This is a genomic window from Clostridium sardiniense (assembly GCF_019753795.1).
GTDB classification, from domain to species: Bacteria; Bacillota; Clostridia; order Clostridiales; family Clostridiaceae; genus Clostridium; species Clostridium sardiniense.
This window is the reverse complement of sequence record NZ_JAIKTU010000011.1, coordinates 1-57,671: the sequence shown is the minus strand read 5'-3', so window position 1 is coordinate 57,671 and position 57,671 is coordinate 1. Positions and strand designations below refer to the sequence as shown.

The following is a 57,671-nucleotide window of genomic DNA, read 5'->3' as shown; positions in this document are numbered from 1 at the left end:
GAGACTAGGTGGAAATATCTTAGGTTTTTCAGAACCAAATTCAAGTTCAGCATCTAAGGGAGAAACCCTTGCAGATACTATAAAAATGGTATCAATCTATTCAGACATTATAACAATGAGACATCCAAGAGAAGGCTCTGCAAGAGTTGCAAGTATGTACTCAGAGGTACCAGTTATAAATGCAGGAGATGGTGGACATCAACATCCAACTCAAACATTAACAGATTTATTAACAATAGAAACTTTAAAAGGAAGTCTTTCAAATCAAACAATTGGTTTATGTGGAGATTTAAAATATGGACGAACAGTACATTCATTAATAAAGGCAATGTCTAGGTATGAAGGTAATAAATTTGTATTAATATCACCAAAGGAACTTCAAATACCAGATTATATAAGAGATGAAATCTTAAAAAAGAATAATATAGAATTTAAAGAAGTTGAAAGATTAGAAGATGTAATAGAAGAAGTAGATATACTTTACATGACAAGAATTCAAAAAGAAAGATTCTTTAATGAGAAAGAGTACTTAAGACTTAAAGATAGTTATATATTAGATATGGACAAGATGAATTTAGCTAAGGAAGATATGATAGTTATGCATCCACTACCAAGAGTAAATGAAATTGCTGTAGAAGTTGATTCAGATAAGAGAGCTGCTTACTTTAAGCAAGCTGAATATGGAATGTATGCAAGAATGGCGTTAATATGTAAACTTTTGGGGGTATGTTAATATGTTAGAAATTACAAGTATAAAAAATGGATTAGTTATAGATCATATAAAAGCTGGAATTGGAATTAAAATATTTAATCACCTAAATTTAGAAGAATCAGATTTAAGCGTAGCATTAATCATGAATGTTAAAAGTAATACTTTAGGTAAAAAAGATATTATAAAAATTGAAGGAATACAAGAAATAGATTATAGAGTATTAGCAATGCTTTCACCTAATATAACAATAAATGAAGTTAGAGATGAAAAAATAGTTAACAAGCTAATACCAGAACTTCCAGAGAAAGTTGAAAATATAATTACTTGTGACAATGTAAGATGTATAACAACTGATGAAAATTATGTTCCTCAAATATTTAACTTAGTAGATAGAGATAAAGCAACTTATAAATGTGAGTATTGTGATCACATAATGAAACTAGTATAAGAGCTTAAAGAGGTGCTTGATTTGAATATATTAATAAAGAATGCAAATGTAATTGATTCATGCCAAAATTTTTTTGGTGATGTTTATATAGAAAATGGAAAAATAAAAGAAGTAGGTATAGATATAAGTAAAAGTGGAGTAGAAACTATAGATGCAAATGGATTAACCTTAATGCCAGCATTTGTTGATACTCATGCTCACTTTAGAGATCCTGGGCTTACTTATAAAGAAGATTTAGAGACTGGATCTAGATCTGCACTTAGAGGCGGATATACAGGAGTATGTTTAATGGGAAACACTAGTCCTATATGTTCAACTAAGGAAGTTTTAAATTATGTCAAAGAAAAGGAAGAGAAGTTAAACCTTATAGATATACACCAATGTGTAACAATAACAAAGAATTTTGATGGGAAAACAATATCACACTTAGAAGAATTTAAAAATGATTCTAGAGTGAGAGCAATATCAGATGATGGAGTTGGAGTATCAGATTCAAGAGTTATGATGGAAGCTATGAAGATAGCAAAAGAAAATGACTGGATAGTTATGTCTCATGCAGAGTCAGGTGAATTTTCAGATATAGATATGAGACTTGCAGAAAATATGATGACTTGGAGAGATATAACACTTGCAAAGGTTACAGAAGCTAAGCTTCATATGGCTCATGTAAGCACTAAAGAAGCTATGCAATATATAATAGATGGAAAATGCAAAGGGGTACAAGTAACTTGTGAAGTTACCCCACATCATATTGCACTAACTAATGATGTTAGTAATTATAGAGTTAATCCTCCAATAAGGGAAAGAGAAGATGTTGACTTTTTAATTAAAGCAATAAGTCATGGGGATGTAGATTGTATAGGAACAGATCATGCACCGCATACTTATGAAGATAAAAAGAAAGGTTCACCGGGGATGGTAGGACTAGAAACAGCTTTTCCAATATGTTATACAAAACTTGTAAAAGGTGGAGTTATATCAATAAATAAGCTATCAGAGATGATGTCAAGAAATCCAGCTAATATATTAAAGATGAATAAGGGGAATATTAGTATTGGATTAGATGGAGATGTAGTTTTAATAGATCCAAATAAAAAGATAGTTATAAATTCAGAGGAGTTCCACTCAAAAGGGAAAAATACACCATTTGAAGGTATGGAGTTTTATGGTGAAGTAGTTATGACAATAAAAGGTGGAAGAGTTTTATATAAAAAATAGTGGGGGATTAAAAGATGAAGAGTAGAATAATAGATAAATTATATAATAGAGTTAATGAAAGAGGAGTGGTGTGTGTTGGTCTTGACACATCACTTGATTACATACCAAGTTTTATAAAAGAGGGAAAGTCAAATAAAGATGCTATTGTTGAGTTTAATAGGGCAATAATTGATGCAACATTTGATGTAGCTGCATGCTTTAAAGTGCAAATAGCTTATTATGAGGCATTAGGCATTGAAGGACTAGAAGCTTACAGAGATACATTAGCATACCTTAGAGAAAAGGGTGAAATAATTATAGCTGATATAAAAAGAGGGGATATTGCAGCTACAGCAACAATGTACGCTAAAGCTCATTTTGAAGGCGACTTTGAAGCAGACTTTATAACATTAAGCCCATATATGGGGATGGATAGCATAGAACCATATATACCTTATATAGAAGGTGGAGATAAAGGAATATTTAGCTTAGTTAGAACTTCAAATAAAGGAGCAAAAGATATAGAGTATATCAAAACTCCAGCTGGAAGAAATGTTTATGATATAGTTGGCGAAAAGGTATTAAACATGGGAAAAGAATATATGGGTGAATGTGGATATACTCCAATGGGTGGAGTAATTGGATGTACACATATAGAAGAGGGTGCAAAGATTAGAGAAACTTTAAAGGAAATGTTTTTCTTAATACCGGGATATGGAGCGCAAGGTGGAAAAGCTGAAGATGTTGCAATGTATCTTAATAATGGAAACGGAGGAGTAGTAAACTCTTCAAGAGGAATACTTCTAGCTTATAAAAATAATGGAGCTTCTGAAAAAGACTTTGTAAAATGTGCTAGAGAAGAAGTAATTAGGATGAGAGACGAAATAAGATCAGCGTGTAATAGATAGGGAGGATTTTGACTATGGGAATTGTCTATAAAGATGTTACTGTAATTAGTAATGATGAGATAGCAAAAGGGATATTTAAATTAGTAGTAAAAGATGAGAATGAGATAAAGTGTGGTCAATTTTATATGCTTAAAGTCAAAAATGCACTTCTTCCAAGGCCTATAAGTATTTGTGAAAAAGAAGATGATAAGCTTACATTTCTTTATGCAGTAGTTGGTACTGGAACAGAAGAAATAAGCAAGATTAAGGAATCAGATGAAATAAAAATTACAGGACCTTTAGGAAATGGATTTAATGTAAATGAAAAGTTAGGTAGAGTTGCTTTAGTATCTGGAGGGATAGGAACTGCACCTATGCTTCAAGTAGCTAAAGAACTTAGAGAAAAAAATAATGCATCTAATATAGATCTATATGCAGGATTTAGAGATGATGTATATTTAATAAATGACTTTGAAAAGTATGTAGATAATATAAATATAACAACTAACACAGGAAAGCACGGAAAGAAAGGTTTTGTAACAGAAGTCTTAAATCCAAGAGATTATGATGTAGTTTTATGTTGTGGACCGGAAGTTATGATGAAAAAGGTAGTAGAAATGTGCAAAGAATGTGGTACAAAGATATTTGTATCAATGGAAAAACATATGGCTTGTGGAGTCGGAGCATGCTTAGTTTGCACATGTAAGACAAAGGATGGGCATAAGAGAACTTGTAAAGATGGACCAGTATTTGATGGAAACTATGTAGAACTGTAGAGGAGGAGTTATATGCTAAAGGTTAATATAAATGGAGTAGAATTTAAGAATCCTGTTATAGCAGCTTCAGGTACATTTGGATTTGGAGAAGAGTATAAAGATTTTTATGATGTTGGTATTCTAGGTGGAATATCATCAAAAGGATTAACTATAAATCCAAAGGATGGAAATGAAGGGATAAGAGTATATGAAACTTCAAGCGGTATGATGAATTCAGTTGGACTTCAAAATCCAGGAATAGATCACTTTATAGAGCACGAATTGAAGAACATGAAAAAGCTTAATACTAATGTAATTGCAAATATTGGTGGTGGATGCATGGAAGATTATGAAGAAGCCATAATTAATCTTAATAATACAGATATTGATATGATAGAACTTAATATATCATGTCCAAATGTAAAATCAGGTGGTATGGCTTTTGGAATAAAATCAGAAGTTGCATATGATGTTGTAAGTAAAATAAAGAGTATCACCAATAAACCTCTTATGGTGAAATTATCACCAAATGCAGAAAATATAGTGGAAATGGCTGTGAAATGTAGAGAAGCTGGGGCTGATTCATTATCCTTAATAAATACATTAAAAGGATTTGCTATTGATATAAATAAAAGGAAAGCAGTATTTAATAATACATATGCAGGATTATCAGGACCAGCTATAAAGCCAATAGCACTTAGAATGGTACACGAAGTATCAAAGGCAGTTGATATACCGGTGGTAGGACTAGGTGGAATTTCTAATTGGCAAGATGCTATTGAGTTTATGATGGCGGGAGCATCAGCTATACAGATTGGAACTGTTAATTTTACAAATCCAATGGCAGGAAAAGAAATAATAGAAGGAATGGAAAATTTCTTAATAAAAGAAGGAATAAAAGACATTAACGAGATAATAGGGATTGTTTAAAATTTAACGAAAATTTGGAGGTTTTTAGTATGAAAGCGTATAAAAAAGAGTTTATAGAGTTTATGGTAGAGTGTGGAGTTCTTACATTTGGAGATTTTGTAACAAAGAGCGGAAGAAAAACACCGTTTTTTGTAAATACAGGAAATTACAAAAAAGGAAGTCAACTAAAGAGACTTGGAGAGTTTTATGCAGAAGCTATAAAGGAGAATTTTGGAGAAGAATTTAATGTTTTATTTGGACCTGCATATAAAGGAATTCCATTAACAGTTACAACTTCAATTGCATTATCAGACATGTATAATATAGATGTAGATTACTGTTCTAATAGAAAAGAAGTTAAAGATCATGGAGATAAGGGAATACTTCTTGGTGCTAATTTAAAAGATGGAGATAAAGTTTTAATAGTTGAAGATGTAACAACAGCAGGTACGTCAATATACGAAACAATGCCTATTTTAAAGGAACAAGGGGATGTTGATGTTACTGGACTTATAATATCTGTAGATAGGATGGAACGAGGAAAAGGAGAAAAATCTGCCTTAAATGAAATAAAAGAAAAGTTTGGATTTAAGACATGTGCTATAGTAACTATGGAAGAAGTAATAGAGTATCTTTATAACAGGAAAATAAATGATAAAGTAATAATAGATGATGAAATTATGGAAAGAATAAATAATTATTATAAGCAATATGGTGCAAAGTAAAAACAAACTCATAAAAATGAAAAATATTGTTAAAAAAATATAAAAAAAGGACTAATTGTTAAAAAAACTTTTACATTTAGTCCTTTTTCGTTTAAAATATAAAGTGAAAGAAGGTTAGATTGATGATAGTAAGTTTCAAATGAAAATAATTATTGACTGTGAAAAATTTATCATTTATAATTTAATCATAAATTAATTATGAAAGAGAGGCGACGCATTAATGTTTAGGGAATGGGAAGGCTTTAAAGAAGGAAATTGGCAAAAAGAAATTGATGTCAGAAACTTTATTCAAAATAATTATACTCCATATGAAGGAGATGATTCTTTCTTAAAGGGAGCAACTGAAAATACAACTAAGTTATGGGATGAAGTAAGTGAGCTATTTAAGAAGGAAAGAGAAAATGGTGGAGTTTTAGATGTTGATACTAAAACAGTATCAGGAATAAATGAATATGCGCCTGGTTATATAGACCAAGCAATAGAAAAGATAGTGGGTGTACAAACTGACGCTCCACTTAAGAGAGCTGTTATGCCACAAGGTGGTATAAGAATGGCAGAAAATGCAGCTAAAGCTTATGGATATGAAGTTGATGGTAGAATATCAGAAATATTCACTAAGTACAGAAAGACTCATAACCAAGGTGTATTTGATGCATATACTGATGAAATGAAGTTAGCTAGAAAATATGGTATAGTAACAGGACTTCCAGATGCTTATGGTAGAGGAAGAATTATAGGTGACTATAGAAGAGTTGCTTTATATGGTGTAGATAGATTAATAGAAGATAAGATGGCTCAAAAGAAGAGCTTAGAAGTTAACACTATTGATGCAGATGTAATTCAATTAAGAGAAGAAATTAGCGATCAAATAGTAGCTTTAAAAGAACTTAAAGCAATGGGATCAAGCTATGGCTTTGATTTATCAAAGCCTGCAATGAATGCTAAAGAAGCTGTTCAATGGGTTTACTTTGCATACTTAGCTGCAATTAAGCAACAAAATGGTGCGGCTATGTCATTAGGTAGAACTTCTACTTTCTTAGACATATATATTCAAAGAGATTTAGATGCAGGAGTAATAACTGAAGAAGAAGCTCAAGAAATAATGGACCATTTCGTAATGAAACTTAGATTAGTTAAGTTCTTAAGAACACCAGAGTACAATGATTTATTCTCAGGAGATCCAACTTGGGTAACTGAATCAATTGGTGGCATGGGATTAAATGGAAAGAGTTTAGTTACTAAGAATTCATTCAGAGTACTTAATACACTTTATACATTAGGACCATCACCTGAACCAAATTTAACAGTATTATGGTCAACTAGATTACCTCAAAACTTTAAAGATTTTTGTTCAAAGGTATCTATTGATACAAGTTCAGTTCAATATGAAAATGATGATTTAATGACAGAATACTGGGGAGATGACTACGCTATTGCTTGTTGTGTATCTGCAATGAGAATAGGTAAGCAAATGCAATTCTTCGGTGCAAGAGTTAACTTAGCTAAGACTTTACTTTACACTATAAATGGTGGTATAGATGAAAAGTCAGGAGTACAAGTAGCACCTAAGATGGCACCTATAACAAGTGATTATTTAGATTACAATGAAGTTATGGAAAAATTTGATGTAATGACAGATTGGTTAGCAAACCTTTATGTTAATACTTTAAACTGTATCCACTACATGCATGACAAGTATTCATATGAATCACTTCAAATGGCATTACATGATAGAGATGTATTTAGAACAATGGCTTGTGGTATAGCTGGTTTATCAGTTTGTGCTGACTCTTTATCAGCTATTAAGTATGCTAAGGTTAAACCAATAAGAAACGAAGAAGGAATTGCTGTTGATTTCGAAGTTGAAGGAGATTTCCCTAAATACGGAAATGATGATGATAGAGTAGATGAAATAGCTGTATTCTTAGTTAAGAATATGATGGAGAAGATCAGAAAGAATAAGACTTACAGAAATTCATACCATACTCAATCTGTATTAACTATAACTTCAAACGTAGTATACGGTAAGAAGACAGGAACAACTCCTTGTGGAAGAAAAGCTGGAGAACCATTTGCACCAGGAGCTAATCCAATGCATGGTAGAGATTCAAGTGGATCACTTGCATCATTAAATTCAGTTGCTAAGCTTCCATATGAGCATTCACAAGATGGTATATCAAATACTTTCTCAATAGTTCCAGATGCTTTAGGAAAGTCAAAGGAAGATAGAATATCTAATTTAAGCAATATGTTAGATGGATACTTTGGTCAAAAAGCGCATCACTTAAATGTTAATGTGTTTAATAGAGAGACATTATTAGATGCAATGGAAAGACCAGAGGAATATCCACAATTAACTATCAGAGTTTCAGGATATGCTGTAAACTTCATCAAGTTAACTAGAGAGCAACAACTTGATGTTATAAACAGAACATTCCACTCAAGAATGTAATATTTATACTATTAAAACTTAGTATCAATTAAATTATCCTCTGCTAGGGTTATGCTTAGCAGGGGATATGTATTATAATTTTAAATAAGTAATTGATGATTTAAAATTTATAAATAGAAGGTATATTTATAAACTTTAAATCATCAATTGTTCAAGGAGGAAGTTAATGACTATGAATATAGGAAAAATTCATTCAATAGAAACTATGGGACTTGTAGATGGGCCTGGTATAAGAGTTGTTGTGTTTTTGCAAGGGTGTTCTTTAAGGTGTAAGTATTGCCATAATCCTGATACATGGGAATATGGCTGTGGTGAAGAATATACTCCATCTGAATTGGTAAATAAGATAAAAAGATATAAGGCGTATTTTAATACTTCAAATGGTGGCGTTACATTTTCAGGTGGCGAACCTTTAAGACAACCAGAGTTTTTAATTGAAGCATTGAAGCTATGTAAAAAAGAAGGTATACATACATGTATAGATACTTCAGGATTTGGAGTTGGAATGTATGATGAAATATTAAAATATACAGATTTAGTCCTTTTTGATATAAAAGATCTAACAAGAGAAGGATATAAAAATGTAACTTTAATGAATATTGATGAGTCCCTAAAGTTTCTTGGCGCAGTGCAAAATGCTGGAACAAAAATGTGGATAAGACATGTTGTTGTGCCTGGATTAACTGATGGGGAAGAACATATAAGAAAGTTAAAGGAATTTATAAAAACTTTAGATAATGTAGAGAAAGTAGAGCTTCTTCCATACCATTTACTTGGAGTAAATAAATACGAAAATATGGGACTTAATTATCCATTAGAAGGTGTTGAAGCTATGGATAAAGAGAAAATTAAAGAGTACCAAAAAATATTAAATGAAGAATAAAGAGTTAGATTTTAAACTAACTCTTTTTTATTTAAGTCTATTTAGTTTTCTTCTTCTTTTTATTTGAATTTATACTAGTTGATCTAGTAGAGACATCCTTATTTTTACCTTCTTCTTCTTTTTTAGCAATAAGCCTATCAGGTGAATAAAAGAAAGTAACAGATATTAAAAATGCAACACCTGAAGATAAAATTACATTACGTAACATTATATCTAATATGAATGCTATTAAAATTATAGAAGCAACGAATTTTAAAAAAGTTTTTGATTGAGAACTCATAATAAAATCTCCCCCCACCATTATGATATATTAAAAATTATACAGTATGATAAAAAGAGTTACAATATTTTCATATTGTAACCCTTCTAACCTAATATAGATTAATTTTTAGATATATTTGAGAAGTATCCATGAGGTATTATCTTTCTTTTTAGACCTTCTATTACTGTTAAATAAGTGGCAGCTGTATCAAATCTAGCATCATGATAGTTTCCACTTCCGCCAAATAACTCTTTTGCCTTACTTTCAATTTGTTCTTTTGTAATATTTAGATATGATATAACCTCTTCAAGTTTTGGATTTTTAAAAGTGCCATTAGGTTTTAGCATTTTACATATATCCTTATAGTATGACATAGTACAGAATGTTCTCTTTGGTTCATAATTTGCTCCAAGGAATAATAATTCACTATGCATAAATTTAACATCAAAATTTACATTATGACCTATTACAAAGTCTGCTTCCATAAAATCATCTATAAATTCACCAACGGAATCTTCAAAATACATTCCTTCTGAAAGCTCGTATAATTTTTCAAGAGAAAAACCATGTACTGCTTCAGCATTTGGATCCATCTCATCAACTGCAAAAAAGAAGTTTTTACCTGTAGTAGTTTGAGGCTTTGTTGATGTATCCACCACTATGTAGCTTAGTTGACATATGTGTCCAGGGCGTATGCTTGTTGTTTCTGTATCGAAAAAAAGTAATTTCATTGAATATCCTCCTAGTGTACAAATATAATTATAATTATATACCATATCTGTTCATAATAAAATAACAAAAAATCAGATGAAAACAGTAAGAATTAATTGAAATTAATTATCGCTGATAGTATAATTAAATTATAATAAAAAATAGCAAATTGGTTAAACTAATGGAATCATGGAAACCGGAGGGAAAGTTATGTTAGTTGAAAGAAAAAGAAAAGTATCAATAATTGGAGCAGGTTTTGTAGGAGCAACTACAGCTTATGCATTAATGAATAGTGGAATAGCAACAGAAATTTGCATATATGATATAAATATGGATAAAGCAATGGGAGAGGTAATGGATTTAGTTCATGGAACATCTTTTGTAAAGCCAGTTAATATATATGCAGGATCACTAGAGGAGACTGCAGATTCTGATATAGTAATAATAACAGCAGGTATTGGACAAAAAGAAGGAGAAACTAGATTGGATATGATTGGAAAGAACTTTGAAGTTTTCAAAGGGTTTGTTCCTGAAATCGCAAGATTAAGTCCAGAATCAATTTTATTAGTTGTATCTAATCCAGTAGATGTATTAACTTATATAACTTATAAGTTATCAGGATTCCCAAAAGAAAGAGTTATAGGATCAGGTACTGTGCTAGATACTTCTAGATTAAAGTATGTACTTGGTAAATACTTTAGTGTAAATAATAATAATATACATTCATATGTTATTGGAGAGCATGGTGACAGTGAATTAGTTACTTGGAGCAATGGTAGAATAGGTGGAGAAGATTTTGATATATATGCAAAACAAAAATCACTTAACTGGGATGAAGAAATTAAAAAAGTAATAGAAGAAGATGTTAAAAATGCTGCTTATGAAATAATAAACAGAAAAAAAGCAACATATTTTGCAGTAGCACTTGCTGTCAATAGAATTGTTGAGGCTATATTTAGAGATGAAAATAGTATATTAACTATTGATTCTTTATTTGAAGGGCAATATGGAATTAAAGATATGTATTTAGCAATTCCAACTATAGTTAATAGAGAAGGAGCTAAAGAGATAATAGAGATACCATTATCAAATAGTGAAGAAAGTAGACTTAAAGAGTCAGCAAAAATATTAAAATCACATTTAGACCAGTGTCATATTTAGAAATTAACAAAAAGTATTCTTTATATTTAAAGAATACTTTATTTTTTTTATTTTTTTGTATATAATAATATTTAAAATTAAAGGAGGGCTATTTATGAAACAAGAAGGTATTATTATACCAGAAGGATATAAAAGTAAAACAACACTAATTGAAACAGAAGTTCATATTAAATCTATAAAGGATTATTTTGAAAAGAATTTAGCAGAGAGATTAGACTTAATCAGAGTATCAGCTCCTCTTTTTGTTGATTCTAAATCAGGATTAAATGATAACCTAAATGGAGTTGAAAGACCAGTAAAATTTGATGTTTTGGCATCAAAGGAAGATGTAGAAATTGTACATTCCCTTGCAAAGTGGAAGAGAATGAGTTTACATAGATACAATTTCCCAGTTGGTAAAGGTCTGTATGCTGATATGAATGCTATAAGAAGAGATGAGGATCTTGATAATCTACATTCTATATATGTTGATCAATGGGATTGGGAGCGTATCATAAATAAAGAGGATAGAAATTTAGAAACTTTAAAAGATACTGTAAGAAGAATATATAGTGTATTTAAGGATACAGAAAAGTTTGTAAAAGATAACCTTATAGATATAAAAGAAGAACTTCCAGAGGAAATATTCTTTATTACATCTCAAGAACTTGAGGACATGTATAAAGATTTAACATCTAAGGAAAGAGAAGCTGCAATATGTAAAGATAAAGGGGCAGTCTTTATAATGCAGATAGGACATGAATTAGCTTCAGGTGAAAAGCATGATGGTAGAGCACCAGATTATGATGACTGGAACTTAAATGGAGATATTTTATTCTGGAATCCAGTTTTAGACGATGCTATGGAATTATCATCAATGGGTATAAGAGTAGATGAAAAATCTTTAGAAATTCAGCTAGAGAAAGCTGACTGCTTAGAAAGAAAGAACTTAGAATTTCATAAAGCATTATTAGAAGGAAAGCTTCCTTATACTATTGGAGGAGGAATTGGACAATCAAGAATATGTATGTATTTCTTAAGAAAAGCACATGTTGGAGAAGTTCAAGCATCTGTTTGGGATGAAAAAAATAATAGAATATGTAAAGAAAATGGAATAGAATTATTATAAAAAATACTTGATATAAAAAAATACTCAACGGCTAAACTTAGCTATTGAGTATTTTCATTTTTAAATGTTATTTCTCCACTGATTACTTTTCTTATATTTCCAAGTTCATCCTTAATTATAAGTTCTCCATCATCATCTATTCCAAGACAAGTTACTAACTCCTCACTTCTAGGAGTAACTAGTCTAGCAGTCATATCAATAAGAAGTGAATTGTTTCTACAAATATGTATAACTTCTGATAAATCATTTTTATCTACAAAATCATCATAAAAAACTTCAAAATTATTTAAAAAATCTGCAAGTATTTTTGAACGATTAAATTCAATATTTTTTTCTATTAATAGAGAAGTTGCAGTATTTAAATCAGAAGTAAACTCCTCTTTAGTAATATTTATATTCATACCAACTCCTACTATAATATGGTTTATTGTATCCATATCACAATTCATAAGAGTAAGTATTCCACAGCATTTTTTATTATTAATATATATGTCGTTTGGCCATTTAATTTTGCAAGGTATATCAAGTTCATGTAAAACTTTAAATACTGAAGCTGCTGCGATTAGTGTTATTTTGTTTGCTTGATTTGGACTTATATTAGGTTTTAAGATTAAAGAGGTCCATATACCTCCCTTAGGTGACTGCCAAACACGATTAAATCTACCTGTACCTTTAGTTTGAATTTCAGATGTTATAACAGAATAATCACTATTATTATTTTGAGCGATCTCTTTAGCTTTTATATTTGTAGAGTCAATTTCTTTATAATAAAAGTAATTTCTTCCTAAAATTTTAGTTTTTAAGAATTCACTTACTGAATTGAAATCTATATTATCAGGAGTTTTAATAATTTTATATCCTTTATTTCGAATTGCATCAATAACATACCCATCTTTTTTTAGGCTATTAATATGTTTCCAAACAGAGTTTCTAGATACTCCTAGTACTTCGCTAATATACTCTCCAGAAATATATCCATTATTATTTCTAAGTAGATTTAGAACTTTATTTTTCATATTTTTCCTCCAAAGGTACTCTGAATCTTTTTTATTATTATATCATAGCCTAAAAATTTAAAAAATATAATAAATAAATACAAAATTTGAATAATATTAATAAATTTTAGTCTAATTGTAAGGAAAATACGTATAAAAGTACTGGTTTTAAGATAAAAAGTCGATTATAATAGTATTATTAGACTGAAAAATCACAGATTAAGTTATTTTGAAAATTGTAATTAAGATTTAAGATCTTGATTCATTAGGGAGGGAAGACATGCAAGATAAGGGAGATAAGAAGAAGAATACAAAAATCATAAAGAAAAAGATGTCTAAAAAGAAAAAGATTTTGATTTCAATAGGGATATTATTCCTTCTTATTATATTAGGAGCTGGAGGAGCTTACATGTATATTAGAGGACAAATATATCAAGGAAGTCCTCAAGCAGAAACTGTAGATTATAAAGAACAACCAGGAATTACAAACATATTATTAATAGGAACAGATGCGCGTAAAGTAGATGAGGCTGCAAGAGCTGATTCTATAATTATCGCTACAATAGATAATAATCATAAAAAACTTAAATTAACTTCAATCATGAGAGATACATTAGTTAAAATACCAGGTCATGGAGAGCAAAAAATAAATGCAGCCTTAGCATATGGAGGGCCAGAGTTACTAATGCAAACTATAAAGGATAACTTTGATTTATCATTAAATAAATATGTAATGGTTAACTTTAGTGGATTCCAATCAATTGTAGATCAAGTTGGAGGTATTGATGTTGATATAAAAGATTATGAGATACCAGAACTTAATAAGTTTATTGGAGAGTATGAAGAGGTTAAATCACCGAAAATAGAAAAAACTGGAATGCAACATTTAGATGGTCAACAAGCTTTAGCTTATGCAAGAATTAGAAAAGTTGGAGATGGAGACTATGAAAGAACTGAAAGACAAAGAAGAGTTATTGATTTAGTTACACAAAAGTTTAAAGATTTAAGTGTACTTAAATACCCTTCTGTAATGTCAGAGTTATTACCATATGTTAAGACAAATATAGAACCAGTTATGATTCTTAACTATGCTTATACTGTTTCAAGGTTCCCAAGCTTACAATTTGAACAATTAAGAGTTCCAGTAAGTGAAGATATTTCATGGGGTGGACTTTACAAGGAGAAAGGTTGGGTTCTTATCGTAGATAAAGAACAAAATGCAAAGATGATGCATGACTTTATATTTAATGATGTAAAGCCAACAGACAAGAGCTATAGTGTTGCAGCATGGAAAGATAAACTTGCTGAGTATATGGGTGAAAATGAACAACATATCAAAGATAATGGACCATTACCAGAAGATAAAGAAAATGAAGGTTATGTAGCACCTACTAAGAAGCCTTCAACTAATACAACTAATAACAGTAGTTCAAAACCAGCTAAACAACCGGCTAAGCAACCAACTAAACAACCGGTTAAAGAACCAGTTAAAGAGCCGGTTAAAGAACCAGATAAGCAACCAGATAAGCAACCAGATAAGCAACCGGATAAAGATTCGGATAAAAATCCAGCTAATCCACCATCATCAGGAGGAGATGATAATCAACAACCATCTCCTGATAAAACGGATCAAACACAAAATAAATAATTTAAATAATAAAACACAGCTCATTTTTTAAAGCTGTGTTTTATGTTATAATACTTTAAAATGAGAGAAGGAGAATTTATAGATGAGCTTTTTGCAAAATATTATATTTATGATACCTGCTATATTAATTGGATTTACATTCCATGAATATGCTCATGCTAAAATGGCAGACAGATTAGGTGATAAAACACCAAGGTTTCAAGGGAGATTAAATTTAAATCCCATTAATCATTTAGATCCATTAGGAACTATATTAATCTTATTTTGCGGTATAGGATGGGCAAAACCAGTACAAGCTAATCCATCAGCTTTTAAAAATTATTATAAAGATGACCTAAAGGTAAGTATTGCAGGACCAATTGCTAATTTAATTGTTGCATTCTTTGGTACTGTATTGTACTTTATTTTAATTCTTGTTAATAGAGAGTTTATTTTAGGTGGATCGTTACTTTCAGTACTTATAATAATAACAAAATATATAATACAGATTAATATAACTTTATTTGTATTTAATTTATTGCCACTACCAGGACTTGATGGATTTAGTATTCTTAGAGACTTAAGTCCAAAACATTTTTATAAAATATCAGATAGTCTTTATAGATATCAATTTTTAATATTTATAGCTATAATTTTTATTGGAGGTCCGATAATTAGAATACCGTCAGAGTTAATATTAAAATTATTATCAAATATAGTAGGTTCAATATTTGGTATAATATTCTAATGATAAATAAGCAGTTAGTCTTAAATGGCTAACTGCTTTAATTATTATATATTAATTTTTTAATTTACTTTTTCTATTACTAGATCTCTATTGTATATTTCTTTAAATGAGCGAGCACTTCTCATAGCTTGACGAATTTCAAGTTCTAAATCTAATTGAGATTTAACTTCTAATTTAACTGTTTCATTATCAATGGTTGCATGTATATCAGAAACGGTACCCTCTAAACTTCTATCAAGTCCTTCAGCTATTTTAAGTATAGAACCAATATACTCTATAGCCTTAATATCTATTCTATTAATTATAGAAGTATATTGAGGGAATGGAATATGATATTGATTGTTTCTATGACAAGCAGCAATGGCAGCGCTCATTAATAATTCTTTTTGTGATAAGCCATTTATAGATGAGTTTAATATTACATAAAAACTGTGTTTATGATGATTATAATAGTCAATGCTTATACCACAATCATGCAATAATGCAGAGGTTATAAGTATTCTTCTATAAGAATCATCTAATCTATGTATTGGCTTTAAATCTTCAAAAATATTTTGTGATATTTCATAAACATGTTTTGCATGATTTTTATTAATATTAAGTTTATTCATGATTCCTTTAATACTAAATACTAGCATATTTTTTTCATAATCATAATTATCTTGAAGGTACTCATAGATAATACCATCTCTTAAACCTCTAGCTGAGGTTATTACATTACTTGTTGATGTATATGAAAGTATATTATGGAATATACAAAGTCCAGCAACAATTATATCTGCACGTTCAAAAGGTAGACCAGGAACTTGTTTACGTTGCTTAAGACTCTTACACTTTAATAAATTATATATTTCATGAACATCAATATCTGTTAGGGTATAGTTATGCTCAATATCAAAAGGATAGCGCTTTCTGATTCTATCCATCCTTCCAAGAGCTTTAATAGTACCACCAACGGCTATGATTGAATCAAAACTAGAATTTTTAAGCCATGTACATTCATGAATTAAATCATTAATTGTACTTTTAGCAGCTTCTAGGTCTTCTCTTAATATTCTATCTTTAAGATTATATTCAGAAGTAAGGTTTAATGTACCTGCTGGGATTGAATAATGTTTTTCTATTTCTCCATCTTTAACCCAAGCTAAATGGGTAGCGGTACCCTCTATATCAACTATTAGAGAATTTTTAAAATATATAGTATTTACTACTCCTAGAAAATTATAATATATTTCTTTATCTACATCTAAGATAGTAATATCAATATCAAGTTCATTTTTTATTAGATTTAATAATTCATCGCTATTTGATGCAGTTCTAAATGTTTCTGTAGCAACTGCAATAATTTTTTTAGCTCCTGATACCTGACACATTGATTTAAATGCTCTTAAATTTGATAGGGTAATATTAAGTTTTTCACTTGATAATTCAGTACCATCTATTAAATCTTGACAAAGTCTTATAGATGTAGTTAATTCATCAATTTGCCTAAAATAACCATCTTCTTCTACTTCATTTAAAGTCAGCGTAACTGAGTTAGCACCTATTTCAATAACACCAATTCTTTTCATAACAAACTCCTTAAACAATAGTTAATTTTAAATATGTATTACTATTATACAACATTTTAAACTGTTGTGTTAAAAATAAGAATATTTAACTATTTGTTGACATTATGTAAGTACTCTATGTATAATATATGAAAGAAAGTAAAATATAAATTCAATGAAGAGGAGAGTAGAGTAATCGATTCTTTTTAGCGAGTAAGGAGTTTTGGTGGAAGCCTTACAGATAGATTATTTGAAGAGAACCTTGGAGAAGCACCTGAAATGAGTAGGGATCGCCGCAAATTTTAATCATTTGCGTTATCAAAAAAGAGTGGCATTTCTTTATGCAAGTAGAGTGGTACCGCGGAAAAAATGATATTATTCCGTCTCTTATTTTATAAATAAGAGACGGTTTTTTATATTTTACGGAAAGAATACGAGGAGGAATAGAAAATGGATTATAAACAAATTATTGCAGAATTAATAAAACAATATGTTGATTTAGATGTAGAAGATATTAAAAAACTTATAGAAATACCACCAAAATCAGAGATGGGAGATTATGCTTTTCCTTGCTTCCAATTAGCAAAAGTTATGAGAAAAGCTCCAAATATGATATCTGAAGAGCTAGCTTCAAAGATAAATAAAGAAGGGTTTGAAAAAATAACAAACTTAGGACCATATGTAAACTTCTTTGTTGATAAGGCAGCATTTTCAAAAGCAACTATAGAGGAAGTTATTAAAGAAGGAGATAAATATGGTTCATCAAATATTGGTGAAGGAAAGACAGTATGTGTTGAATATTCATCACCAAATATAGCTAAGCCTTTCCATGTTGGTCATCTTTGTACAACAGCTATAGGGAATTCTCTTTATAAGCTATTTAAAGAAGAAGGATATGATGTAGTTGGAATAAATCACTTAGGAGACTGGGGAACTCAATTTGGTAAGCTTATATCAGCTTATAAAAGATGGGTTGATGAAGAAGCTTTAGAAAAAGATCCAATAGCAGAGCTTTTAAGAATATATGTTAAGTTCCATGATGAGGCAGAAAAAGATCCATCATTAGTTGATGAAGGAAGATTACACTTCAAGAGACTAGAAGATGGAGAGCCAGAAGAAACAGCTCTATGGAAGAGATTTAGAGAGCTTAGCTTAAAAGAATTTAATAGAGTATATGATTTATTAGGAATTAAATTTGATTCATTAGCAGGAGAAGCATTCTATAATGACAAGATGCAAGTTGTAATTGATGAATTAAAAGAAAAGAACTTACTTACAGAAAGTAATGGAGCACAAGTTGTTATGCTTGATGAATACAACATGCCCCCTTGTATAGTTCTTAAAGGCGATGGAGCAACTATATACGCGACAAGAGATTTAGCTGCTGCAAATTACAGAAAGAATACTTATGATTTTGATAAGTGTATCTATGTTGTAGGAACACCTCAAGCATTACATTTCAAGCAAGTATTTAAGACATTAGAACTTGCAGGAAAAGATTGGGCTAAAGATTGTGTCCATGTAGGCTTTGGATTAGTTAAGTTCCCGGATGGCGGAATGTCAACAAGAAAAGGTAAAGTAATACTTTTAGATGATTTATTAAATGAAGCTATAGCTAAAACTTTAGAAATCATAAATGAAAAGAACCCAGAACTTGAAAATAAAGAAGAAGTTGCTAAAAAGATAGGTATAGGTGCAGTTGTATTTACTTATCTTAAGAATTCAAGAGAAAAAGATATAATCTTTGATTGGAAAGAAATACTTTCATTTGAAGGAGAAACAGGTCCATATGTTCAATACTCATATGCAAGAGGTAACAGCATATTAGAAAGAGCTGGAGAAGTTGATTTAACAAATGTAGATTATAGTAAGTTAGATTCAAAAGAAGAGTTTGAATTAATAAAAGCTTTAGAAAGCTTTAAGAAAAATATACATTTAGCAATTGAAAAGCTTGAGCCATCAGTTGTAACTAGATATGTAGTTGATGTAGCAAAATCATTTAATAAATTCTATAATGCTCATTCAGTATTAAATTTAGAAGATGAAGAACTTAAAAAAGCAAGACTTGCATTAGTAAAGGCAAGTTTACAAGTAATCAAGAATGGGTTAGGATTAATTGGAATAGAAGTTGTAGAAAAGATGTAATATTTTAAAAGTGCTAGAGAGTTTATATTCTCTAGCACTTTTTTAACATTTCCTAAGAATATGTTAAACTTTATTACTTACTTGTATACAGAAATATCATATGTGATATAATTCAATATAGACGGAAAAGACTAGAAGAAAGGTGATGGGATGGAGTGAGTTTTAATAAAAATATAAAGTATAAAGATGTTTTAATATTCGCTTTAGTAGCCTTTATAGGTTATAAAATTGTTGATAACTATGCAGTTTATCTAGCTGTATTTAAACAGTTTTTAGTAGTACTTAAGCCATTTATGTTTGCATTAATTTTTGCATATGTATTAAATCCAATTATGAAATTATTTGAGAAGAGATTGAAGTTAAAGAGGGGGCCAGCGGTAGGATTAACATATTTTATTGTACTAGGAATAATAGTTCTTATAGGATTATATGGTATACCTAGTATTATAGATAGCATAGTTTCTATTACCAAAGATATACCAGACTATGTAAGCACAGTACAAGGTTGGGTCAATTCAGCACTTGAAAATGATAAATTCTATGAATTAATGAAAGATGCTGGCATACTACAGACTTTAACATCATTGTCAACTAAGGCGGGAACTATTTTAGTTTCAATATTAGAAAGCACAGCTGGATCACTTGTATCTATAACTACAGATATAATAATGTTTGGCTTTGGATTCTTAATATCAATTTATATATTACTTGATAAAGAGAAATTTATAAAACAAGCAAAGTTATTACTTATGATGCTTATAGGTGAGAAGTGGGGAAATAAAATACTTAATTTAACTAGAGTATATAATTATATGATTGGTACATATATAGGTATAAAGGCTCTAGATTCATTGATAATAGGACTTATGTCTCTTGTTGGGTTAATGGTATTAAAAGTGCCTTATGCCATATTATTAGCAGTTGTAGTTGGTTTTACTAACATGATTCCATACTTTGGACCTTTTGTGGGTATGGTAGTTTGTTCTATAGTAGCTGTATTTGTATCTCCTTGGAGGGCACTAGCTGTATTTATATTCTTACTTGCACTTCAACAATTCGATGCTTGGTATTTAGAACCTAAGCTAGTAAGTGGAAAAGTTGGAATTGGACCATTTTGGGTTATATTTGGAGTAACACTTGGTGGAGGTTTCTTTGGACCTTTAGGAATGCTTTTAGCATCACCAACAATGGCTACAATAAAGATATATTATGATAAAGTAGTAAATAAGTATAAAGATGAACATAAAGAATTGGTAGATTCATTATAGTAAATAAAAAAATCAGTAGCTTAAAGCTACTGATTTTTTTATTTGATATTCTTTTAATTTTTTCTAGAAGGACAGCTTTTGCTACATGAACCACAATTACATTGTCCTTTAGAGGATTTCTTAACATTTTTATATATTATATATACAGCTACAGCTGCAATTCCTATTGCTATTGCTATTTCCATTTATATCACCTTCGTTTTTAAATAAATATTGAAGCTACATTATAGAATATAAATGCAACAACCCATGCAAGTACAAGTTGATAACAAACTGAGAATATTGTAAGCTTTGTTCCATACTCTTTTTTCATAGTACCTACTGCAGATACACAAGGTACATAAAGTAAAGTAAATATTAAGAATGAGTATGCTGAAATTGCTGTAAAGAACTGAGGTAAAATAACCTTTAAATCTCCATTGAAAATAACTTCCATTGAAGAAACTACACTTTCTTTTGCAAGTAATCCACTAAGTAATGATACTGAAGATTGCCAGTTACCAAATCCAAGTGGTGCAAATATTGGAGCTATAAATGATCCAATAGAAGCTAAAATACTTTCATCAACACTTTCAACTACTCCATGTAAATTAAAGTTTGATAAGAACCATATTACTACAGTCATTGCAAATATTATAGTACCGGCTTTTTTTATGAAGCCTTTAGCTTTATCATAAGTTTGTTTTACTATTGAACTTAATTGAGGAATTTTATAATTAGGAAGTTCTATTATAAAAGGTTCCTCATCCTTTTTAAATAAAGTATTTTTAAATAAGATACCAATTAAGAATGCTATAATTATCCCTAATAAATATAGTGATGCAACAACTAAGCCTCTATGTTCAGTAAAGAATACTGAAGCAAATAATGCATATACAGGAAGTCGTGCATTACATGACATCAATGGAACAAGAAGAGCTGTAAGCTTTCTGTCTTTTTCACTTTCAAGGGTTCTAGCAGACATGATTGCAGGAACTGAACATCCAAATCCAACAACCATAGGTAAAAATGCTTTTCCTGAAAGCCCCATTTTTCTCATAAATTTATCCATTAAAAATGCTATTCTTGCCATATATCCGCTATCTTCTAAGAATGCTATACAAATAAATAGTGCAAGAATTACAGGTAAAAGTACTAAAATACCACCAACACCACCGATGATACCATCAACTAATAGTGATTGGAACCAAGGAGAAGTACTTGAAAGTAATGTATGCATCCAAGGTATAAATGAATCATTTAATACTCCATCTAAAAAGTCTGATATAGGTTGTCCAACCCATGAAAAAGTAAATTGGAACATAAATACCATTATTAAAATAAACAATGGATAAGCTAAAAATGGATTTAAGAATATTTTATCTAATCTTTCCGTTAAATCCTTTTTATTAGTATCTTTCTTATTTAAACAGTTATGTATAACTTTTTCTATATATTTATAAGCTGATTTCTCATCTTTAAAATCAAATTTATTTACATCTTTTATGTGTGTAAAGTTCTGTTTCTCTATTGTTTCCTTTAATAAATCTATACCTTGTCCTTTAGCAGCTATTATTGGAATAACTGTAACGCCTAATTCTTCAGATAGTTTTTTATAATCAATTTCAAAGCCTTTGCTTTGAACAACATCAATCATATTAACTGCAAGTATTATTGGCTTATTAAATTGTTTAAGTTGTGTTGTTAAATATAGATTTCTATCTAAATTCGAACCATCAACAATATTAAGAATAATATCTACATCGCCATCTTCTAAAAAGTGTTTAGCAACCTTTTCCTCATGTGAGAAAGTATCCATTGCATAGATTCCTGGTAAATCTACTATTTTTACATCTTTATAGTAACCTTCTTTTTTCTCAACTGTAACACCAGGCCAGTTTCCAACATATTGTTTTGAACCAGTAAGTGAGTTGAAGAGAGTTGTTTTACCAACATTTGGATTACCGAGTAGTGCAATTGTTGTCATTATATATTCCTCCTAAGTTAGTAAAATAATATTTTTTGCATCTTTTTTTCTTATAGCTAAGTCAAAGCCTCTAAAATTAATTATTAATGGATCTCCTAAAGGAGCAATTGCCTTTAAGCTTACATCAGTTCCTTCTATACAACCTAATGCTAATAATCTCTTAGCTAGTTTGCTGTCTCCACCTATATTACTTATAATTCCGTGTTCTCCGGGTTTTAATTTTATTAGTTCCATTTATTTAACACCTCGCAATGAAAATCATTATCATATATTTATAATATCACTATATGAATTTAGAAGTCAATGTTTAATATAAAAATAATATACTTAAAAAATAATGGAAAATTATCTACAATTGTAATGTAATATAATATTATAGTTATAATATTATATTATATTGCAAAAAAATATTTTATAGGTATAATATAATGAATAGTTATTTACTAAAGAAAAAGGAGGATTAATATGGAAAAAAATATAGCGGCTTTTTTTGATATAGACGGAACTTTATATAGAGAGGGCTTAATTACAGAAGTTTTTAAAAAAATGATTAAATATGAAATAATTGAACCAGAAAAATGGTACAATGATGTAAGGAAAGACTTTGAAAAGTGGGATAAAAGAGAAGGTGACTATGATATATATCTATTAAAAATGATTGATATATATATGGAAGCAATTAAAGGCCTAAATAAGCATCAAATAGAATTTATAGCTAAGAGAGTTATAGAACAAAAAGGTGACAGAGTATATACTTTTACAAGAGATAGAATAAAATGGCATAAGGAACAAGGACATATTTTAATTACAGTATCTGGTTCACCTTTAGAATTAGTTAAGGAAATGTCACTTAAACATGGTTTTAATGATTTTAAAGGAGCAGAGTATATTTCAGATGAAAAAGGGCAGTATACAGGAGATGTAATTCCTATGTGGGATAGTGAAAGTAAAGAGAAGGCTATAAAAGAATTACAAGAAAAGTATAATATAGATTTAGAAAATAGTTATGCTTATGGAGATACTGCGGGAGACTATACTATGTTCGGTAAAGTTGGTAATCCATATGCTATGAATCCTACAAAAGAACTTTTAAGAAAAATTATATCTGATAAAGAATTATCAGAAAGAATAAATATTATTGTAGAAAGAAAAGATGTAACGTATAATCTTAATGTAGGGGATATCCAATTTGAATAAGAAAGAGTGATACTGTGATTATAAAAGAGAACATTATACCTGTAGGAAATTTAGAAGAAGATCATTTTTTAGAAAATGAGCATAAAATTTTACCAGAAGATATAATATTTTTTGATTTAGAGCATTATGTATATAAGAAGCCAAAATGTATAGGAGTTTTTGGAGCGTGTATATATAATAAGGAAAAGAATATACTTCATGTAACTCAATATATGATTGAAAATAAAAGAGAGAGTAAGGATATTTTAAATTTAGCTTTAAGATATTTTAAGGACATGAAGGAAAATGGTAAAAAGGCCATATCAACATTTTCAGGTAATAATGACTTTACAGTAATAAATTACTTATTCAATAAATATAATATATCTTATAACTTTGAGACAGAATTTATATCAATAGATATTCAAAAAGCTTATGAAAAGGATATGAAGACATCTATAGGTCTTAAAAAATTAGAAAAGATTTTTGATATTGATAGACAAGGAGAAGTTATAAGTGGTTCTAATTTAGCTAAAACTTTTCATAAGGTAATGAAAGATAATGATTATATAAAGAGAATGCCTAAAGAAAAGATAGAGAAGATATTACTTTATAATGAGCAGGATGTTGTTAATTTATATTATATATATACTAATTGGAAGAAATATATTAAGTTAACTAAATTAAATGAAGAAGATAAAGTAGAAAAAGAAGAGCAAAAAATAGAGGTAGATATATTAGAAGATGAAGTTGATAATATAGAAACCATAGAAGAGAATAAAGAATCAAATATTAAAAATAATAAAGTGAATTTAGAATATAAGAATTTAAAAAGTAAATCTAGAGATAAAAAAGGCACCTAAAAGTATAGCTAACTTTCAGGTGCCTTTTTTTATTTCTTAGATATAGTTGTACCATTACTTTCTAAAACGATATCTCCATCTTTATCAGTTCTATAAATTTTAACTTTATATTTGTTAAGCTTTTTTAAAGTTTCTTTGTGAGGATGTCCATATGTATTATCAACACCACAAGATATAATACCAATTGATGGATTGACAGCCTTTAAAAATTGTTCAGTTGTTGAAGTTGATGATCCATGATGACCTAGCTTCAATACATCAGCTTTAAGATTATAGCCTTTTTCTATAACGTAATTTTCCTCAGTCTTTTCAGCATCACCTGTAAATAGGAATGAATTATTACCATACTCAACTTTTATAATAGGTGAGTAGTCATTTAAGTTGGTATTTTTACCATATCCATCAGCTTTAGGTGAATATACTGAAACTTTAGTATTTTTTCCTAAATCAATGGTATCAGTACCCTCTTTGATAACATTAATTTTTAAGTTTTTCTTTTTAAGAGCTTTAACCATATTTTCAAAAGTCTTAGTAGTATGTTCCACCTTAGGGGCATAGAACTTACCTATTTCATATTTATTTATTATATCATCCATATTACCTATATGGTCTTCATGAGGATGAGTTGCTATAACATAATCTAATTTCTTGATTTTTAGTTTATCTAAATATGAAATTATATCTTTTTCATTAGCTCGTGGACCAGCATCAATTAACATGTTTTTACCGTTTACTTGTATTAATTCTGCATCACCTTGTCCTACATTTATATAATGAACAAGTATATCAGAATTAGATGCATTAGAGCTATTTTTGCTATTAGTATTTGAAGCACTATTACATCCAATTAAAAAGGTTGATAATAATAGTAATAGTATACAAAGCAAAGATTTTAAATTTTTCTTCACGAGAAAACCTCCTTAGATAATATATACTGTATTAGTTTATCATCATATTGTATAATAATAAAGAGAAGTTAAGAAAGTAATATAATACAAATGAATATTATCAAGAGGTGAGAAGATGCAAATATTTAAGATGATTCAATATGGTATATATATGATTTATGTAAGATTAAAAGGGATTAAGTTTAAATATATATATAAGACCAAAGGGGAGAAAGCAGCTTTTGCATATGGACAAGATGTATTTGGTAAGTGGAGTGATTTCACAATAAATATGGTTGGAATGGAAATTGAAGTTAAAGGTTATGAAAATATACCAGATGAGGCTTGTGCTTTTATAGGTAATCACATGAGTATATTAGATATACCAGTACTTAGACAATCAGCAAAAAGGGATATAGGATTTATAGCTAAAAAAGAAGTGCTAAAGGTACCGATATTAGGTTTTTGGGTTAAAAATATGAACTGTGTGGCTTTAGATAGAGAAAATCCAAGATCAGCTATAAAGGTTATTGTTAAAGGAGCTGAATACTTAAAAAGTGGTTATAATATGGCAATTTTCCCAGAAGGAACTAGGGCTAAAGATGGAAAAGTTCATGAATTTAAAAAGGGAAGTATGAAGCTTGCTGTAAAGGCACAAGCACCAATAGTTCCAGTATCTATAGATGGTACTTCAAAATGCTTTGAAGATAACAGAAAATTTACTAAGGGAAAGGTTACTATAGTATTTGGCAAACCTATATATACTAAAGATTTATCTAAAGAAGATGAGAAAACTTTAACTGAAAAAGTTCATGATGAAGTTTTAAAAAATATGATTTGGGTAAAATAAAAAGAACTACTTTAAGTAGTTCTTTTTTGTTTAAATATAAATTTATAAACACTTAGATTTATATTTAGTCATATTATATATACATGAATATTAGGTAGTAATTTTTCTGTTATGTACGGGAAAAATATAAAACTTGAAAAGACGAAAAATTTACCGAAAATTTTATAAATAGTATGTGTTTTTGCAGATTTGAAGAAAAAATGAAAAAAAATTATTACCAAAATTTCATAAGGTATGATATAATGTGTATAAATTAATGGAATTAGAGAAAAAATGCAATTTTTCAAGTGTGAAAATTGCATGAGGGGGCAAGATTATGCAAAAAGAATTTTCAATGAGTAATGATAAAGTTATAATTAATTTCACTGCTAAGTATTGTGCAACTTTTGAATCTTTATTAGAAAGCGAAGCTTTTAGAAGAATTTTAGATTCTTTTTTAAGAACTGCAAAAAGTAAAAATTCATTAAGCTTTAGATATTTAGAAAAATCACTAAAAATAAATGATGTTATATTATTAAGAGGTGAGTTATCAAAAATATTTAAATTCTTAACAGTTATGAATGTAGAAGAGATAGTTGAATTTAATGAAAAATATAGAGAGTTATTAGAGAATAAAGAAGATTTCATAAGATTAATTGAAGAACTATATCTATTCTGGAGAAGACTTGAAAGATATACTTTAATTCATGGTGGAAAAGTTGACAATGGATTAGCTCAAATAAGCTTTACAGAAGCTAATGATGGATTATCAAAACTTATATTACGTCTTTACAGAAAAATTGAAAAGAATATACTAGGTGTTCAGCCAAAGGTATTTAGACAGATACCTGCTGGTGGTAATTCATGTATTATGATAAGTAAGATACTATGGCCAATGCCAAAAGGTTATGAAATGTTAGAAGATATACCATTTATAGACAGCATTCTTTTAGAAACACCATTTATAACATATCCAAAGAGAAATACAAGAACAGGAATGTTTAGTGAAACATATGAAAATCCATTAAATTATGCAAAGTTAAATGAAGATCATTGGTTCTGTTATCCTGCTAAAGTGGGGGAACTTCTAGCGTACATTTACTTCCATAGAGATTTTATGGAGCATGGAATAACTTTATGTAACCTTTTTGAAATGGCTAGAAAGGAAGAGTGCAGAGGAAGAAAACCAGATATGATATATGTCTTTGGGGCAAAAGATGAAGACAGTGATCATGAATTAAAGACTGTTTTCTATAATGATGAAAAGAATGATATAATGCTTGGATATGTAAATCATTCAGAAGAAATAGATTACTTTGGATATATGAAGAAGATGACATTAACACTTCATAATCTAATTATGATAAAAAGAGGAAATCTTCCAATACATGGTGCTATGGTTAATATAGTATTGAAGGACGGAAAGACTGCAAATGTAGCTATAATGGGTGATAGTGGTGCAGGTAAATCAGAAAGTTTAGAAGCCTTTAGAACATTAAGTGAAGATTATATATCAGATATGACAATAATATTTGATGATATGGGTACATTCAAATTAAAAGATGGAGAGATCTATGGATATGGAACGGAAATAGGTGCCTTTGTAAGATTAGATGATTTAGATCAAGGTTATGCATTTAAAGAAATGGATAGAAGTATATTTATGAATCCAGATAAAATAAATGCAAGACTTGTTATGCCAGTTGCTCCTTATAATGCAATTATTAAGGGATATAAAGTAGATTTATTCTACTATGCTAATAATTATGATAAGGTTGAAGAAGGCGGTAAGTCATTAAGCTACTTTGATAATGCAAAAGATGCAATTAAAGTATTTAGATCAGGTGCTAGAATGGCAAAAGGAACTACATCAGAAACAGGTTTAGTTGAATCATATTTTGCTAATCCATTTGGGCCAGCGCAAAAGCAAGAAGAGACTGATAAATTATTAAATAAATACTTTGCTGCAATGTTTAATGGAAATGTTAAGGTTGGACAATTAAGAACATGTCTTGGGGTTAAAGGGCATGAAAAGAATGGACCGAGAGAAGCGGCATTAGAACTATTTGAAGAAATAAAAAAATTATAAAATAAAAAGGTTGAGCTTTAAAAAGTTCAACCTTTACTTATATCTTTTTAAAATATTTAGTAAATGGATTGTTACTATCAGTAATAATTAATTTCTTTAGTGTAATTACTCCATCAATAACAAAATATGAGATAATAAATATTGTGATAACTCTACTAGTTTCTAATGGTATTAAATTTATTACATCCATTATTATAGGGTGAATAATTTTAAATACTATCATAGCAGCAAGGCCCCAACCTAATGAAAAATGTAAGCATATTCTTCCATTTAGATTTAGAGGATCTTCAGTATAATCCCACCATTTTAAATGAAATAATTTTTCTAATATATAGCTTGTAATATATTCAATAAAAGAAATTAGGATTGTTGAAATAATAAATAGAGTAAATAGATTAACATGAACTTTGTCTAATAAGTATACAAATAAGTACATAACTAATAAAATACATGCTCCATAAATAGGGCAGAAAGGTCCATGAAGAAAACCTCTATTAATAAATTTTTTCTGAGTCCAATACTGGTACGCAACCTCAGCACACCAACCTAGAAAAGAGTATGCAGTAAAAACTATAAAAATATTATTAATATTCATATATCCCTCCAAATTTATTTTTTAAACTAAATAAGGAAGGTATATACCTTCCTTATTTAATTTGAGAATTAATTAATCATTTACATATCTGCTTTTAGCAAAAAATGAAATTGCATAAAGTCCAGCAATACCTACAAGTGAATAAACAATTCTACTTACAGTAGACATATCACCAAATAGGGTTGCAACTAGATCAAAATGGAAAAATCCAATTAATCCCCAGTTAATAGCTCCTATTATTACTAATAATAATGCTATAGTATCTAAAAATTTCATAAAAAAAACACTTCCTTAAAATATTTTTTCATAATATAGTATTAACATTTTAAGAAAGCATTATGCATCAAAGCTTATAAAGTAATATTTCTATCTATTGGTTGAGATAGAGATATAAATGTATCAGTTCTCTGAATACCTGATATAGTGTTTATTTTATTCATTAATATTTCCTGTAAATCAGCGATATTTTTGCATATTACTTTCGCAAATACTGAATAGTTTCCAGTAGTTAAGTGTAACTCAACAACTTCTGTAATTTTTTGCATTTCATCAATAACATAATCAAATGATGAAGTTTTATCAACATATATACCAACAAAGCAACATACATCATAACCAAGCTTTGGAAGGTTAAGAATAATACGTGTTCCTTTTATTATGCCCATATCCTCCATCTTTTTCATTCTAACGTGAATAGTACCACCACTTACATGGCATATTCTAGCTATTTCTAAATATGGCGTTCTACAGTCCTTTATTAATAAATCTAATATTTGAAGATCTAATTCATCTAATTGTAAATGTGCGTTTATAGCCATTAAACCACCTCTTGGAATTAATAAATTTATAAAATAGTATTATTATATTAATATTATTATTTTTATAAATCAAGATATATTTTAACAAATAATCACCAATTCATAAAGCTATAAATGGAAAATGTTTAAAAACTTTATGAAATATTATTATTTTAATAAAATGCAAAATAAAATTAATTAAATAGAAACAAAATTTTGAAAAAGTTAATCTTTTAATTATTATACTTGAAAAGATTAGTAATTTAAATTAATATTAAATATATAAAGCTGATGAGGAGGACAAGTAAAATAATGAGTATACTAATGTCAATTTTATATTTTATAATAATGTTAGCTGTTATATTTGGTATTTATATGCTTTGTAAAAAATATGTATTTCCAAAAGTACGTGTAAATAAATATATACCACTTGCAGTAGCAATTATATTACTTATAGTACAAATGACTGGAGTAGTTAAAAATCAATGGATTACGATAATTATAACTCCAATTATAGTAGTATGTTTCTTATGGTTTATGGATATTCAACAAACTGGTGGACCAAAGAAAGCTGATAAGAAAATTGTTATAAAGTCAAAAGCAAAACCAAATAGAGCTAAACACTTAAAGAAATAGTAAATTAAACAAAAATCCAAAGTATATACTTTGGATTTTTTAATCTACAAATATAGGAGAACTTATAGCAATCCTAGTACCTTCTTGATAAACTTTTATTACAAACCAGCTTTGGTTATCTTCTAATTTATGAGAGTATAAATATTTAATTTTATTTAATTTTATATCTTGAACAGAATGAAGAATTTCTCCACCATTAGTTATTATCTCTATTTTTTCTATTAAATAATATTTATCTTCTAGAAGAATAGAAAAATCTATAGTATCGCAATTAGATGAAATTATTCCACCCATTAACATATCATTAGCAAAAAAATAAAATAATAAGCTTCTACTTTCAGAAGAGAATGTGTTACGGTTTCTAAAACATTCTATCAAAGTATTTTTACTAAGCTTTGGAAGTAGTACTCCTGTTACGTTATCATAATTTCCAAAGTCTAAATTCCCAGTACTTTGACTATTTATAGCACCAAGTTTCCAACCAATATCTAGGAGTTTAAAGTAATATTTTTCTCTTCTATTATACCGTTCTCCAAAAGCTCCACTACATACCTCTACAGAAGTTATCATGTTATTTAACACTTTATTATAAGGAAGAGATAAGATGCTTTTAATAGGTCTTTTAATAATTATAAAAGCATCAGGGTTATTAATCATCCAAAATATCAATAAGTTGATGTCTTTAATATCTCCAGTAAAAAAATTATTTGAATTTATTACATTTATATCTCCATAGGGTATAGTTTTTGCTTCAAAACCTTGAAGTGCAATAAAATTATCTTTTTTTCTTGAAAATTTTTTGCATATATTATATGAAGAATTCCATCTTGTTATATTATGACCATCATAAGAAACACTTTTAGTTAAAAAGCTATTTTGGTCTGTAACCATTAAGAAATCTAAATGACTTCTATAAGTATAGTTTAGTGTATCATTAGGTGAAGCAGAGCCTAATGAATAAGAGGTGTAGCAATTTGGTATACCATAGAATACACTAATATCTTTTAAGTTGAAAATATTTATATCATATTTATTATGTTTACCCATATATATTATCCTTAAAATTGATTATAATTATATATAGTGGTATATAGTATAAAATAATGACAACAATTTATTTAAATGATAAAATAGTATAAGAATTTTACATGGAGATGAGAAGAATGATTAAGAGTTTTAAGAACAAAATACCAATGGTTAGTAACAATACATATATATCTGAAAGTGTAGATATAATCGGAGATGTTACAATTGAAGAAAATTGTAATATTTGGTTTGGTGCTAGATTAAGAGGAGATATGAATAAAATACATGTAGGAAAAGGAAGTAATATTCAAGAAAATTCAGTTTTACATGTAGATACCGATTTTGAAACTATAATCGGAGAAAACGTTACAGTAGGACATGGTGCTATTGTTCATGGATGTACTATCTGTGATAATGTTTTAATAGGTATGGGGTCAATAATATTAAATGGTGCAAAAATAGGTAAAAATTCAATTGTTGGAGCTGGAGCTTTAGTTACCCAAAATAAAGAATTTGAAGAGGGAGTTTTAATACTTGGTAATCCAGCAAAAGCTGTTAGAAAACTAACAGAAAAAGAAGTAGAAAGCATAAGAGAGTCAGCTAAACATTATATAGAGCTGAGTAAGGAGTATGCTTAATTTAGGAGGAAAAATGATAAAAATAGGTGAATATAATAAACTAGAAGTTGTTAAAGAAAGGGACTTTGGATTCTTTTTAGCAGATGAAAAGAAAAATGAGATATTACTACCAAAGGCTTTATTAGATGGAAATGAGATTGAAGTTGGTGATGAAGTAAATGTATTTACATATATGGATTCGCAAGGTAGAGCAGTTGCAACTATGAAGAAGCCATTAATTGAAGTTGGTAAGGTTGCATATTTAGAAGTTGTTCATCAAAACGATTTTGGTGCATTCTGTGATATGGGACTTGAAAGAGATTTATTTGTACCAATGAGAGAACAAAGATTTAAACTTTTAGTAGGTAAAAAGTATTTATTCTATGCTTATTTAGATAAGAGTGGTAGACTTGCGGCTACTACAGAAGTTGATGATTACTTAGACCAAGGAGAAGGATATGAAGTTGATGATATAGTAAAAGTTATTTCATATGGAAAAGGTACATCAACAACAATTAAAGTTGCAATAGATGGCAAGTATAGAGGAATAATACTTGGAAATGAGCATATTGAAACTATATACCCAGGTGAAGAATTAGATGCTAGAGTTAAAAGAATATATGAAGACGGAACAGTTGGACTTACTACAAGAAAGAAAAGATTAGATGCTAGAGATGAAATCAAGGAATCAATACTTAAGTATTTAAAATCAAATGGTGGAATGATGGCATATAATGATAAGTCAAATCCAGAAGAGATTAGAGAAATTTTCGGAACAAGTAAGAATTATTTCAAAATGGCATTAGGTGGATTAATGAAAGAAGGCCTAATAGAACAGAATGAAGAAGGAACTAAATTAAAATAATCTCAAAATTCAAATAGTCTATATCATAAAATTTATGATATAGACTATTTTTACTTTAAAACTATTTTCTAAATATACCAAGGATAAGTTTGCTAATTTCATTAATTACTAAAGGAACTAATGAAATTAAAAATACAAATTCAAAATCTCCAAATGATAATGGATAAGTCTTAAATACTGATGATAGGAAAGGAACTGAAATTATTAAAATCTGTAATACTACACCTAAAATAAGTGAAAAAAGTAAAGCTTTATTTTTCAATATACCTACCTTAAATATAGATTTTTTACTATCTCTTAATGAGAAAGATAAAAATAATTGAGATATACTAAGAACTACAAATGCCATAGTTTGTGCATGCACAATGGAATCTGAGTAATATTTAAGCCCAGTTTTGAAAGCAATTAATGTTGTAATTCCAACAGTTAATCCATTTATTATTAAAGTGAATATAGTATCTTTTGTAAATATACTTTCCTTTGGGTTTCTTGGCGGGTATTCCATAACGCCTTCGTCACCAGGATCTACACCTAGTGCAAGAGCTGGGAAACTATCAGTTATAAGATTAACCCATAAAATATGAATAGGTTGAAGTGGGGCAGCCCAATTTAAAACAATAGCAACAAATAAAGCTATTACCTCACCGAAGTTACCTGAAAGTAAGAAAGTTATAGATTTTTTTATATTTGAATAAATATTTCTACCTTCCTCAACAGCGCCAACTATAGTAGTGAAGTTATCATCTGTAAGTATCATATCAGCAGCACCTTTAGCAACATCAGTACCTGTTATACCCATAGCAACACCAATATCAGCAGCTTTAAGGGAAGGTGCATCATTTACACCATCACCTGTCATTGAAACAATATTCCCATGAGATTTAAATGCTTTAACTATCTTTACTTTATGCTCAGGAGATACACGAGCAAATATTCTATATTTATTTATATTATTTTTAATTTCATCATCTGATAATGTATCTAATTCGTTGCCTTCTATACATTCATTAAAATCACTTGAAATACCAAGTTCATGACCAATAGCATATGCTGTATTTTTATGGTCACCAGTTATCATTATTGTTGTTATCCCAGCTTTATCACAAAGGTCTATGGAGCCTTTAACTTCCTCTCTAGGAGGATCAATCATGCCCATTAATCCAACAAAAATCAGATCTTTTTCAATATCAGGTATAGAAGTATTCTCTGACTCTAAATCCTTATATGCACCACCTAAAACTCTTAAAGCTTCATTGGACATTTCATTTGATTTAGATAAAAGATCCTTCTTTATAGGATCAGTTAAATCTTTTATTTCTCCATTTATAAGGATTTTAGTACATACTTTAAACAATGAATCAATAGCTCCCTTTGTATGAACTCTGTAATGATTATCATATTTATTTACTGTACTCATAAGCTTTCTATCAGAATCAAAAGGTATTTCATCAATTCTATTATATTTATTGTTTAATTCATCTTTGTAATAATTAAATCTAACACCAATATCTAAAAGTGCTATTTCTGTAGGATCACCTGTATCACCTTTATCTGATAAAGTAGCATCATTACAGAGAATCATGGTTTCAAATAATATTTTAGAATTATCATTAAGATCATTAATGTCATCTACAGATAAAATGGAATTTGTATCATAAACTTTTCTAACAGTCATTTTGTTTAAGGTTAAAGTTCCAGTTTTATCAGAGCATATAATATTTACAGAACCTAGAGTTTCAACAGCAGGTAATTTTTTTACTATAGCATTTTGCTTTATCATTCTTTGGACTCCAAGCGCAAGAACTATAGCAACTATAGCAGGAAGACCTTCAGGAATTGCAGCAACTGCTAAGCTAATAGCAGTAAGAGCCATTTCAAAGGTATCTCTGCCTTGGAATAAACCAATTACGAATATAAGCACACATATAATTATCGCGGCTATTCCTAAAATTTTACCAAGAGAAGATAATTTCTTTTGAAGAGGTGTCATATCCTCTTCTTCGTTTTCAATCATTTTAGCTATCTTACCTATTTCAGTATCCATAGCTGTTGCAACACATACTCCAATACCTCGACCATAAGTTGCTAAAGTAGACATATATGCCATGTTTTCTCTATCGCCAACTGGAATATCTTTAGAATCAAATACTTTAGTTGCATCCTTATCAGCTGGAACTGATTCACCAGTAAATGCAGACTCTTCAATCTTAAGGTTAGCAGTTTGGATTAAACGTAAATCACAAGGAATATATCTACCAGCATCTATAACAACAATATCACCTAAAACAACTTCTTCTGATGGAATTTCTATAACTTCACCGTTCCTTTTAACTAATGCTTTAGGTGTTGAAAGTTCTTTTAATGCAGAAAGTGCCTTTTCAGCCTTAGACTCCTGAACGACACCAATAATTGCATTTATCAAGATAACTATAAGTATTACAATAGAATCACTATATTCACCCATTATTGCAGAGATAATTGCAGCACCAATTAGTATATAAATCATTGCATCATTTATTTGTGCAAGGAAAATGCTAAGAAGAGTTTTGGGTTTTTTAGATGATAGCTTATTTAAACCATTTTTCTCAAGTCTAGCTTTTGCTTCTGCTTCTGACAAGCCTTTATTTTTATCAGTAGAAAATTCTTTTAAAACATCATCTATAGATTTGTTATACATAAATTATCACCTCTTTACAAAATATGATTAAATAAAAAAATATTTACTAAATATAGGGTAATCAGATTGATGAAAATAAATACATGGTAAATTTATAGAGATATATACTTTTTTTTGATATAATTTAATATAAAGTAAAAAGCTTATTAATTTATGTGTAATAAGAAAGCATATTTTACAAATTATATGCAATATATTAGCTTTAAAATACAATAATATATATTAAATATGAGGAGGAGAAGATTATGAAGAAAAAGATTACGGCTTTATTATTAGTTGTATTATCAATATTTGCTTTTGTTGGATGTGGAAATAGCGAAGAAAAAGCAAAAGAACCTGCAAAAGAAATTAAAGTAGCTATTCCAGATGGACTACCAGCAATAAGTGCTGCTAAATTAATTAAAGATAACCCAGTAATAGAAAAGAGATATAATGTTACTTATTCAATAGAAAAAACACCAGAAAATATTGTAACTTCAGTTATGAAAGGTGAACCTGACATTGCAATAGTTCCATCAAATGTTGCAGCAACACAATATAATAAAGGAGCTGGATATAAAATTGCGGCTACAACTGGTTGGGGATCATTCTACTTAGTATCAACAGAAAAGATTAAAGATATAAAAGATTTAAAAGGAAAAGATATATTTAATATAGGTAAAGGACTTACACCTGATATAGTAACAAGAGATGTATTAACTCATTTAGGATTTAATATTGATAAGGATATTACATTTAGTTATTTAAATGGAATTACAGAGCTTGCACCAACAATTTTATCAGGAAAGGCTAAATTTGCAGTTATACCAGAACCGGCATTAAGCCAAGTTCTTGCAAAGAAACCTGATCTTAATATTATAATGAATCTAAACGATGAGTGGAAAAAACAAAATGATTCAAAATATGGATTCCCTCAAGCAACTATAATAGTTAAAGAAGACTTAATAAAAAATAATAAAGAATTTGTAGATAAATTCTTAAAAGAATTAGAAAATAGCGTTAATTATGCATTAGAAGATAAAAAAGAGCTTGGAGCAATCTGTGAAGAAATAGGAGTTTCAGCTAATAAGGATATAATCACTAAATCTATAGAAAAGTCAAACCTTAAATATGTTCCAATAAAGTATTCAGAGAAAGAATACAATACTTACTTTAAGAAGCTAGATGGTTTTGATAAAAAGTCAATTGGAGGAAAGATTCCAGATGAAGGAATCTACATGGAAAAATAAATTAGAGATACTATTTGGAGCAATTATATTATTAGTAATTTGGCAAATAGTTGCAGTTAAAATTAATAATGATATATATCTTCCAAAACTTCAAGAAGTGTATACTTCACTATTAGAAATAATTAGAGAGAAAGACTTTTTATTAACTGTATTTTGGAGCTTTTATAGAACAATTATCAGTTTTGGAGTTGCACTTATAGTAGCAATAATTATAGGGGTACTATCTAGTATGTACCCCTTTATAAATAATTTATTAAAACCTTTGAATTCTATAGGAAAAACCATCCCTACACTTGTATTAGTAGTACTTGCACTTATATGGTTTGATAAAGATAGTGCACCTTTTGTAGTTGGTATCGCAATTGTATTTCCAATTCTTTATGAGGGTATTATAAATACCCTAACAAAAAATGATAAAAAATTAGAAGAAATGATGTTAATATATGAAGTACCAATGACAGAGAGAATAAAGAAAGTATATATACCTAATATAATATTTTATATACTTAGAATACTTGTTCCAACTATATCATTAGCATTTAAAGTTGTAATTGCAGGAGAAGTTCATGGTCAACCCCAATATGGTATTGGAGCTGCGGTTCAATTAGAAAAAATGAATTTTAATACCCCAGGGATATTTGCATGGATAATAATTATTGCTATAATATCATTGTTGTTTGAATTATTAAATAAGATTTTAACTGGGAAATATTACAGGTGGCAGAGTGAAGATGTGTAAGCTAATATTAAAAGATGTAAGCAAAAGCTTTGGAGAAAAGAAAATACTAGATAAATTTAACTTAGTATTAGATAATCAAAAGATAAATTGTCTAATAGGGGAATCAGGAAGAGGTAAAAGTACAATCTTAAATCTTATTTCTGGACTATTAGATATTGATAGCGGAAAAATAGATGGCTGTAATTTAAAAAGTGTTAGTTATATCTTTCAAGAAGATAGACTAATACCTTGGCTTACAGTTAAAGAAAATCTAAATCTTGCCTTAAAACATTATTATAAAGGGGAAGATTTAGAACTGAAGATTAAAGAGGTGTTAGAAAAAGTTCAAGGCTTAGAATGGGCCAATAGGTATCCAGATAAGCTAAGTGGAGGAATGAAGCAAAGAATTAATATTGCAAGAGCTCTTGGGAAGCCTTCAGATGTAATACTTATGGACGAGCCTTTTAAATCTTTAGATTATAAAACAAAATACATAATCATGGATGAATTTAAAAAAATTTTTAAAGAGGATGGGAGAATAGTTGTATTTGTAACCCATGATGTAGATGAGTGTATTTATTTTCAAGGAAAAATAATAATCCTTGGAGAGAGTCCACTAAAGATAAAGGGAGTTTTTACAGAGGAACTTCAAAAGTACAAAAAAAATATTATTAATTTACTGTAAGGAGAAAATATGTTAAAGAAATTTATTAGTTATTATAAGACTTATAAAAGGCTATTTTTATTTGATATGCTTGCAGCACTTATAGCTGCCGGATGTGATTTGGTATATCCATATATGACAAAGGAGCTTATAAATATATCTATACCGGATAAAAACTTGAGAATGATAATTACTTTTGCAATAGCACTGATTATGATTTTCATTGTTAAAGCACTTTGTGCTTATTTTATGCAATATTGGGGACATGTAGTTGGAGTAAGAATGCAGGGAGATATGAGAAGAGAACTATTTACTCACCTTCAAAGACTTCCAAACAAGTATTTTGACAACAACAAAACTGGAGATATAATGTCTAGAATAGTTAATGATTTAAATGATATTTCAGAACTTGCACATCATGGTCCAGAAGATTTATTTATTTCAATTATAATGTTAGTTGGATCGTTCTTAATACTTATAAATATAAATGTGTTACTTACACTTATAATATTTGCTTTTATCCCTATAATAGTTATTTTTACATTTATACAAAGAAATAGAATGCATAAAGCATTTCTTAAAACAAGAGAAGAAACAGGATTTGTAAATGCTACTTTAGAAAATAGTATATCAGGTATAAAGGTTTCAAAAGCTTTTGTAAGTGAAGAGTATGAAGTTAAAAAATTTGAAGTAGGAAATTCAAGATTTAAAAAAGCAAGAGAGAGTGCTTATAAAATTATGGCTCAATATTTTTCAGGAGCTGGATTCTATGTAGATTTATTAAATTATATTGTTTTAATAGCTGGTGGTATATTCACTTTATATGGAAAAATAAACATAGGTGATTTTATGGCATATGTTTTATATATAAAATTATTTACTGATCCTATTAAAAAGCTTATAAACTTTATGGAACAATATCAAAATGGTATGACTGGATTTAAGAGATTTACTGATATATTAAGTGTCCAAGATGAGCAAGATAAAGAGGATGCTAAAAATTTATCTAATGTTAAGGGTAATATAGAATTTAAAGGTGTTCATTTTAGCTACGAAGATAAAAAAATTCTTGAAGGAATATCTTTAGATATAGAGGCTGGAAAAATGGTTGCATTGGTTGGTCCGTCAGGAGGTGGTAAAACTACATTCTGTAATTTAATTCCTAGATTCTATGAAATAGAAAGTGGAGATATTTTAATTGATGGAAATAGTATTTATGATGCTAAGGTTGATTCATTAAGAAGGAATATAGGTATAGTTCAGCAGGAGGTATTCTTATTTACAGGAACTATAAAAGAAAATATTCTATATGGTAATATGCATGCAACTGAAGATGAAGTTATAGAGGCTTGTAAGCTTGCTAACATTCATGACTTTATAATGGCACAAAAAGATGGTTATGAAACTTATATAGGAGAAAGAGGAGTAAAACTTTCAGGTGGTCAAAAACAAAGAATATCAATAGCTAGAGTATTTTTAAAGAATCCACCAATTCTTATATTAGATGAAGCAACATCAGCACTTGATAATACTACTGAATATATGATACAAAAATCATTAGAAAAACTTTGCGTTGGAAGAACTACTATAGTTGTAGCACATAGATTATCAACTATAAGAAATGCAGATGAAATAGTAGTTTTAACTGATAATGGTATTGAAGAAAAAGGCACACATAATGAATTATTAGAAAAAGAAGGAGTGTATGCAAATCTTTATAATTCAGCTATAAAATTAAATTAAATTAAACTAATACTTTGTAATTTTAAATAGGTTAGAGCAATAAAATTTAAAAAAACTCTAACCTATTTTGTATTTGATAATATTCTTTAATATTATTAAAACAATATTAAAGAATATTATAGGAGTAATTGTTAAAAATAGTATTGACTATTAGTTTGAAAAGAGTTATTATTAAGAAAATATGAAATATACCCCTTAGGGGTATGAATTAGGAGGAATTTATTATGCCAAGACACATAGGAGATAATAGTTTTAGTGCGGAAGTTTTAGATCAAAAAGGAGTAGTTTTAGTTGACTTTTTTGCAACTTGGTGTGGGCCTTGCAAAATGATAGCCCCTGTTTTAGAAGAATTAGAAACTGAAATGGAAGATGTTAAATTTGTTAAAATAGATGTTGATGAAAGCCCAGAAGTAGCTAATAAGTATCAAATACAAAGTATACCAACTTTAAAAGTATTTAAAGACGGAAAAGATGTTGATATGGTTGTAGGATTTTTACCAAAAGATCAAATAAAAGCTTTAATAGAAAAGCATATATAAGAGAATTTCTATGGATAGTAGATATGATATTGCTATAGTAGGAAGTGGTCCCGCAGGATTATCAGCAGCATTAAATGCAAAGATTAGAAATAAATCATTTATAATTTTTGGGAATAATAATCTTAGTGATAAAATAGAAAAGGCTCCCAAAGTTAATAATTATTTAGGGTTTACTTCAGGTACAGGAAAAAATCTTCTAGAAAGCTTTCAAAACCATATAAATAAGATGGGTATAGAAATTGTAAATGAGAGAATAAATACCATATATTCTATGGGAGATTATTTTACTTTAATGGTTAACCAAAAGATGTATGAAGCTAAAACAGTTATATTAGCAACTGGAGTAGAATATACAAAACCATTAAAAGGAGAAGAAGAGTTTATAGGAAAAGGTGTAGGATACTGCGCAACATGCGATGCACCTCTTTATAAAGGTAAGAGAGTAACTATAATCAGTTATAACGAGGCTGGAGAAGAAGAAGCAAACTTTGTAAGTGAGTTAGCAGGTGAAGTGTTCTTTGTTCCAATGTATAAAGGTGATTATAAGTTAAATGACAGTATAAATGTAATAAAAGAGACACCGATTGAAATTATAGGTGAGTCTAAAGTTTCTAAAGTCTTGTTTAAAAATGGAGAAGAGTTAGAAACGGATGGTGTGTTTTTATTAAAAAACGCTGTTCCACCAACTCAATTAGTACCAGGACTTGAGATTGAAGATGGTCATATAAAAGTAGACAGATTAATGAAAACAAATATTAAAGGATGTTTTGCAGCAGGAGATTGTATTGGTACGCCGTATCAGTATATAAAATCTGCTGGAGAAGGAAATGTTGCAGCACTTAGTGCAGCGTCATACTTAGGATAAGTGTCAGAATTTCTGGCACTTTTTTTGTTGACAAGTATATAATAAGGAGTATAATATTATTTTATAATGCTATTTGAAAGGGGGAGCAAGTAATGATGGATTATAGAGAAGAATTTATCACAAAAATTAAACAAGCTGCTAGTGATAAGTACAATAGAAGAGATCTTTCAGAATTAAATTTTGAAGAGTTAAAAAAATTATCAGAAGAATTATCTTCAAAATAAGAAAGGGATAACACATGTTTATAGAACAGATGTAGAAAAGAGTAGTTAGATTGTAAATATAACTACTCTTTTTGTTTTTAAATTAAAAAAGAGTTATTTTTTAAGAATTAGTAGAATGTATTTTTATAGATTGATAATAAATAGGATATTAATATAAATAAAAAAAGCAAGGTTAAATAACCTTACTTTTAAATATATAAATTATCTTCTTTTTGTAGCTACTTCAACATTAACTCTTCTACCGTTAAGTTTAATTCCTGAACATTTCTCAACAACCTTCTTTTGTACATCAGGATCTACTGAAACAAATGAGAAGTTTTCAAGTATATCTATTTTATTAATTTTTGATCCGTTTATTTTAGCTCTATCAGCAATAAACTTTACAAAAGTTTTTGGTGATAACTTATCTCTTTTACCTATTGAGAAGAATAGTCTAACATCTTCAGATTTTGGAGCAGTTAGAGCATTTTCTTTATAGTCAAATGACATTTCATTATCAAATTGCATTTTAAGTAATGCAGCTATAGCATCAACTGGTTCAAAGTTTTCAGCGATACTTTCAGCAAGAGGTAGATACTTCTTAAATGCTTTCTTTTCAAGTACTTCTTCTATGCTTGAGTACTTATCTTGAAGTTTCTTTTCAAGAATTTCATCTACTGTAGGTATTTTAGCTTTTTCTATATTACCTTTAGTAACTTTCTTGATTTCTCTCATCATTCCATTTTCTCTTGGAGTAACGAATGAGTAAGCAGTACCTTCTCTGTTAGCTCTTCCTGTTCTTCCGATTCTGTGAACATAACTTTCAACATCTTGAGTTAAATCGTAGTTTATAACGTGAGTAACACCTTCAACGTCAATTCCTCTTGCAGCAACATCAGTTGCAACTAAGAAGTTTAATGAACCTTCTTTAAATCTCTTTAAAGTCTTCATTCTATGAACTTGAGACATATCACCGTGCATACCTTCAACAACATAGTTTTTGCTTTGCATGTCTTGAACTAATTCATCTACGCCCTTTTTAGTTCTACAGAATACTATAGCTATTTCTGGATTATCAAAATCTAGAACTCTACATAATGCTTCAAATTTATTCTTATGATTAACTTCAAAGAATTTTTGTTCGATTTTAGATACTGTCATAGCTACCTTTTTAATTTCGATATGCTTAGCATCCTTTTTCATATACTTATTAGCTAATCTTTTGATTTGAGGTGGCATTGTAGCAGAGAATAAAAGTGTTTGACGACTCTCAGGTAATTCATTTATAACGCTCTCTATATCATCTATAAATCCCATATTTAACATTTCATCAGCTTCATCTAATACTAAATAGTTAGCTTTGTTTAGGTTAAGTTTTTTTCTTCTGATTAAGTCAAGAACTCTACCAGGTGTTCCAACAACTATATCAACATGTTGGTTTAAAGCCTTTATTTGTTTAGTGATTGAATCTCCGCCATATACAGGTAATACTTGTAATTTTTCGTACTTAGTAAGCTTTTTAAACTCCTCATAAACTTGGATTGCAAGCTCTCTTGTAGGAGTAAGTATTAATGCACCAACATTATTTGATCTTTCGAAAGTATTAAGTATTGAACAACCAAAAGCAGCAGTTTTTCCAGTTCCTGTTTGTGCTTGCCCGATTAAATCATAACCTTCTGTAGCTAATGGTATACTTTGTGCTTGTATCGCTGATGGTGCTTCATATCCTAAATCAGTTATCGCCTTTAGGATATTTTCTCTTAAGTTTAAATCTTCAAATTTTATATTATTCATTCAAATTTCCCTTCATATATATATTTATTATATATTTGTTATATATTTGTTATATATTTGTTATATATTTGTACCGTACATTCTATAATTAATTATCAACTTATTAATTATAGCTTATAGAATAGGTAATTGTAAAGGAGGATTAAAACATTTAGTGAAGTAATCTATTACATATGGAGGATATTTGTAGAATAAATTAAAAATATAGAAAAAATGAATATTTACTAGAAAAAATAAATGACTATTGACTAAGAAATATAAAATTTGTATTCTTATAAATAGACAATTTTGTTATTATGAATAAATATTGTGGAAAAGTAAATTTAAAGGATAGGTGAGACATGTTGATAGTTGTTGGCGGAATGATAGGACTTGGAAAGAGCTCAGTTGCAAAAATACTTGGAGAACATTTTAATTCAGAGGTTTTTTATGAAAGTGTAGATGATAATCCAATATTACCTTTATTCTATAGTGAAACAGAAGAAGAAATAAATAAGAAAAGATATCCATTCTTATTACAATTATATTTTTTAAATACAAGATTTAAAAGTATAAAGGAAGCTTTAGTACATAATAATAATGTATTAGATAGATCAATTTATGAAGATTGGTATTTTGCAAAAAAGAATATGGAACTTGGCAGAATATCAGAGCTTGAAATGTCCATATATGAAAATCTATTAAATAATATGATGGAAGAACTTGAGGAGTTGCCAAAGAAGGCACCAGATATAATGGTTTATTTAAAAGGATCATTTGAAACAGTATTAGAAAGAATTAAACTTAGAGGTAGAGAGTTTGAAATAGATGATGATCTAAGAGAGTATTACGAATTTTTATGGAAAGATTATGATGCTTGGGTAGATAATCATTATAAAGCATCAGATGTACTAATAATCGATATGGATAAAATGGATGTAGTAAATAATGAATCTGACAAAGAAGAATTAGTAAGATTAGTACAAGCTAAAGTGAAAGAAGTTAGAGAAAAAGGAGATATTGTATAATATTAGTACAAGCTAAAATAAAAGAAGTTAAATAAGAAGAAAAAATGGTATAATAACGTAAAATTATTTTATAAAGGGAGATGTGGAATATGGGTTTATTAGGTGGAATATTGGGAAATGCTTCAGAAGTTTCAAGAGATTCTGTTATTAAGGATTTTGGTAAATTAATTGCAAGTGGAGAAAGTATTGAAAAAGCATACAAGCTTATAAGAGATACATTTATCTTTACAGATAAAAGGCTTATAATGGTAGATGTTCAAGGTGCTACAGGAAAGAAGGTAGAATATCATAGTATACCTTATAAAAGTATAACTCATTTTTCAGTAGAATCGTCAGGACATTTTGATTTAGATTCAGAACTTAAAATATGGATTTCAGGTACAGCACAGCCTATACAAAAGCAATTTACTAAAGGCGTAGATATATATGAAATACAAGCTATTTTAGCACAAGCAGTTTGTAGATAGAAAAAAGATGGTGATATATTTATCACCATCTTTTAATTTTATCTAAAAGAATTTACAGATGCATCTGATGGCATTCTAAGATCACCACGAGGACTTAAGGATATTGTTCCAACTTTAGGACCATCAGGAAGGGCACTTCTTTTAAATTGTTGAGAGAAGAATCTCCATAAGAATTTATCTAACCATTTTTCTATTGTTTCTTTTGAATAATCACCTTTAAATGCATGTTCTGCTAGGAAGAGAATTCTTTCCTTTGAAGAACCATGTTTCATAAAGTGATATAAGAAGAAATCATGTAATTCATATGGACCAACTATATCTTCTGTCTTTTGAGTTATCTCACCAGTAGTTTCGTCCTTTGGAAGAAGTTCAGGACTTACTGGAGTATCTAATATATCAAGTAAAGTATCTTTTACTATTTTAGTAGATTCATGTTGAGCTACATAATTTACTAGATATCTAACAAGGGTTTTGGGTATTGAAGGGTTAACAGAGTACATAGACATATGATCTCCATTATAAGTGCACCACCCAAGGGCAAGCTCAGATAAGTCTCCAGTACCAACTAAGATACCGCCTTCTTTATTTGCTATATCCATAAGAATTTGCGTTCTTTCTCTTGCTTGAACATTTTCATAAGTAACATCATGTATATCTTTATCATGGCCAATATCTTCAAAATGTTGAAGAGCTGAATTTACTATATTTATTTCTCTTAAATCACAACCAAGTTCTTTGCAAAGAGTTAATGCATTATTATATGTTCTATCTGTTGTGCCAAATCCTGGCATAGTGATTGTAATTATATTTTTATTATCAATATTTAAAAGCTTATAAGTCTTAACTATTACAAGTAAAGCTAATGTAGAGTCGAGACCACCTGATATTCCTATAACAGTTTTATTAAGATTTACATGTTCAAGTCTCTTAGCTAGTGCTGAAGCTTGTATATTAAATATCTCTTTACACCTTGCTTCCATTTCACTTTCTTTTGAAGGTACAAAAGGATGCTTATCTATGTATCTATCAAAAGAATTATTTTCTACATTATCAAAATCAAAATCTATTATCCTCACATTAAAAGGTGCAAATTTTGATGCATCTCTAAAACTTAAGTTTTTCATTCTTTCAGCTTTTAATCTAAAAGTATCAATGTCTGCATATATAACTTCATTTTCTCTTTGGAATCTTTCATTTTCTTTTAATATAGTTCCATTCTCACTAATTAATAAGTGTCCACTAAATAAAAGATCTGTTGATGATTCATGAACTCCAGCAGATGAATATATATATGCACAAATTGAACGAGCACTTTGATTAGATATTAAACTTTTTCTGTAATCTGCTTTTGAAACAAGTTCATTTGATGCAGATAGATTAAATATAATATTTGCTCCAAGAAGTGACAGGTAAGAACTTGGGGGTATAGTTACCCAAAGATCTTCACAAATCTCAGTTCCAAATGTGAAGTTATCAGATGAGAAGATTAAATCTGTTCCAAATGGAATATCTCTTTGGAATGGAAGGTCAACTTTTTGATTAATAATTCCTATACCTTCAGAAAACCATCTTTTTTCATAGAATTCACTATAATTAGGTATATATGATTTTGGAACTATTCCAAGAATTTTTCCTTTAAATAGAATGAAAGCGCAGTTATATAAAATGCATCCTTTTAAAAGAGGCGCTCCAACTGCAATTATCATATCAGTACTTGATGTTTCAAGCATTATTGATACTAAACCTTTTAAGGACTCATTTATTAACCTATCTTGAAGAAAAAGATCACCACAAGTATATGAAGTTATACATAACTCAGGGAAAACGATAGCTTTAGCCTCTTTATCTTTAGCTTCTTTAATACATTTTAGAATTTCACTTACATTATATTCAATATCAGCCACTTTCGTTTTAGGACAGGCTGATGCAACTTTTATAAAATCCATATTTATCATCTCCATTAAATAGTATGTCGTAATTAGTATTACTAGTTTATATCCTATATATAACAATAATAAGATGAAAATATTAGAAAATCAATGAAAACAAGAGAAAAGATTATAAAAGCGTTATTAAAAGTTATCTAATAACCTTTAAAGAGGTTATTAAGAAATTGTAAAAAGATAATTATAAAGATATAATTAAATTATAAAGTTTAAGTATCATTACACATTTTAATGATATAATGGTAATATGTAGTAAAATAAAAGGAGGGTAAAGAAATGCTTTTAACACTACTTTGGATTATAGTTGCTATAGTAATGGTAGGTATTGATTTGGCTACTAGTGCATTCTTATTTTCTTGGATTGGACTTGGAGCAATAGTAGCTATGTTTGCAAATTTATTTGCATTAAGTTTTTTAGTACAAGTTATAATATTCGGTATTGTAAGTTTAATTGCAATTGGAATAGGGTATCCTTGGGCAAGGAAAAAGTTTAAAGCTAGTATAAGAACAACTCCATTAATGGAAGAAACTTATATAGGTATGATATTTGATGCAGAGGAAAGAATAGAAGATGTAGCAAGAATAAAAGTTTCTGGAATATATTGGGCTGCGGTTAATGAAGGTGAGATAATTAGAAAAGGTGATAAATTTATTATCACAGGAATACAAGGTAATAAATTTACAATAAATAAATATAAAGGGGAGGAATAATAATGGTAGGACTTATAATTGCAATAGTACTAATAGTACTAATATTAATTATTATTTTATCATCAATAAAAATCGTTAATACAGGATATCTGTATGTAGTAGAAAGGTTTGGACAATTCCATAGGGTATTAGAACCAGGATGGCATGTAACAATTCCATTTGCTGATTTTGTAAGAAGAAAGGTTTCTACAAAACAACAAATAATTGATGTACCACCACAAACTGTTATAACTAAGGATAACGTTAATATATCAGTAGATAACGTTATATTCTACAAGCTTTTAAATGCTCAAGATGCAGTGTACAATATCGAAGACTTTAGATCAGGTATAGTATATTCAGCAACAACTAACATAAGAAATATAATAGGTAATATGACTTTAGATGAGGTTTTATCAGGAAGAGATAAGATAAATCAAGAATTGCTTATTATAATTGATGAAATAACAGATGCATATGGAATAAAGATACTTTCAGTAGAAATTAAAAATATAATTCCACCAGCTGAAATACAAAATGCAATGGAAAAGCAAATGAAAGCAGAAAGAGATAAGAGAGCTATGATTCTTCAAGCAGAAGGAGGAAGGCAATCTCAAATTGAAAAAGCTGAAGGAGAAAAGCAAGCTAGAATATTAGAAGCAGAAGCTCAAAAAGAAGCTCAAATTAGAAAAGCAGAGGGGTTAAAAGAATCTCAACTTTTAGAAGCGGAAGGTAAAGCTAAAGCAATAGAAGCTATAGCGATTGCTGAATCAGAAGCTGTAAGAATGATAAATGCAGCAATTATAGAGTCAGGTACTGATGAGAGAGTTATTGCATTAAAGCAAGTTGAAGCTTTAAAAGAAATGGCTACAAACCCTGCAAATAAATTAATATTACCAAATGAAACATTATCATCACTTGGAAGTATTGCAGCAATTGGGGAAATGTTAAAAGATAGCAAAAATTAGAAAAAACCTCTAGGGAATTAATTCTCTAGAGGTTTTTTATATTAACATTGTGTAAATGTTTCTGAATAGGGTTGAAAACTTGGGAAATAAAATAATAATATAAGTATATATTATCAAATATAAGTATGTCTTATAATAATATAAGGATAGCTTATAATAGGGAGGTTATATGAGGAAGAAAATAGTTTGCAGTTTATTTGTGGTAATATTAGCTATGATGTTTACTGGTTGCACAGGAGATAATAAGATAGAATCAAAAAGTTCTTCTGAGAATAGTAATGAGATAAAAGATTCAGGTAAGAATGTTTCTTTAAATATAGATCTATCTGGAGTAGATGATGTGAAGAAGAGTGCAAGTGGAATGGATGAGTTAATAGAAGGATATAAGAACATTGAAAGTGGTTTAAATAAAAATAAAGAAAATATAGAAGATAAATTAAAGAATAATAATAAATCTGTAAAGAATAATACTGTTCTTGGACATGAAGATAAAGTTACAGGAACATTAAAAGAATTGCTTAATAAATAAAAAGAAAACTTCAAGTTTTTATTTTCTTGAAGTTTTCTTTTTTATTTATTGACTTCATTACTTTAACGTGATAAAGTAATGAAGTGAGGAGGGATATAAATGAGAAAGACAGTACTTAATTTATTAATTTGGATTTTAGTTATTATTATTGGTTTTGGATTAGTACATATTCTAAATCAAAATAACAAAAAGAAAGATGAAAATGTACTTATAGTAGGTTATGATGATACATTTGTACCTATGGGATTTATAAATAATGATGGACAGGTAGTAGGTTTTGATATAGATTTAGCAAAAGCAGTAGGAAAAGAGATACATAAAGAGATAAAATTTCAGCCAATAGATTGGACAATGAAAGAAACAGAACTTAGAAATGGCGATATAGATTTAATTTGGAATGGATACTCAGTTACAAAGGAGAGAGAAGAACAAGTGGATTTTTCAAATCCTTATATTAGTGATCGTCAAGTAATAATAGTTAGATCTAATTCAAATATAAAAGATAAAAATGATTTTAAAGATAAAAAAATAGGAGTTCAAGCAGCATCAAGTGCTTCAGATGCAGTAATGAAGGATTCAGGATTTGTAAAATCTCTAAGCGGAGGTAACTTTATATCATATCAATCTAATAATGATGCATTAATGGATTTAGATGCAGGAAGAATAGATGGGGTAGTAGCAGATGAAGTTCTTGCAAGGTATTATATGAACGCACGTGGTACTGATAAGTATAAAGTTTTAAATGATAATTTTGGTAGCGAAGACTTTGCTGTAGGGATTAAAAAAGGAAATGAAAAATTAAAAGATGAGATAAATTTAGGGTTAAAAGAAGTAATAAGTGATGGAATAGCAAAGAAAATATCAGAGAAGTGGTTTGGAAAAGATATCGTAATTAAGGAAGGAGAATAATGATGAATTTTGAAATGTTAATAGATCAATTAATGGGTGGTCTTAAGATTACTCTTTCAGTATTTATATTAACCTTAATACTTTCTATACCTATTGGAATTATAGTTGCTATATTAAGGGTTAAAGGAAATAAATTAACTAAGAGAATTGTAGATTTGTATATCTTAATTATGAGGGGAACACCATTATTATTACAAATAATATTTATATTCTTTGGATTGCCTTTAGTTGGAGTTAGATTTGGAAGATTTACTGCTGCAATAGTGGCATTTGTATTAAATTATGGTGCATATTTTGCAGAAATATTTAGAGCTGGTATTGAAGGTGTTGATGATGGACAATTAGAAGCTTGTGAAATGCTTGGTCTTTCAGAATTTGATGTTTACATTAGAGTAATTCTTCCACAAGCTTTTAAGAAGGTGATTCCTCCAATTGGAAATGAAGTAATAAGCTTAATTAAAGATACAGCTCTTGTGTATATAGTAGGATTACAAGATATATTAATGGTCGGTAAAATAGCTACTAATAGAGAAGCATCATTATTTCCACTAGTTATAGTTGGAATTTTATATCTTATATTAGTTATAGTATTAACTAACGTATTTAAAAAATTAGAAAAGAAATATAATTACTATAAATAGGAGGGAACTATATGTTAGAGGTTAAAGGAATTAAAAAGAGTTTTGGGAAAAATGATGTATTTAAAGATTTAGATTTAGTAATAGATAAAGGGGAAACTGTTGTAGTTGTTGGAAGATCTGGAGAAGGTAAGACTACATTATTAAGATGTATAACAGGTCTTGAAAAATGTGATGATGGACTTATAAAGATAAATAATAAGGTATTTTGCAAAAATGGTGTATATGTAGATGGTAAAGCATTAAAGGAAGTTAGAAAAGATATAGGGGTTGTATTTCAAAATTTTAATTTATTCCCTCACATGACTGTTTTAGAAAATATAATTGAAGCACCTATAAGAGTTTTAAAGGAGAGTAAGGGGAGTGCAATAAAAAAGGCAAGAGAAATATTAAAAAGTCTTTCAATGGAAGATAAAGAAAACAATTATCCTTTCGAATTATCAGGTGGACAAAAACAAAGAGTTGCTATAGCAAGAGCTCTTGCTATGGAACCAAAAGTTCTATGTTTTGATGAACCCACATCAGCACTTGACCCTAAAACAACAATAGAGGTTGGAGAAATTATAAAAAAACTGAATGAAGAAGGAATAACAATAATGATAATAACCCATGATATTAGTTTTGCAAATATGGTTGCAAAAAGAGTGTTAAAGATGGAAGATGGTAGGCTTCAATAGTAATTCTATTGGAGCTTTTTTGAGTAAAAAATAAATCTGAGTAAAATGATAAGAATTTACCTAAAACATATTGACTTTGGTTATTAAATGAGGTATATTATTAACAAATAAAGATTATCGATTGGAAAGAGGAGAGAAATTATGAAAATTAATATAATATATCATTCATCAACAGGAAACACAGAAGAAATGGCAAACTTAATTGCAAAGGGTGCAAGAGAAGAAGGGGCAGAAGTAAACTTAATGACAATGGACGGAGCATCAATAGATGATGTTAAAAACTGTGATGTTGTACTACTTGGATCACCAGCAATGGGAGCTGAAAATTTAGAAGAAACAGAAGTAGAACCATTTGTTGAGTCAATAGAAGGAGATGTTTCAGGGAAGAAGATGATTTTATTTGGATCATTTGGATGGGGTGGTGGAGCCTTCATGACAGAATGGGAAGATAGAATGTTAGATGCGGGAGCAGAACTTTTAGAAAGAGAAGTTGTAGTTAAAGAGTTACCAGAAGGCGAAGATGCGGACAAACTAGTTGATTTAGGTAAGAGAATCGCAAAATAATAATAAAATAGTAGCACATAACTAAGACACCTTTATAGTTAATATAAGGGTGTCTTTTGTATTTTATTAGATATATAATTAATAAATTTCTAAATATGACCTTGACAAGTTTTTGAAATAATAATATACTATCAACAAGTAATGATAATCAATATCAATTGAATGAGAGAGGATGATATTTATGAAAATTAATATTATTTATTGGACAGGATCAGGAAATACTGAAGAAATGGCAAACTTAATTGCAAAGGGAGCAAGGGAAGAAGGAGCGGAAGTAAACATAAAAACTGTCGATGGGGCATCAATTGATGATGTGAAAAATTGCGATGTTGTTATGCTTGGATCACCAGCTATGGGAGCGGAAGTTATAGAAGAATGTGAAATGGAACCATTCGTTGAATCAATAGCAGGGGAAGTCTCAGGAAAGAGCATGGTTTTATTTGGATCCTATGGATGGGGAACTGGAGAATGGATGACAGCATGGGAAGATAGAATGTTAGATGCAGGAGCTGATCTTTTGGAAAGAGAAGTAATAGCAAATGAATTTCCAGAAGGAGAAGCTGCGAATAAATTAATTGATATTGGTAAAAATATAGCTAAAAGATAATTAAGGAGTGTTGAAGATGGAGATAAAAATTAAGCAGTTTATGAGTAAATTAAAGGATATGAATAATATTGAATATTTTGATAAATATATGTTATTTTTATTAGCACCAGTAGTTGGTGGCTTAAAGCCATCTTCAACAATAACTTTAAAAAAGGATAGCAAAGAATATCTTGTATGGAATAATTATAAAGAAACATTTTTAAATAAGATAGGGTTAAAGCATGTAGTACTAAGGGAAGACGACAAAGCAATAATTTTACTAATATATTCAGAGAAAAATTTGGAAAAATTTATAAATAATAAAGAAACAAAAGAATTTTTATTAAAGCTTGAATATAATCTTCAAGATAATTTAGGTAGTATTTTAGATAAATTAGTACAAAGATATAATAGATTCCATTGTCCTCATGAACTTGGAGTGTTTTTAGGAATTCCTCTAGAAGATGTTATAGATTTTATGGAGTGTACTACTAAAAAATGTTTATTATGTGGTTATTGGAAAGTATTCAATAATTCTGATGATGCATTAGAGATATTTAATAATTATAATAGATCTAAAGAATTGGTTTTAGATAGTGTGATTTTTGATGTGAAGTCAGAGGAAATAATTTTATCACTACAGAATGAATTTAAAATAGTAAGTTAAAGGAGCTATAATACAGCTCTTTTTTTATTAACACAATATTATTAATCAGTTAATAAAAAATTAAAAAAATAATAATGAATAAATAAGTTATTTAAAGTATTCTATAAATAATGATAGTATTTTAAATATAATTAATTTTTAATTGAAAAAATGGCTTATATATAAAGATTATAGCTTAAGAGTTACTTTCTAATAAATTAAATAAGATATATAATAAGAGGTAGACTTTAATTAAGGGGGAAGTATGATGGAAGAAAGAAAAGAAGGCGTTAGTGATATTTTTCCCCATAGAAATAATTTAAAAATTAGATTAATATGGGAATCAGCACTTATAGGACTAATAACAGGATTAGTTGTTGTTGCAAATAGAGTGTTAGTTGAAAAATTATCACCTTTGCTTAGTAATTTTTACACTTATTCAAAAGGTCATCCATTAACAATATTATTAGTTTTTGTGATACTTGGAGCAATGGGATTTTTTGTTGGATGTTTGGTAAAAAGTGATCCTATGATTTCAGGTAGTGGTATACCTCAAGTTGAGGGCATACTTATGAAAAGGCTTGATGCTAACTGGTTAAGAGTTTTAGTATACAAATTTGTAGGTGGAACTATGGCGCTAGTTGCGGGGCTATCTGTAGGACGTGAAGGTCCATCAGTACAGATGGGAGCTTCTGTAGGGCAAGGTTTCTCAAAGGTATGTAAAAGATTAAATATTGAAGATAAATTCTTAATAACAAGTGGTGCTAGTGCGGGTCTTGCAGCAGCATTTAATGCACCTTTATCAGGTGTTATTTTTGCATTAGAAGAAGTTCACAAAAACTTTTCTCCACTAGTGCTTTTATCTGCTATGTCAGCTTCAATTGCAGCAGATTTTATGTGTAAGAATTTTTTAGGACTTGGACCAGCACTTGGCTTTTCGAATGTTGATGTATTTCCACTTAAATATTATTGGGCTTTAATACTTCTTGGAGTTTTAGTAGGTATCACTGGAGTAGCTTTTAGCAAAGGGATATTAAAGACTCAAGATATATATGCAAAATTTACAAAGGTTCCAGTACAAGTTAAGGTTATGATACCATTCTTGTGTGCAGGATTAGTTGGACTTACAGCACCTATTCTATTAGGGGGAGGACACTCTCTTATTATGAGTTTAGTTGATGGTGGATTTACAATAAAGGTATTATTAGTATTTTTAATAGTTAAATATTTATTTACATTTATAAGTTTTGGATCAAATGCACCAGGAGGTATATTCTTTCCATTACTTGTATTAGGAGCTATAGTTGGAAATATCTTTGGAGTTATTGTTTGCAAAACAGCTAATATTCCTATGATATATGTGATTAATTTTATAATATTTGCAATGGCAGGTCACTTTGCATCAATAGTAAAAGCACCGATTACAGGAATTATTTTAATTACTGAAATGTCAGGGTCTTTTGAACATTTACTTGCGCTTACTATAGTAGTAATTGTTTCATACGTTACATCAGACATTCTAAAATCAGAACCAATATATGAAAGTTTATTAGAGAAGAGACTTAAAAATTGTGATGGTTCAGAGTGTGAAAGTGATTGTACAGCATATGTTAAGAAAACACTTTTAGAATTATCTGTATTTATGGGCAGTGAAGTTGAAGGGAAGTTAATCAAGAATATAAATTGGCCAAAAGAATGTCTTTTAGTTGCTATTAAAAGAGGTGGAAAAGAGATAATTCCAAAAGGCGGTACAGAAATAATATCAGGAGATCTGTTGGTGGTTCTTGTAGATGAGGATAAAGCGGCAGATGCATTATCAAAATTACAAACATTATCTTCAAAAATAGAGATAAAACAAGAATTATAATATAATATTTTGGATATACTAAAAGGGCTAGGAGAGTTTTCCTAGCCCTTTTAGTATGAATCGAATAAAAAAGGTGTGATTAAATGGCTATTTTAGTAGATGTGAATAATATCAAAGATAAAAATAAAGAGAACAATAAATTTGAATTAAATAAATTCGTATCTGTTATAGCATTTATAATAAGTATATTTATTGTAAATTTGATTCTTGAAATTATAGATACTATTATTGATATATCTGGTTTTTTTGGTGAGTTTTATGATCTAGTAACAATATTATTAGCATTATTACTAACATACATTTATTTGAGGAGAAAATATATAAGTAAAAAGCATGACGATAAAGAATTCATTAATCCAAATAAAAATAGTGATAAAAATTTAAGTGAAGTAGTACCTGAAGTGCTAAGTAATTTAGATAATAATAATTATATATTAAAAAATTTTAGCTTTAATAGTAAAAAGGACATAAATCATATTGATACACTTGTGGTAAATAAATCAGGTGTTTTTGTAATATATATAAGGTACGATAAAGGAAGAATTAATGGAAATGCAAAGGAAAATAAATGGATATTATCTAATGGCAATGAGGATAAAAAGATAAATAATCCAATAATCGTAGTAAATAGGCAAAAGGAGAGATTAAAGGAATATTTAATAGAATTAGGATACAATATAGATGTAAAATCAATAATATATTATGTAGATAATGATTTAGAGTTGAATGTAAGATATAGTCTATCAGATGTTTACATATTTAATAAGATATCTAAAGATAATCTTATAGAGTATATAGAGTCCTATAAAGGTGAAATAAAAATGAGTTCTGAGGACTTAATAGATATAATTCTTAAAATAAAATAGAAAAATACTCTGAATATGGTATGCATATTCAGAGTGTTTTTTTATTTATTTTTTAATAAATCATTTAAAGCATCATATGAAAAATCTATTATTTCACCACAGCCAACCTTACTTCTTTTTAAGTCTACACATATTTCTGAATTATATTTCTCTCTTACTCTATTCATAAGGCTTCTAGAATATAATCTAGCATCATTTTTTTCTGAAGTATCACTTCTTCCCTTTATATATCCTATAATTAATACAGCAGCATTAACAGCACCACAAAGGCTACCAACTGTTATTCCTGTTCCCATTCCACTACCTAAAGAAATGGGGATATCTGTATTGTGTTCCTCATTATAGGATTTTATTATAGATTCAGCGCAAGTGTATCCTTGGCTATGATATTCTGATGGTTTTGTCATTATACATCTCTCCCTTAATAGGTCTTTTGCTTCATTAACTTAATATATATAATATCCAATAAATACACTTTTTTCTGTGACATTGTCACATATAAATGTTAATATTTAATTATAATAAATTATGGAGTTATTTTAATGATAAATAAAGAAAAATTATCTTACTTAAAAGAATTTTTACCATTTTTCAATGAATTATCTAAAGATGAATTAAGTAAGCTACTATCAATAAGTAAGGTGCAAAGCTATTCTAAAGGAGATTTAATAAACTCTAAGTATTCATCAAGTTGTTCTGGGATTATACTTGTTTTAGATGGACAACTTAGAAGTTTTATACATTCAACTTCTGGTAAAGAAATTACTATTTTTAGATTATTAAGCAGAGATTTTTGTCTACTGTCTGCAGCGTGTGCATTTAAAGATATATCTTGTGATGTAAGTATTGAAGTAGAAAAAGATTCATTAGCTTTAATTATAAATGGAACTTATTTTAAAAAATTATCTGATTCTAATACAGCTGTTCAAAAATTCTTGCTTGATTTAACACAGGATAAATTCTCAGAAGTAATGTGCTTAATTGAAGATATAGTTTTTCTAAGCTTTGATAAAAGACTTAGTAAATTTTTAATGAATGAATCATTTCTTCAAGATAATACTACTATAACTATAACTCATGATACTATTGCTAACAACTTAGGATCTGCAAGAGAAGTAGTTAGTCGTATGTTAAAAAAATTTGAGTCGGATAACATAATCAAAATTCATAGAGGTAAAATAGAGATAATAGATAGACTTAAGTTATATGACCTATCTAAATAAATTTTAGAGTATTCAATCTCAAAATTAAGTGTATAAAATATTAAAAGGACTTTTTCTTGTGTGAAAAAGTCCTTTTATCTACAGAGTGAAGATTAGATATACTAGTTTAGATTAAAATGGTATATCTGAATTTGAAACCAGCTCCAAATCGTCTTCTTTAGAATCTTTCTTAGTATTAAATCCTATAAATTCAAAGCTCTCTGCAATTATATCTGTATTGTAAATTGTATTTGATTCATCCTTATTAAAAGCACTTCTTTTAATATATCCAGTAATTCCAATTTTACTACCTTTTTTACCATATTCACAAAGAACTTCAGCACCTTTATCAAATATTATAAAAGGTATAAAATGAGTAGTTTTACCTATTCTATCATCTACAGCTAAAATACAACGAGAATATGGGAGTCCTTTATCTTTAGAATAATTAATTTCAGGATCTCTTATTAAATTTCCAACCAATAAAACTTTGTTCATAAAAAATCACTCCTTAGTGTTTTAATTCATTAAGGAGTATTATCATTTTTTATAATAAATATACGAACTAATGTTTGTATATTTAAAATTATCTTTTCTATTTTATCAGAAAGCAAATAAGGGGCTAATAAAATTTTTATGAAGATACTTATATGGTGTTGAAAATATAGTGAATATATGTTCAAAAAAATCAAAATAAAAGTATAAAATTTGATAAAATAAGAAAAATAAATATTGAATTAATAAAACTTGCAATTGTATTCTTGTAAAAATCAAATGTATCATAAGGG

60 protein-coding genes and 1 other annotated feature (1 of these 61 running past the window's edge) are annotated in these 57,671 nt (G+C 28.7%); of the genes, 43 read left to right on the top strand and 17 right to left on the bottom strand.

What is annotated here, in order from left to right; genetic code table 11:
- The 9 genes from pyrB to pflA all read left to right on the top strand — a co-directional run.
- A protein-coding gene (gene pyrB / locus K5V21_RS13620; RefSeq protein WP_204595181.1) for an aspartate carbamoyltransferase crosses the window boundary here: on the top strand, positions 1–733 show its 3' portion. Its footprint begins 191 nt before the window's first position; the window shows 733 of its 924 coding nt (coding positions 192–924); its start codon lies beyond the left edge, outside the window; it ends in the stop codon at positions 731–733.
- Between the two features lies 1 nt (position 734).
- The gene (locus K5V21_RS13615) at positions 735–1,160 is read left to right on the top strand and encodes an aspartate carbamoyltransferase regulatory subunit (RefSeq protein WP_221861733.1); all 426 of its coding nucleotides are present in this window, start codon (positions 735–737) and stop codon (positions 1,158–1,160) included.
- 21 nt (positions 1,161–1,181) lie between these two features.
- Entirely contained in the window at positions 1,182–2,378 is a 1,197-nt protein-coding gene (locus tag K5V21_RS13610) for a dihydroorotase (RefSeq protein ID WP_221861732.1), read from the top strand.
- Positions 2,379–2,392: 14 nt separating this feature from the next.
- Entirely contained in the window at positions 2,393–3,265 is an 873-nt protein-coding gene (gene pyrF / locus K5V21_RS13605; protein WP_221861731.1) for an orotidine-5'-phosphate decarboxylase, read from the top strand.
- 14 nt (positions 3,266–3,279) lie between these two features.
- Entirely contained in the window at positions 3,280–4,020 is a 741-nt protein-coding gene (locus K5V21_RS13600; protein ID WP_221861730.1) for a dihydroorotate dehydrogenase electron transfer subunit, read from the top strand.
- 12 nt (positions 4,021–4,032) lie between these two features.
- Positions 4,033–4,929, top strand: a complete 897-nt coding sequence (locus K5V21_RS13595) for a dihydroorotate dehydrogenase (protein WP_221861729.1) — start codon at positions 4,033–4,035, stop codon at positions 4,927–4,929.
- A 29-nt stretch (positions 4,930–4,958) separates the two neighbouring features.
- The gene (gene pyrE / locus K5V21_RS13590; RefSeq protein ID WP_221861728.1) at positions 4,959–5,633 is read left to right on the top strand and encodes an orotate phosphoribosyltransferase; all 675 of its coding nucleotides are present in this window, start codon (positions 4,959–4,961) and stop codon (positions 5,631–5,633) included.
- Between the two features lie 220 nt (positions 5,634–5,853).
- Positions 5,854–8,085, top strand: coding sequence for a formate C-acetyltransferase (gene pflB, locus K5V21_RS13585; RefSeq protein WP_221861727.1), 2,232 nt, complete (start codon positions 5,854–5,856; stop codon positions 8,083–8,085).
- 172 nt (positions 8,086–8,257) lie between these two features.
- A complete protein-coding gene (gene pflA, locus K5V21_RS13580) occupies positions 8,258–8,968 on the top strand; it encodes a pyruvate formate-lyase-activating protein (protein ID WP_221861826.1) in 711 nt (236 codons plus the stop codon).
- 37 nt (positions 8,969–9,005) lie between these two features.
- Here the strand turns inward: pflA and K5V21_RS13575 are convergent, their stop codons facing one another.
- Together K5V21_RS13575 and K5V21_RS13570 are read right to left on the bottom strand one after the other, a co-directional pair.
- Complete coding sequence (locus tag K5V21_RS13575; RefSeq protein WP_221861726.1) at positions 9,006–9,248, bottom strand: hypothetical protein; 243 nt, start codon at positions 9,246–9,248, stop codon at positions 9,006–9,008.
- Between the two features lie 101 nt (positions 9,249–9,349).
- Positions 9,350–9,961 carry a 3'-5' exonuclease gene (locus tag K5V21_RS13570; protein WP_204595190.1) on the bottom strand — a complete coding sequence of 204 codons (612 nt, stop codon included), beginning with the start codon at positions 9,959–9,961 and terminating at the stop codon, positions 9,350–9,352.
- A gap of 190 nt (positions 9,962–10,151) precedes the next feature.
- Here K5V21_RS13570 and K5V21_RS13565 point away from each other — a divergent pair, with 190 nt between their 5' ends.
- Positions 10,152–11,102 carry an L-lactate dehydrogenase gene (locus K5V21_RS13565; RefSeq protein ID WP_204595191.1) on the top strand — a complete coding sequence of 317 codons (951 nt, stop codon included), beginning with the start codon at positions 10,152–10,154 and terminating at the stop codon, positions 11,100–11,102.
- Positions 11,103–11,196: 94 nt separating this feature from the next.
- Positions 11,197–12,210 (top strand): aspartate--ammonia ligase, encoded by a 1,014-nt coding sequence (gene asnA, locus K5V21_RS13560; protein ID WP_221861725.1) that lies wholly within the window; start codon positions 11,197–11,199, stop codon positions 12,208–12,210.
- A 41-nt stretch (positions 12,211–12,251) separates the two neighbouring features.
- Here asnA and K5V21_RS13555 read toward each other — a convergent pair whose 3' ends face one another.
- Positions 12,252–13,226, bottom strand: a complete 975-nt coding sequence (locus tag K5V21_RS13555; RefSeq protein WP_221861724.1) for a biotin--[acetyl-CoA-carboxylase] ligase — start codon at positions 13,224–13,226, stop codon at positions 12,252–12,254.
- A gap of 259 nt (positions 13,227–13,485) precedes the next feature.
- Between K5V21_RS13555 and K5V21_RS13550 the strand changes: the two genes are divergently transcribed.
- A complete protein-coding gene (locus tag K5V21_RS13550; protein ID WP_221861723.1) occupies positions 13,486–14,853 on the top strand; it encodes an LCP family glycopolymer transferase in 1,368 nt (455 codons plus the stop codon).
- Between the two features lie 82 nt (positions 14,854–14,935).
- Positions 14,936–15,580 (top strand): site-2 protease family protein, encoded by a 645-nt coding sequence (locus K5V21_RS13545; protein ID WP_221861722.1) that lies wholly within the window; start codon positions 14,936–14,938, stop codon positions 15,578–15,580.
- A 59-nt stretch (positions 15,581–15,639) separates the two neighbouring features.
- Here K5V21_RS13545 and K5V21_RS13540 read toward each other — a convergent pair whose 3' ends face one another.
- Complete coding sequence (locus tag K5V21_RS13540) at positions 15,640–17,151, bottom strand: Ppx/GppA phosphatase family protein (protein WP_221861721.1); 1,512 nt, start codon at positions 17,149–17,151, stop codon at positions 15,640–15,642.
- 145 nt (positions 17,152–17,296) lie between these two features.
- Positions 17,297–17,521: a binding site (T-box leader), on the top strand.
- Positions 17,522–17,580: 59 nt separating this feature from the next.
- Here K5V21_RS13540 and argS point away from each other — a divergent pair.
- Both argS and K5V21_RS13530 read left to right on the top strand, forming a co-directional pair.
- Positions 17,581–19,275, top strand: a complete 1,695-nt coding sequence (argS, locus tag K5V21_RS13535) for an arginine--tRNA ligase (RefSeq protein ID WP_221861720.1) — start codon at positions 17,581–17,583, stop codon at positions 19,273–19,275.
- Positions 19,276–19,430: 155 nt separating this feature from the next.
- Positions 19,431–20,543 (top strand): AI-2E family transporter, encoded by a 1,113-nt coding sequence (locus tag K5V21_RS13530; protein WP_221861719.1) that lies wholly within the window; start codon positions 19,431–19,433, stop codon positions 20,541–20,543.
- Positions 20,544–20,596: 53 nt separating this feature from the next.
- On the opposite strand, the gene K5V21_RS13525 is transcribed toward K5V21_RS13530, so the two are convergent.
- The 3 genes from K5V21_RS13525 to K5V21_RS13515 are packed head-to-tail and all read right to left on the bottom strand — an operon-like array spanning position 20,597 to position 22,743.
- The gene (locus K5V21_RS13525; protein ID WP_204595199.1) at positions 20,597–20,728 is read right to left on the bottom strand and encodes a FeoB-associated Cys-rich membrane protein; all 132 of its coding nucleotides are present in this window, start codon (positions 20,726–20,728) and stop codon (positions 20,597–20,599) included.
- Positions 20,729–20,745: 17 nt separating this feature from the next.
- On the bottom strand, positions 20,746–22,509 hold the full coding sequence (gene feoB, locus K5V21_RS13520; RefSeq protein ID WP_221861718.1) for a ferrous iron transport protein B: 1,764 nt from the start codon (positions 22,507–22,509) through the stop codon (positions 20,746–20,748).
- A 12-nt stretch (positions 22,510–22,521) separates the two neighbouring features.
- Positions 22,522–22,743, bottom strand: a complete 222-nt coding sequence (locus tag K5V21_RS13515; protein WP_204595201.1) for a FeoA family protein — start codon at positions 22,741–22,743, stop codon at positions 22,522–22,524.
- 231 nt (positions 22,744–22,974) lie between these two features.
- Here K5V21_RS13515 and K5V21_RS13510 point away from each other — a divergent pair, with 231 nt between their 5' ends.
- A complete protein-coding gene (locus K5V21_RS13510; protein ID WP_221861717.1) occupies positions 22,975–23,706 on the top strand; it encodes an HAD-IB family hydrolase in 732 nt (243 codons plus the stop codon).
- Positions 23,707–23,720: 14 nt separating this feature from the next.
- Positions 23,721–24,548 carry a ribonuclease H-like domain-containing protein gene (locus tag K5V21_RS13505; protein WP_221861716.1) on the top strand — a complete coding sequence of 276 codons (828 nt, stop codon included), beginning with the start codon at positions 23,721–23,723 and terminating at the stop codon, positions 24,546–24,548.
- Positions 24,549–24,577: 29 nt separating this feature from the next.
- Here the strand turns inward: K5V21_RS13505 and K5V21_RS13500 are convergent, their stop codons facing one another.
- Positions 24,578–25,456: a ComEC/Rec2 family competence protein gene (locus tag K5V21_RS13500; RefSeq protein ID WP_221861715.1), complete on the bottom strand. Its 879-nt coding sequence runs from the start codon at positions 25,454–25,456 to the stop codon at positions 24,578–24,580.
- 115 nt (positions 25,457–25,571) lie between these two features.
- On the opposite strand from K5V21_RS13500, the gene K5V21_RS13495 reads away from it, so the two are divergent.
- Both K5V21_RS13495 and K5V21_RS13490 read left to right on the top strand, forming a co-directional pair.
- The gene (locus K5V21_RS13495) at positions 25,572–26,285 is read left to right on the top strand and encodes a lysophospholipid acyltransferase family protein (protein ID WP_221861714.1); all 714 of its coding nucleotides are present in this window, start codon (positions 25,572–25,574) and stop codon (positions 26,283–26,285) included.
- A gap of 316 nt (positions 26,286–26,601) precedes the next feature.
- Positions 26,602–28,353: a phosphoenolpyruvate carboxykinase (ATP) gene (locus tag K5V21_RS13490; RefSeq protein ID WP_221861713.1), complete on the top strand. Its 1,752-nt coding sequence runs from the start codon at positions 26,602–26,604 to the stop codon at positions 28,351–28,353.
- Positions 28,354–28,390: 37 nt separating this feature from the next.
- Here the strand turns inward: K5V21_RS13490 and K5V21_RS13485 are convergent, their stop codons facing one another.
- The 3 genes from K5V21_RS13485 to K5V21_RS13475 all read right to left on the bottom strand — a co-directional run bounded on the left by K5V21_RS13485 (position 28,391) and on the right by K5V21_RS13475 (position 29,766).
- Positions 28,391–28,948 carry a putative ABC transporter permease gene (locus tag K5V21_RS13485; RefSeq protein WP_221861712.1) on the bottom strand — a complete coding sequence of 186 codons (558 nt, stop codon included), beginning with the start codon at positions 28,946–28,948 and terminating at the stop codon, positions 28,391–28,393.
- Positions 28,949–29,020: 72 nt separating this feature from the next.
- Complete coding sequence (locus K5V21_RS13480; protein ID WP_204595208.1) at positions 29,021–29,224, bottom strand: DUF378 domain-containing protein; 204 nt, start codon at positions 29,222–29,224, stop codon at positions 29,021–29,023.
- A 74-nt stretch (positions 29,225–29,298) separates the two neighbouring features.
- Positions 29,299–29,766, bottom strand: a complete 468-nt coding sequence (locus tag K5V21_RS13475) for an Lrp/AsnC ligand binding domain-containing protein (RefSeq protein ID WP_204595209.1) — start codon at positions 29,764–29,766, stop codon at positions 29,299–29,301.
- 291 nt (positions 29,767–30,057) lie between these two features.
- On the opposite strand from K5V21_RS13475, the gene K5V21_RS13470 reads away from it, so the two are divergent.
- Positions 30,058–30,381 carry a hypothetical protein gene (locus K5V21_RS13470; RefSeq protein WP_204594432.1) on the top strand — a complete coding sequence of 108 codons (324 nt, stop codon included), beginning with the start codon at positions 30,058–30,060 and terminating at the stop codon, positions 30,379–30,381.
- A gap of 39 nt (positions 30,382–30,420) precedes the next feature.
- On the opposite strand, the gene K5V21_RS13465 is transcribed toward K5V21_RS13470, so the two are convergent.
- Complete coding sequence (locus K5V21_RS13465; protein WP_221861711.1) at positions 30,421–31,428, bottom strand: CehA/McbA family metallohydrolase domain-containing protein; 1,008 nt, start codon at positions 31,426–31,428, stop codon at positions 30,421–30,423.
- A 116-nt stretch (positions 31,429–31,544) separates the two neighbouring features.
- On the opposite strand from K5V21_RS13465, the gene K5V21_RS13460 reads away from it, so the two are divergent.
- Both K5V21_RS13460 and K5V21_RS13455 read left to right on the top strand, forming a co-directional pair.
- Positions 31,545–32,045, top strand: a complete 501-nt coding sequence (locus tag K5V21_RS13460; RefSeq protein ID WP_204594434.1) for a gamma carbonic anhydrase family protein — start codon at positions 31,545–31,547, stop codon at positions 32,043–32,045.
- A gap of 13 nt (positions 32,046–32,058) precedes the next feature.
- Positions 32,059–32,889 (top strand): CvfB family protein, encoded by an 831-nt coding sequence (locus K5V21_RS13455; protein WP_221861710.1) that lies wholly within the window; start codon positions 32,059–32,061, stop codon positions 32,887–32,889.
- A 61-nt stretch (positions 32,890–32,950) separates the two neighbouring features.
- Here the strand turns inward: K5V21_RS13455 and K5V21_RS13450 are convergent, their stop codons facing one another.
- A complete protein-coding gene (locus K5V21_RS13450) occupies positions 32,951–35,566 on the bottom strand; it encodes a calcium-translocating P-type ATPase, PMCA-type (RefSeq protein ID WP_221861709.1) in 2,616 nt (871 codons plus the stop codon).
- Positions 35,567–35,811: 245 nt separating this feature from the next.
- On the opposite strand from K5V21_RS13450, the gene K5V21_RS13445 reads away from it, so the two are divergent.
- The 7 genes from K5V21_RS13445 (at position 35,812) to K5V21_RS19545 (ending at position 41,548) form a co-directional block, all read left to right on the top strand.
- Positions 35,812–36,795: an ABC transporter substrate-binding protein gene (locus K5V21_RS13445; protein WP_221861708.1), complete on the top strand. Its 984-nt coding sequence runs from the start codon at positions 35,812–35,814 to the stop codon at positions 36,793–36,795.
- Positions 36,770–37,534, top strand: coding sequence for an ABC transporter permease (locus tag K5V21_RS13440; RefSeq protein ID WP_221861707.1), 765 nt, complete (start codon positions 36,770–36,772; stop codon positions 37,532–37,534). Before K5V21_RS13445 ends, K5V21_RS13440 begins: the two co-directional genes overlap by 26 nt.
- Positions 37,527–38,198 (top strand): ABC transporter ATP-binding protein, encoded by a 672-nt coding sequence (locus tag K5V21_RS13435; protein WP_221861706.1) that lies wholly within the window; start codon positions 37,527–37,529, stop codon positions 38,196–38,198. The genes K5V21_RS13440 and K5V21_RS13435 overlap by 8 nt, the downstream gene beginning before the upstream one ends.
- Positions 38,199–38,207: 9 nt before the next feature.
- A complete protein-coding gene (locus K5V21_RS13430) occupies positions 38,208–39,920 on the top strand; it encodes an ABC transporter ATP-binding protein (protein WP_221861705.1) in 1,713 nt (570 codons plus the stop codon).
- Between the two features lie 224 nt (positions 39,921–40,144).
- Positions 40,145–40,459, top strand: coding sequence for a thioredoxin (gene trxA / locus K5V21_RS13425; protein ID WP_221861704.1), 315 nt, complete (start codon positions 40,145–40,147; stop codon positions 40,457–40,459).
- Positions 40,460–40,469: 10 nt separating this feature from the next.
- Entirely contained in the window at positions 40,470–41,324 is an 855-nt protein-coding gene (locus K5V21_RS13420) for an NAD(P)/FAD-dependent oxidoreductase (protein ID WP_221861703.1), read from the top strand.
- Positions 41,325–41,416: 92 nt separating this feature from the next.
- Positions 41,417–41,548: a hypothetical protein gene (locus K5V21_RS19545; RefSeq protein ID WP_279381509.1), complete on the top strand. Its 132-nt coding sequence runs from the start codon at positions 41,417–41,419 to the stop codon at positions 41,546–41,548.
- A 201-nt stretch (positions 41,549–41,749) separates the two neighbouring features.
- Here the strand turns inward: K5V21_RS19545 and K5V21_RS13415 are convergent, their stop codons facing one another.
- Positions 41,750–43,321: a DEAD/DEAH box helicase gene (locus K5V21_RS13415; RefSeq protein ID WP_221861702.1), complete on the bottom strand. Its 1,572-nt coding sequence runs from the start codon at positions 43,319–43,321 to the stop codon at positions 41,750–41,752.
- A gap of 341 nt (positions 43,322–43,662) precedes the next feature.
- Between K5V21_RS13415 and K5V21_RS13410 the strand changes: the two genes are divergently transcribed.
- Together K5V21_RS13410 and K5V21_RS13405 are read left to right on the top strand one after the other, a co-directional pair.
- Positions 43,663–44,328, top strand: coding sequence for a deoxynucleoside kinase (locus K5V21_RS13410; RefSeq protein WP_221861701.1), 666 nt, complete (start codon positions 43,663–43,665; stop codon positions 44,326–44,328).
- An 89-nt stretch (positions 44,329–44,417) separates the two neighbouring features.
- Positions 44,418–44,795 (top strand): PH domain-containing protein, encoded by a 378-nt coding sequence (locus K5V21_RS13405; RefSeq protein WP_221861700.1) that lies wholly within the window; start codon positions 44,418–44,420, stop codon positions 44,793–44,795.
- A 38-nt stretch (positions 44,796–44,833) separates the two neighbouring features.
- On the opposite strand, the gene K5V21_RS13400 is transcribed toward K5V21_RS13405, so the two are convergent.
- Positions 44,834–46,741 carry an NAD(+) synthase gene (locus K5V21_RS13400; protein WP_221861699.1) on the bottom strand — a complete coding sequence of 636 codons (1,908 nt, stop codon included), beginning with the start codon at positions 46,739–46,741 and terminating at the stop codon, positions 44,834–44,836.
- 276 nt (positions 46,742–47,017) lie between these two features.
- Between K5V21_RS13400 and K5V21_RS13395 the strand changes: the two genes are divergently transcribed.
- From K5V21_RS13395 to K5V21_RS13345, 11 genes are all read left to right on the top strand, one after another.
- Positions 47,018–47,452 carry an NfeD family protein gene (locus K5V21_RS13395; protein WP_221861698.1) on the top strand — a complete coding sequence of 145 codons (435 nt, stop codon included), beginning with the start codon at positions 47,018–47,020 and terminating at the stop codon, positions 47,450–47,452.
- Positions 47,453–47,454: 2 nt separating this feature from the next.
- Positions 47,455–48,399, top strand: a complete 945-nt coding sequence (locus K5V21_RS13390; RefSeq protein WP_221861697.1) for an SPFH domain-containing protein — start codon at positions 47,455–47,457, stop codon at positions 48,397–48,399.
- A gap of 169 nt (positions 48,400–48,568) precedes the next feature.
- The gene (locus K5V21_RS13385) at positions 48,569–48,928 is read left to right on the top strand and encodes a hypothetical protein (protein WP_221861696.1); all 360 of its coding nucleotides are present in this window, start codon (positions 48,569–48,571) and stop codon (positions 48,926–48,928) included.
- Positions 48,929–49,027: 99 nt separating this feature from the next.
- Entirely contained in the window at positions 49,028–49,837 is an 810-nt protein-coding gene (locus K5V21_RS13380) for an amino acid ABC transporter substrate-binding protein (protein ID WP_221861695.1), read from the top strand.
- A gap of 2 nt (positions 49,838–49,839) precedes the next feature.
- Positions 49,840–50,478 (top strand): amino acid ABC transporter permease, encoded by a 639-nt coding sequence (locus tag K5V21_RS13375; protein ID WP_221861825.1) that lies wholly within the window; start codon positions 49,840–49,842, stop codon positions 50,476–50,478.
- A gap of 11 nt (positions 50,479–50,489) precedes the next feature.
- On the top strand, positions 50,490–51,152 hold the full coding sequence (locus K5V21_RS13370; protein ID WP_221861694.1) for an amino acid ABC transporter ATP-binding protein: 663 nt from the start codon (positions 50,490–50,492) through the stop codon (positions 51,150–51,152).
- A 141-nt stretch (positions 51,153–51,293) separates the two neighbouring features.
- Positions 51,294–51,716, top strand: coding sequence for a flavodoxin (locus K5V21_RS13365; RefSeq protein ID WP_221861693.1), 423 nt, complete (start codon positions 51,294–51,296; stop codon positions 51,714–51,716).
- Between the two features lie 181 nt (positions 51,717–51,897).
- Positions 51,898–52,323: a flavodoxin gene (locus tag K5V21_RS13360; RefSeq protein WP_221861692.1), complete on the top strand. Its 426-nt coding sequence runs from the start codon at positions 51,898–51,900 to the stop codon at positions 52,321–52,323.
- A gap of 16 nt (positions 52,324–52,339) precedes the next feature.
- Positions 52,340–52,969, top strand: a complete 630-nt coding sequence (locus tag K5V21_RS13355) for a DUF3793 family protein (protein WP_221861691.1) — start codon at positions 52,340–52,342, stop codon at positions 52,967–52,969.
- Between the two features lie 247 nt (positions 52,970–53,216).
- Entirely contained in the window at positions 53,217–54,815 is a 1,599-nt protein-coding gene (locus tag K5V21_RS13350) for a ClC family H(+)/Cl(-) exchange transporter (protein WP_221861824.1), read from the top strand.
- Positions 54,816–54,898: 83 nt separating this feature from the next.
- A complete protein-coding gene (locus K5V21_RS13345; protein WP_221861690.1) occupies positions 54,899–55,681 on the top strand; it encodes a nuclease-related domain-containing protein in 783 nt (260 codons plus the stop codon).
- Between the two features lie 41 nt (positions 55,682–55,722).
- On the opposite strand, the gene K5V21_RS13340 is transcribed toward K5V21_RS13345, so the two are convergent.
- A complete protein-coding gene (locus K5V21_RS13340; protein ID WP_221861689.1) occupies positions 55,723–56,088 on the bottom strand; it encodes a C-GCAxxG-C-C family (seleno)protein in 366 nt (121 codons plus the stop codon).
- Positions 56,089–56,223: 135 nt separating this feature from the next.
- On the opposite strand from K5V21_RS13340, the gene K5V21_RS13335 reads away from it, so the two are divergent.
- Positions 56,224–56,904 (top strand): Crp/Fnr family transcriptional regulator, encoded by a 681-nt coding sequence (locus K5V21_RS13335; protein ID WP_221861688.1) that lies wholly within the window; start codon positions 56,224–56,226, stop codon positions 56,902–56,904.
- Positions 56,905–57,015: 111 nt separating this feature from the next.
- On the opposite strand, the gene K5V21_RS13330 is transcribed toward K5V21_RS13335, so the two are convergent.
- The gene (locus K5V21_RS13330; RefSeq protein WP_245000728.1) at positions 57,016–57,381 is read right to left on the bottom strand and encodes a single-stranded DNA-binding protein; all 366 of its coding nucleotides are present in this window, start codon (positions 57,379–57,381) and stop codon (positions 57,016–57,018) included.
- Positions 57,382–57,671: the final 290 nt, after the last annotated feature.

Coding starts and splice junctions, on each gene's coding strand:
- K5V21_RS13615 (WP_221861733.1), top strand. CDS start 735: ATGTTAGAAATTACAAGTATAAAAAATGGATTAGTTATAGATCATATA.
- pyrF (WP_221861731.1), top strand. CDS start 2,393: ATGAAGAGTAGAATAATAGATAAATTATATAATAGAGTTAATGAAAGA.
- K5V21_RS13600 (WP_221861730.1), top strand. CDS start 3,280: ATGGGAATTGTCTATAAAGATGTTACTGTAATTAGTAATGATGAGATA.
- K5V21_RS13595 (WP_221861729.1), top strand. CDS start 4,033: ATGCTAAAGGTTAATATAAATGGAGTAGAATTTAAGAATCCTGTTATA.
- pyrE (WP_221861728.1), top strand. CDS start 4,959: ATGAAAGCGTATAAAAAAGAGTTTATAGAGTTTATGGTAGAGTGTGGA.
- pflB (WP_221861727.1), top strand. CDS start 5,854: ATGTTTAGGGAATGGGAAGGCTTTAAAGAAGGAAATTGGCAAAAAGAA.
- pflA (WP_221861826.1), top strand. CDS start 8,258: ATGAATATAGGAAAAATTCATTCAATAGAAACTATGGGACTTGTAGAT.
- K5V21_RS13575 (WP_221861726.1), bottom strand. CDS start 9,248: ATGAGTTCTCAATCAAAAACTTTTTTAAAATTCGTTGCTTCTATAATT.
- K5V21_RS13570 (WP_204595190.1), bottom strand. CDS start 9,961: ATGAAATTACTTTTTTTCGATACAGAAACAACAAGCATACGCCCTGGA.
- K5V21_RS13565 (WP_204595191.1), top strand. CDS start 10,152: ATGTTAGTTGAAAGAAAAAGAAAAGTATCAATAATTGGAGCAGGTTTT.
- asnA (WP_221861725.1), top strand. CDS start 11,197: ATGAAACAAGAAGGTATTATTATACCAGAAGGATATAAAAGTAAAACA.
- K5V21_RS13555 (WP_221861724.1), bottom strand. CDS start 13,226: ATGAAAAATAAAGTTCTAAATCTACTTAGAAATAATAATGGATATATT.
- K5V21_RS13550 (WP_221861723.1), top strand. CDS start 13,486: ATGCAAGATAAGGGAGATAAGAAGAAGAATACAAAAATCATAAAGAAA.
- K5V21_RS13545 (WP_221861722.1), top strand. CDS start 14,936: ATGAGCTTTTTGCAAAATATTATATTTATGATACCTGCTATATTAATT.
- K5V21_RS13540 (WP_221861721.1), bottom strand. CDS start 17,151: ATGAAAAGAATTGGTGTTATTGAAATAGGTGCTAACTCAGTTACGCTG.
- argS (WP_221861720.1), top strand. CDS start 17,581: ATGGATTATAAACAAATTATTGCAGAATTAATAAAACAATATGTTGAT.
- K5V21_RS13525 (WP_204595199.1), bottom strand. CDS start 20,728: ATGGAAATAGCAATAGCAATAGGAATTGCAGCTGTAGCTGTATATATA.
- feoB (WP_221861718.1), bottom strand. CDS start 22,509: ATGACAACAATTGCACTACTCGGTAATCCAAATGTTGGTAAAACAACT.
- K5V21_RS13515 (WP_204595201.1), bottom strand. CDS start 22,743: ATGGAACTAATAAAATTAAAACCCGGAGAACACGGAATTATAAGTAAT.
- K5V21_RS13510 (WP_221861717.1), top strand. CDS start 22,975: ATGGAAAAAAATATAGCGGCTTTTTTTGATATAGACGGAACTTTATAT.
- K5V21_RS13495 (WP_221861714.1), top strand. CDS start 25,572: ATGCAAATATTTAAGATGATTCAATATGGTATATATATGATTTATGTA.
- K5V21_RS13490 (WP_221861713.1), top strand. CDS start 26,602: ATGCAAAAAGAATTTTCAATGAGTAATGATAAAGTTATAATTAATTTC.
- K5V21_RS13485 (WP_221861712.1), bottom strand. CDS start 28,948: ATGAATATTAATAATATTTTTATAGTTTTTACTGCATACTCTTTTCTA.
- K5V21_RS13480 (WP_204595208.1), bottom strand. CDS start 29,224: ATGAAATTTTTAGATACTATAGCATTATTATTAGTAATAATAGGAGCT.
- K5V21_RS13475 (WP_204595209.1), bottom strand. CDS start 29,766: ATGGCTATAAACGCACATTTACAATTAGATGAATTAGATCTTCAAATA.
- K5V21_RS13470 (WP_204594432.1), top strand. CDS start 30,058: ATGAGTATACTAATGTCAATTTTATATTTTATAATAATGTTAGCTGTT.
- K5V21_RS13465 (WP_221861711.1), bottom strand. CDS start 31,428: ATGGGTAAACATAATAAATATGATATAAATATTTTCAACTTAAAAGAT.
- K5V21_RS13460 (WP_204594434.1), top strand. CDS start 31,545: ATGATTAAGAGTTTTAAGAACAAAATACCAATGGTTAGTAACAATACA.
- K5V21_RS13455 (WP_221861710.1), top strand. CDS start 32,059: ATGATAAAAATAGGTGAATATAATAAACTAGAAGTTGTTAAAGAAAGG.
- K5V21_RS13450 (WP_221861709.1), bottom strand. CDS start 35,566: ATGTATAACAAATCTATAGATGATGTTTTAAAAGAATTTTCTACTGAT.
- K5V21_RS13445 (WP_221861708.1), top strand. CDS start 35,812: ATGAAGAAAAAGATTACGGCTTTATTATTAGTTGTATTATCAATATTT.
- K5V21_RS13440 (WP_221861707.1), top strand. CDS start 36,770: ATGAAGGAATCTACATGGAAAAATAAATTAGAGATACTATTTGGAGCA.
- K5V21_RS13435 (WP_221861706.1), top strand. CDS start 37,527: ATGTGTAAGCTAATATTAAAAGATGTAAGCAAAAGCTTTGGAGAAAAG.
- K5V21_RS13430 (WP_221861705.1), top strand. CDS start 38,208: ATGTTAAAGAAATTTATTAGTTATTATAAGACTTATAAAAGGCTATTT.
- trxA (WP_221861704.1), top strand. CDS start 40,145: ATGCCAAGACACATAGGAGATAATAGTTTTAGTGCGGAAGTTTTAGAT.
- K5V21_RS13420 (WP_221861703.1), top strand. CDS start 40,470: ATGGATAGTAGATATGATATTGCTATAGTAGGAAGTGGTCCCGCAGGA.
- K5V21_RS19545 (WP_279381509.1), top strand. CDS start 41,417: ATGATGGATTATAGAGAAGAATTTATCACAAAAATTAAACAAGCTGCT.
- K5V21_RS13415 (WP_221861702.1), bottom strand. CDS start 43,321: ATGAATAATATAAAATTTGAAGATTTAAACTTAAGAGAAAATATCCTA.
- K5V21_RS13410 (WP_221861701.1), top strand. CDS start 43,663: ATGTTGATAGTTGTTGGCGGAATGATAGGACTTGGAAAGAGCTCAGTT.
- K5V21_RS13405 (WP_221861700.1), top strand. CDS start 44,418: ATGGGTTTATTAGGTGGAATATTGGGAAATGCTTCAGAAGTTTCAAGA.
- K5V21_RS13400 (WP_221861699.1), bottom strand. CDS start 46,741: ATGGATTTTATAAAAGTTGCATCAGCCTGTCCTAAAACGAAAGTGGCT.
- K5V21_RS13395 (WP_221861698.1), top strand. CDS start 47,018: ATGCTTTTAACACTACTTTGGATTATAGTTGCTATAGTAATGGTAGGT.
- K5V21_RS13390 (WP_221861697.1), top strand. CDS start 47,455: ATGGTAGGACTTATAATTGCAATAGTACTAATAGTACTAATATTAATT.
- K5V21_RS13385 (WP_221861696.1), top strand. CDS start 48,569: ATGAGGAAGAAAATAGTTTGCAGTTTATTTGTGGTAATATTAGCTATG.
- K5V21_RS13380 (WP_221861695.1), top strand. CDS start 49,028: ATGAGAAAGACAGTACTTAATTTATTAATTTGGATTTTAGTTATTATT.
- K5V21_RS13375 (WP_221861825.1), top strand. CDS start 49,840: ATGAATTTTGAAATGTTAATAGATCAATTAATGGGTGGTCTTAAGATT.
- K5V21_RS13370 (WP_221861694.1), top strand. CDS start 50,490: ATGTTAGAGGTTAAAGGAATTAAAAAGAGTTTTGGGAAAAATGATGTA.
- K5V21_RS13365 (WP_221861693.1), top strand. CDS start 51,294: ATGAAAATTAATATAATATATCATTCATCAACAGGAAACACAGAAGAA.
- K5V21_RS13360 (WP_221861692.1), top strand. CDS start 51,898: ATGAAAATTAATATTATTTATTGGACAGGATCAGGAAATACTGAAGAA.
- K5V21_RS13355 (WP_221861691.1), top strand. CDS start 52,340: ATGGAGATAAAAATTAAGCAGTTTATGAGTAAATTAAAGGATATGAAT.
- K5V21_RS13350 (WP_221861824.1), top strand. CDS start 53,217: ATGGAAGAAAGAAAAGAAGGCGTTAGTGATATTTTTCCCCATAGAAAT.
- K5V21_RS13345 (WP_221861690.1), top strand. CDS start 54,899: ATGGCTATTTTAGTAGATGTGAATAATATCAAAGATAAAAATAAAGAG.
- K5V21_RS13340 (WP_221861689.1), bottom strand. CDS start 56,088: ATGACAAAACCATCAGAATATCATAGCCAAGGATACACTTGCGCTGAA.
- K5V21_RS13335 (WP_221861688.1), top strand. CDS start 56,224: ATGATAAATAAAGAAAAATTATCTTACTTAAAAGAATTTTTACCATTT.
- K5V21_RS13330 (WP_245000728.1), bottom strand. CDS start 57,381: ATGAACAAAGTTTTATTGGTTGGAAATTTAATAAGAGATCCTGAAATT.